A 57,671-nucleotide genomic window follows, 5' to 3' on the forward strand; every position below is an offset into this window, starting at 1 on the left:
ATTCAATTTCTAACCGACTCGTCATAGATGTTTTCCCTGATTTAATTTTAGCGACATATAGGTATTAGTTTGGTTATTGATCAAATAGATACTTTAGTCGCCAAGGATTTGATCAAGATGCCTCACTCTTGATCACTCTGCAAAACAGTTTTAGAAACAATACGAGTTTTCTTCCGTTGCGCTTCGCTAAGTTCTTCCCCTGCTTGTAACTGAGTGGCGTTGGTTTGCAAAACTGTGGCTGCGCTTTTATCTCCTAATTGTAAAGCGGTTTTAGCTGCTGTTTGTAATAATGTAGCTGCCCCCTGACGATCGCCTTTATTTAACTTGGCTTCGGCTAACTGGGTTTGACGATATTTAGCTAAGGTTAAGATAGATTTCTGGACGTTACTATCAACTTTGGCCTCATATACCCCTTGCACTTCTACGGTTAGAGGAATTTTCTCCGATAATAAAGCGGTTTGAGATAAAGCAGGATCGTCATAACGCACTTGTACTGTACCGATAGTATGATTCACTGGAGACAATTGACTCAAATAGAGGTTAACCAGGATCACCCGTGCATTATCCGTCATTAAGTCCCCCAAACGCACAATATAGGTGTTGCCTTCCTGTTGGGCGTTTAATTCTACGGTTTCCGGTTCCACTTGGGCCACCGGTTTAAATTCTGCCAGACGTACCTCTGTAGTCAATTCTAAGCAAAGATAAGCATTGGTTAACCCCACGGACTGCATACGGGTAAAGAGGCGGCTAAACTCCGTTAATGCTTGTTCTGGTTGTTCGATATAACAGAGAGTTCCCCCTACTGAGTCGGCAATACTTTCTAAAACATCTTGATTCCAATGGTTGCCAAACCCGAGAGTATTGAGGGTAATATTGTATTCTCCTGCAACCTGGGCTAATTTTAAACAACGTTCGTTATCACCGTGTTCATTTTCCCCATCGGTTAATAAAAAGATTTGAGAAACCCGATCTTCTTTCCCCAAAGCAACCTGTTTGATCCCTAACTTCATCCCCTCATCGATAGAAGTTCCCCCTTCTGCTTTGAGAGATGCGATCGCATCTTTAACCCCATCTATCTCATCCACGGGTTGGTTGGGAACAATCACTTTTGCCCGATGGTCAAAGGCTACTACAGAGAGGCGATCATCGGGTCCTAGACCTTCCACTAAATAGGAAGCCGCTTCTTTAACCGTTTTCATTGGTTTCCCTGACATCGAGCCACTATGGTCTAAAATTAAGCCCAAATTTAAAGGGAGACTGCGATCGCTACTCTCACTGACAGCAGAAAGAGAGATAGCAACTTGTCGTTGACTGTTGCTTTGATTAGCATCAATATGACTATCGTTTAAGGCACTTTTTAAGTTAACTTTCATAATCGGTTCTGCACACTAGACCAGGGTTTTATGGGATTGAATAGCCTTTTATTCAAGGATAAATCATCATCTACAAATTATTTAAAAATTTTTTCTAGTACGATCCTTTTGTGAAGCAGTAGTAAAGTAATCGTTAAATGAATCAGGAATCTCTAACCATCTGTCTCAGGCAATTCTAGGATTAGAAGTAGCACAGTTTTTTAGTGATGGGCATTCTTATGGATGGGCTACAACAACAAATTAATGAACTTAATCAACAAGTTACACAACTTAATCATATTGTTGAACAGCTTAGCCTACAGATGGGGTCATCTCACCTACATAGTGAAGCGGTGGTTAACGAAAAGTTACCGACGCAACCCCATTCTATAGCGAGCGTGTCTCCTTCGGTTTCTCCCAGTTTGCCGAGAACCAACCACTATCAGTCAGTAATGGACCATAAAGATATTTTACTAGATGATAGTGACACTCACACTCTAATCGCCCCTGAAGAAGAACCTTTATTAACCACCGATCTTCAGGTTAGACGATTAACCGCACAACTGACAGCCGCTTATAATCGCATTGCGGCCTTAGAAGAACAACTACTAGCTTGTCGGATGATGCCTTGATTTATCAAAGTAGGAAGGAAAAGGGGCGAGAAATAGAGTTAAGTGATGAGCCTTTGATGAAAGCAAAGGTTAATTATTAGGCAGAGTGGTTTGAGGAATAGCTGCCCCGTTGGGTTGAGAAGGGAGTAAAGGATTAGTCGGATAATTACCTAACCCGTTAGCAGGATTATTGGGACGGGTTGGAGGAAAATTATTGGGATAGCCTCCAGGCAAACTATTTTGGGATGGTAAAGGGGTCAAACTCGGATCATTCCAAGAACTAGGACTTGCTTCGTTTTCCCCAGGTAACGTGGCCAAGGCAACGCGATCGCCCCCTACTTCTCGTAACATATCTAAAAGTTGGATCACCTCGTTATAAGTGGCGTTTCTAGAAGCATGAAGCACCATTAAACCTTGGGGGTTTAATTGATGATAGCTCTTAATCTGATTGAATAATTGATTACGAGTGACTAATTGCTTTTCGACATAAACTTGACCAAAATCATCCAAACTCACCACCAACATTTCCCGCATTTGGGGGGTTCCTGAGCCGGCTTTGGGTAAATCTAAACTGATGGCCTGCTGACGGGACAATCCCACCGCACCCAATATGAAAAATGTCAAAATACAGAATATGACATCGATCATGGGTAAAATTTCGATGCGTACTTCTTGGGGAGAGGAAGCGTCTTGCCATAACTTCAACGGTCGAGAATAAACCGAAGATGATGGGGATTTTTTCTGTGGAGCTTTACGAGCAGTCATAGGTCAATATTTAAAAAAATGAGTATATTATGCTTATTCATCAAAAGTTTCTGTAAACTTTGAAGGAGTATTGGCGGAAAGGACGGAAGGATCGCCGTTGCTGTCTGACCAGCGTTGACGATAAATCACTTCTAACTCACTGCCAGCTTTACGAAAGACCCTTACCTGATTCGACCAAAGGGACTGAAAAAGGCGATAAAAAGTCAAACTTATGATGGCAACAATCAATCCCGTCGCAGTTGAAATAAGTGCCTCCCCGATACCCAGAGTAACACCTGTGGTTGAGGAAGTGCCAAGATCGCTAATTTGGATATCTCCTAAAGAGGTAATCAAACCCAAAACCGTCCCGAGTAGTCCGAGTAGGGGAGATAGAGCAATCACTGCTTCTAACACTTTGTCCCCTCTTTTCATCAAGGCCAGTTCGTCATCGGCCGAGGATTCTAGAGCTAAATGGAAAACTTCTGGGTCAGGATTAATTAATCTCAGGGGGCCATAGAGGAAACTCCCCATGGGGTGCTTATTATTTTCTCTAGCCACTTTCGGGGCAGCATCCCAGTTATGAGCCGCCATTTCTAGCACTCGATTGACAATTTTTCTTTCTTTGAGTAGAAACTGTATCCAAAACACAGAACGTTCAATAATGGTACTCAATGCTAATACGGACAAAATAAGTAGTGGCCACATTGCCGGTCCACCTTTTGTCATAATTTCTTGGATATTCACAGTTTTGCTTAACCTCCGTTGCTTGCTCCTCGTGGAGAAACATATTAACAGTTGTAATGATTTATTTACAATTTATGAGATTCTTGTTTAGCAATCAATTATATCCCCAAAGAAGAAAATATTGTTCAAATACAAACGGAAAAACCCTAATAGTTATGACATTGGTATCCGTACTTGGAGTTATTGGACTTTTAACCCTAACCACAATGAACATTTCTGTATTGCAAATAGGATAGATGGTGATGAGGACTCTAAAAAACACGAAAGCTGCCTTAAGCTTTCTCTCAATTCTCTGTTGTTTGAGTGGTTTAATTGCTGTTTCAAAAACAGATATGACCGCCATATTCAAAGACGTTAAAGGGTTACGAGAAGTTTCCCCCAGAATTGTTTTTCCCCAACGGACTCTTCAAGAAAGACATTTAGTCGATGCACAAGTACGATTTGGCTTTAAGTTGTTCTCTACGCTCACAAAAAGTCAAAAAAACGAAAATATCTTAATTTCTCCCACCAGTATTGCCCTGACATTATCCATGCTCTACAATGGGGCAACAGGAACCACTCAAAAAGAAATTGCTCAAGGACTGGCCTTGAGAAACATCAATGCTAATACCCTCAACCGTGCTAATCAAACCCTATACAATGACTTAAACACTCACGGACTTTATAATAGCTTAATTGTCACTAATTCTCTCTGGGCAAAAGAGGGGTTTTCTTTTCGTTATCAATTTCGTAAAAATAGTCGCAAGTATTATCAGGCTAAGATATCTAACTTAGATTTTTCTAGTTCTGAAGCTGGAGGAATTATGAACCGTTGGGTGAAGGAAGAAACCCAAGGGCAGGTTCGGAAAATTATGGATTCTACTCAGGCTGATGATGTTCTTTTTCTCATTAATACTGCTACTTTTCAGGGACTATGGGAAATGGGATTTGATAGGGATTTAACCCGGGATAAACCTTTTTATCTAAAGAATCAGTCGGTTAAAAATTACCCTTTTATGTCCCGTAAAGGAACTTATAAATACTTAGAAACCCCTCAACTACAGGCCGCAGAACTTCCTTACGCTAACGGACGCTTTAGTTTATATTTATTCCTGCCAAAACCAGAAAGCGATTTACCGACAATTCTCGAAGAAATTACGGCTAAAAAGTCAAGAAAACTATTATCTAAATTTCGGAAACGTCAAGGAGTATTGGAATTACCTCGCTCACAGTTAAAGGATGAACTAAACTTGACAAATGCTTTAAAAGAGTTGGGTTATTCAACCATGTTTGATCCCGACAAAGCGGAATTTTCTCAGCTAAGTTCTCATCCTACTTATATCAGTGGCATGAAACATCAAACTATTTTAGTCATTAATGAAGAGGGTGTTACCTCTCCTCCCGAAGATGATTTATTAATCAAAAAAGCATCCATGGATAATACAAAAGAAGAATTTTCTTTAACTATTGACCGTCCTTTCTTGTCTATTATTAGGGATAATGACACAGGAAATGTTTTATTTATGGGAATGATTTATGAACCTTAAAGTTATATTTTTAGTTCTTACTGTCATCAAACTTAGGCAAACTCTCTAGAAAATTATCTAAGTTTAAATCCGATAATTTAATTTTTTTTATTCGTAGCGATAGCTCTTATATCCTCCTTTTAAAACAGTGACTGCCCAACCAATTTGATCTAGAATAAACCCTAAACTTTGGGAGCTTTGTCCTCCTCTCCAGTAATAGATTAAAGGAGAATAACAAGGATCTTTATTGATAAAGTGTTGATTTATTTGTTGAGAAATATTATTGAAGATTAAGGATGCTCCAATTTTTTTAGCTTCAAAGGGAGATACTTGTTTATAAATTGTACCCACTTTCTTGCGTTCTTGATTATTAAGAACAGGTAAATTAATTGCCCCAGGAATATGATCCTCAGCAAACTCATTTTCTGATCTAACATCTATGATTTCATTTTGAGATCCTGACAAAGTAAAGTCACTAAAATTTGTTGTTCTCAAAATTATAGTTTATAATACTTAGTGATGAGTATCCATCTAATTTTAACAATTATGGAAATTCTCTGGTTACAGTTTATTCATTTCAATCTACAATTAAACTAAGACTACTTATCCCTAGCTATTCCCAGACTATAATCTTATCGTCTTCATAATTCTTTTCAGGCAAAACCTTGGATAAGAATTACCCTACATTTTTCCTGTCATGAGACATTATATTTAAAACCTATCCTTGTACCGAGGGTATCGTTAATTATTCAAGAGCTATTATCGCTTAATTATAATGGAAATTGTCAAACAACTCAAGCAAATTGTGATTATTCTTTTGGTTTTTGCTGTAGTTAATCTTTGTTTACTATCTTTCCAAAGCTATCAAATGACCAAATATGGCAGGGTTGTCAACTTTTCTGGAATTGTCAGAGGAGCAAGTCAAAAGCTGGTTAAAAATGAGTTAAGTAATTATCCAAAAGATCAAGAAATTGAAAAAATAAATGCTATTATTCAGGGATTAATCAAAGGAGATAAAACCCTTGATCTTCCCCTAGTCAAAAATAAAATTTTTCAAGTTAAAATTAGTATTGTTCAAGAAAAATGGACAGATTTAAAAGCAGAAATAATAGCATTTAGAGAAGGGAAATCCACAAAGCAACAACTCTTACAAATAAGTGAAGATTTTTGGATAGTAACCAATGATGCAACTTTTGCCTCAGAAAATACCGCTTCTAGTCATATTCAATCCCTGAGAAAATTATATTTAGTCCTTTTTTTGATTAATCTTACTGTCTTAACCTTTGTTTGGAAAATAAACAAAAAAATATCTCTAAACATTAAAGATCGTATTCGGGCTGAAATTTCTCTGAAAAGTTCTGAAGAAAAGTTTCAGCAATTAGCGAATAATATTAATGAAGTCTTTTGGATGACTGATATCAATTTTCGAGAGATTATTTATGTAAGTCCAGCTTATGAAAAGATTTGGGGTAAAACTTGTGAAAGTTTGTATCTAGATATCAATCAATGGAAAAATTCTATTTATCCTCAAGATGTATCTTTCTTTGATAGAGTATTGGAAAATTTTTTAATTAACCAAGAGGGAACCTTTTACTTAGAATATCGTATCTTAAGTTCTGACAATCAAATTTACTGGATACACCATCGCGGTTTTTTGATTAAAAATATTGAAAATCAAGCCTATCGAATCGCTGGAATTGCTGAGGATATTACCCAGAAAAAAAATATAGAAATCTGTCTTAGAGAAGAATTAAAGCAGACTATCCTTTTACAAACAATCACCAAGAAAATTAGAGCTAGTTTAGAGATAGAAACTATTTTAAATAATACTGCTCATATTCTTGCCATAAAAATGAAGATAGATAGTTGTTTGATTTATACTTATATTGGAGATGATCAGTTTCAACTAAATCTAATTGGTACAAATATTAATAAAAATATAAGGCATTATGACTTTTTGAATCAGTTAGATAAGGATGATTCTTATCTCAAAAGAATCATAGATGAGGATAAAGCAGTAGTAATTAATAAGATTGAGGAGGAACCTTTACTGATATCTAATCAGCATTTATTGCAAGCAGAAAATATAAAATCTCTCTTAACGATAAGAACGTCCTATAAGCAAAATATTAATGGTGTAATTGAATTACATCAATACGATAAAATTCATAACTGGCAGCCAAAAGATATAAAATTAATTGAAGCAGTTGCCTCTCAATTAGGAATTGCTATTGCTCAAGCGAACCTACTGGCGGAAAATAAAAAACAATTAGAAAAGTTAAATCAACAAAATATACAATTACAAGAAAAAAGCAAACAAGCAGAGGCAGCTAATAAAGCTAAGACAAATTTTTTAGCTAATATGAGTCACGAAATTAGAACTCCCTTAAATGCAATTTTGGGATTCTCTGATTTACTTAGTCAAAAAATTATCGATCCAGAAAATGTAAATCATCTTCAATCTATTATTTTTAGCAGCAATAATTTACTGGCATTAATAAATGATATTTTTGAGTTAATTAGACTAGAATCAGGAATAGTAAAAGTAGAATCTGAAACTGTTAACCTAACAGAAATAATTAGACAGATTTATTACAAGTTTAGTGAGAAAGCAAACCAGAAAAATATAAAATTAATTGTTAATCTTAACAAGAATATACCAGATATATTAGAATTTGATAAGCTTAAACTGTACCAAATAATTAATAATTTGCTCAGTAATGCTATCAAATTCACTAAACTAGGTTCCGTGAAAGTTGATGTTTGGGCTAATTATTTTCAAAGCGATCTCAAAACTCGTCAAGAAAACTGTTCTATCGTTATTAGAATAAAAGATACAGGAATTGGTATTTCTCAGGAAAAACAAAAAATTATTTTTGATAGATTTACTCAAGTTTCCCAAGAAACTAACCGAGAGTACGAGGGAATAGGACTAGGTTTAACCCTAACCCAAAAAATGATACAACTCCTAGAAGGAAACCTAAAACTAGAAAGTGAGCTAGAAAAAGGTACTACCATTACTGTCACACTACCCCACCTAAATATTATTCAACTTTCTAATCAAAAAGCTCTCAACTTAATAACCGAAACACAGTTAACTACTCAAGAACAAAAAAATATTGGTCAGCAAAAAAAATTAGTCTTGAGCAATTATCAGAACTCTTAGAAAGACTCTATGATTATCAGGAAAAATCTTGGCCAAAACTTCAACAAACCTTATCAACTAGAGAAATTAAAAACTTTATTTCTTTATTGCTAGACTGGGGACAAACCTATCAATCTCTTGAATTATTAAATTATGCTAAAGAAATTAGCAAAGCTTTAGAGGAATTAGACTTAGAAACCCTTTCACAACTGATTGATCAGTTTCCAGAATTAAGAAATACTTTATTAAATCAATTCTAGTAAAACCCTAAACTGAGATAAAATTGGATTAGTATGTAAGTTATAGATAAGTTTGCTCAAGAATGAGGAATTGAATGATGGATAAAGACACACAATTTGCTGTATTAGTAATTGGATTACCCTTATTAGGATTGCTTTATTGTGGCTTAATCATTGCCTTCTTAATGAATAACCCTTTTGGTCGTGGACATCCTTTAATTACAGGATTTATGGTGATGGTTGTTCCCTTTTCTGTTGCGGCTACAATTTGGATAAAAGCCTCAGCAAAAGCTTATAAAGAACATGATATGAGAAATCATTCTGAAGCCAAGAAAGCACATTCATAATTGATTAATTTTGTTAAAATCCTCTCCTTTTAAGGAGAGGTAATTATTAGTTTATATCCATCCCCACCGCTTGAGAAATATGAGATAATTTATATTTTTCTAACTGTTTAATTAAACCCTGACCAATAGTAGGAATACACCAAGGTCCCCCATAAATCCAACCAGTATATAATTGTAAGAGGCTCGCTCCGGCTGTGATCTTTTCCCACGCATCTTCAGGGGAAAAAATACCCCCTACCCCAATAATGGGTAAACTGCCTTGGGTTTGCTCATAAATAAATCGAATAACTTCCGTGGAACGTTGACGAAGCGGCTGGCCGCTAATTCCACCCGCTTCTTCTTCCATAGGATGACCAGTTTTTTCCAAAATTTTTGTCTTTAAGCCCTCCCGTTTAATAGTGGTATTTGTAGCAATAATTCCAGCTAAATCGTAGGTTTTAGCTAAGTCAATAATGAGCTTAATTCCTTCCCAATTTAAGTCAGGAGAAATCTTGACAAAGAGAGGTTTTTTCCCTTGATTAACCGATTGTAATTCGTGTAAAATAACGTTTAGTTGTTCCCCAGCTTGTAGCGATCGCAGTCCAGGGGTATTGGGAGAACTAACATTGACCACAAAATAATCTGCATAATCCACAAGATAGGAGAAACTGCCCACATAGTCCGAAGCTGCTTTATCTAATGGGGTAATTTTCGACTTACACAAATTAATTCCTATGGGAATTTGACGGGGTTGCCTCTGCCAGGTTTGGGCTAAAGTTTGGGTAATTATTTCAGAACCCTGATTATTAGCACCTAAACGATTTAAAGCCCCTTTATCCTTGGGTAAACGAAATAAACGCGGTTTTGGGTTGCCAGGCTGACCATGAAGGGTTACAGCCCCAATTTCAGCAAATCCAAACCCTAAATGACCCCAGATACCAGCCCCCAAACCGTCCTTATCACAGCCGGCCGCTAAACCCACAGGGGTTTTAAAGGTTAACCCCCATAACTTTTGCTGGAGACGATCATCTTCAAAACGAAAAGAACCCTCGAAATTAGATAATAGCCATCGTCCCCAAACTGTGTGACGATTTTCGTCCAAACTATGAAGAGTTTTTAAGAGTTGTTGATGGGCATTTTCTGGATTATTTCGAGCTACTCTTAGGACAAAAGGATACAAGGGTTGGGCAAAGTTAAACATTATCAATCTTATTATTTTGTTCAGAATAGGAAACCCACAATTAGCATAACCCTATCTGTTTAGAAAAACTATTAATTATAGATTAATTTTTGTCTTTAATAATAAAGACTACTCCAGACTATGCGGTTGAGTTCAAAAAACCATGAGTAAATATAATTTAAAATGAACAGAGTTTCATTATCAATTTGATATTTATTGACCCTTCGAGATACAATGGGGGTGGTATCAACTTTTTTGCCTTTTAAATATAATAAGTATTATGGCTCATGCAACCGATATAAAAGCCCTAGCCCGTTGGATGTGTGCTGATTTTAGTAATCAAGAACAAGCTTTTGAAAATCCTCCTTTTTATGCTCATATTAGGGTTTGTATTCGTCCTTTACCCATCACTAATTTTCCCGAACCTAGCTTATTCTTAGAACAAGCTTATGATTACGCTTTGGATCAACCTTATCGGGTGCGAGTATTAAGACTAAAAATTGTTGAAGGCAGAATGGAATTAGAAAATTATAAACTTAAAGAAAAAGAAGGCTTTTTAGGAGCAGCCCGTGATCGAGAAAAACTCAAAAAAATAACCCCTGATGACCTTGAATTAATGCAGGGGTGTGATATGTTTATAGACTGGACTGGAAATAGTTTTAAAGGGGTAGTTAAACCAGGGAAAAATTGCCTAGTATTTCGTAAAGGTAAAGAAACTTATTTAGATAACAGTTTTGAAATAGATGACCAAAAATTAATCAGTTTAGATCGAGGCTATGATCCGGTTACAGATGAGTTAGTTTGGGGATCGGTGGCCGGTGCATTTAACTTTAAACGCCGCCAAAGTTTTGCCGATGAAGTTGAATTTTAACCTTAATTTTGATTAAGTCTGCCTCCATTCATAACTTGATCAATCCTTATTTGATGGGGAGTTTTTTCCGGTTCACCTCCTCCCCCCATGGTTTGGGTACAAGCAGAACTACTAAAACAAGACTGGATGTCTTTTTCTATGTCTTCCCTAGCAGATGTTTCCGGCTCTTTATTATTGTTTAAATCTGTTGTTTCTTCGGGTGTTGGGCTAGAATCAACAGGAGTAGAAGGAGCAGGATTAGAGTTAGATGGAGGAGAACATAACCCAGATAAATCGAGGGAATTACCACCTTGATCAACACCATAGCAATCAGGAGCAGCGTTGACATTACTGATAATTAGTGTTGCTCCGAGTAAGGAAGAAACAATAATTCTTCCTGTTGTTAAAAACGGCTTCATAAAATTTGCCTATCCTTCAATAAGTATTCATTGCGATCCTAATCGTTTAGGGTAAGGATAGACATCGCTAAAATTACGGAAACGGATTATCAAAATTAGTTAAATTCTTGAGAAATTTCTGACTTAGTTTTAATAACGGTAGGTATTAGTTCTAAAATTTGCTCAACCGTATCATCAGCAGTTTGCTCTCTATCAATAATAATTCGTAAATCACTTTGAGCATATAAGGGGTTACGTTGCTCTGATAAAGATTGTAACTTCAAACTTAAATCTGTTGTTTGTAAAAGGGGACGAGTTGTATCCTTAGCTAAACGTTGGGTTAGAATAGGAAGAGAAACATCCAACCAAACAATTAAACCATGATGTAAATAACTCCAATTTTTAGGCTTTAAAACGCTGCCACCTCCCGTAGCAATAACACTTTTGGTACAAGAAGCTAATTCGGAAAGAACCTGAGTTTCAAGCTGGCGAAACGTCTCTTCTCCTTGGGTAGCAAAAATGTCATTAATAGTTTGTCCTGTCACTTTTTCAACTAACACATCACTATCAAAAAAACGGTAGTTTAAACGCTGAGCTAAATTTTGCCCCACCGTTGTTTTTCCCGTTCCCATCATACCCACCAAAAATACATTAACCCCTTGAAGTAACTGCTGCATAGTCATTGTCAGAATTGAGAATTTAGGAATTTTGGTCTAATCATTATCCATTGTAAGTCACCCCGTCACCCCGTCACCCCGTCACCCCGTCACCCCATCACCCCATCACCCCACACCCCACACTCCCCATCACCCCACACTCCCCAGATTTGCCTTTGAAACCAGAGAGAGATTGTGCTAAATTTTCTATTAAGGTATACTCCCTGTTCTGCTCTCCACCCTAATTGGAAAAGTTTAGAACAGGCGACGGCATAGTAAACTATCAATACCATCAAATTATCCATCCTTAATTCGATAGCGGATTACAGTCTCAATGTTCTCTAAACAAGTTACAGATTCACCAGTTTATAAATGGTTTAACGATCGTCTAGAAATTCAAGCAATCTCCGACGATATCACCACTAAATACGTTCCCCCCCACGTTAATATTTTCTACTGTCTTGGTGGAATTACTCTAGTGTGCTTTATAGTTCAATTTGCCACTGGGTTTGCCATGACCTTCTACTACAAACCAACAGTTACCGACGCTTTTGCTTCTGTTCAATATATTATGAATGAGGTAAACTTCGGCTGGTTGATCCGTTCTATCCATCGCTGGTCAGCTAGTATGATGGTATTGATGATGATCCTCCATGTTTTCCGTGTTTATCTAACAGGTGGCTTCAAAAAGCCCCGTGAGTTAACCTGGATGACAGGTGTTATCTTAGCGGTTATTACCGTTTCTTTCGGAGTAACAGGATACTCTTTACCTTGGGACCAAGTTGGTTACTGGGCGGTTAAAATCGTTTCCGGTGTTCCTGCTGCTATTCCCGTAGTTGGGGATCAAATGGTCGAACTGCTCAGAGGTGGTCAAAGTGTTGGACAAGCAACCTTAACCCGTTTCTACAGTCTCCATACCTTCGTTTTTCCCTGGTTAATTGCAGTATTCATGTTAGCCCACTTCTTAATGATTCGTAAGCAAGGCATTTCTGGTCCTTTGTAAAGCGCATCTAAATTGAATAATGGTGATCAGTGAACAGTTAATTATCAGAAAATGTTGCATAATTAATCACTGATTATCCATCCTTGGACGAAAGTCCTGCTGATCCTAAATATGTAAATAAGGAGAAATCAATAAATGGCAATCGAAAAAAAGCCAGATCTAAGCGATCCTAAATTGCGCGCTAAGTTAGCTCAAGGAATGGGACACAATTACTACGGTGAACCTGCTTGGCCTAATGACTTACTCTATGTGTTCCCCGTAGTTATCTTCGGAACCATTGGTTTATTAACTGGTTTAGCGGTACTTGATCCCGCTTTAGTGGGAGAACCTGCTAATCCTTTTGCTACTCCCCTGGAAATCTTACCCGAATGGTATCTATACCCCGTTTTCCAAATTTTACGGGTTCTTCCTAACAAGTTACTCGGAATTGCTTGTCAAGGTGCTATTCCTCTGGGTTTAATGTTGGTTCCTTTCATCGAAGGTGTCAACAAGTTCCAAAACCCCTTCCGTCGTCCCGTTGCTACCGCAGTTTTCCTATTTGGAACCGTGGTTACCTTATGGTTGGGTGTCGGTGCTACTTTCCCCATTGATGAGTCTTTAACTTTAGGCTTATTCTAAGCATAACCAGAAAACTTAGTTTTCTTGCCTGTGATTGTTTTTATTCCTGTTTTGGAAAATGCGATCGCAGGTAACTTATTATTTTGGGAAAAAAGAAGTAAGATAATTTTATTTTCAAGGACAGATTTTATGAAAAGAAAGCTAATGCGTCAATTTCCAAAAGACAATTTTTAACTTTCTTGTTCCTACTTTTTAATTTGCTTAGGAAACCCAGGAACTAATACAGATTGATTTAATTCACCTTGTTGATTATAAAATTTTATTTGACCCTCTTCATCGCATAACCAAACTTCCAAAGCTTGAGCTTCTAAATACAACTTTTTCTTAAATTGTAATTCATCTAAACTATTACCAACTGATTTAACTTCTATGCAAATTTCTGGTGCAATAGAAGCAGATGTTTCATCTTGAATAATATCAAATCTTTCCTCTGAACACCAGACTACATCAGCAACTTTAACCCCATCAGAAGTATTAATAGCACATTCTGGCATCACTTCTCCTCTGTCCAATAAAGATTCTAGTAAACGTTGAATTCTTCCTTGATAAAAAGAATGTTTAATCTTGACTGGACTCATTATAATTTGTCCCCATTTATTCAATTCAATCTTAAATGGTAAATCTTGTAACTGTTTATGTTCACAAACTTCTTCCCATTTCATAATTTTTCACCTAAACTAATTGTAGGGTGTATTAGCCTAGCGTAATACACCTGTAATTGTTATGCCCCTACAGTAGATACCATTGCCGATAATAATTGTTCTGGGGATACCTTAAACGGTAAACGATGAATATCAGAATTAGGATGACAAGTGACTATGGCCGCCTGACGTAATTCTTCTAAAGTTACTTGAGATAAACCTAAATCTTCTAAACTTCTGGGTAAGCCAATTTCTTCATAAAATTTTAACAATTGTTGTCGAGATGTGGCCGCTAATTTATTCCCCTGTATCATCTCTTCTAGACGTAATTGAACTAAGATCCCATAAGCCACCTTTTCCCCGTGTAAGGCGTGATGTGCTGCGGGAATATGGGTTAGGCCGTTATGGACAGCATGGGCTGCCACAGTGCGACAGTTTGCCCCTCCTAACCCACCAATAACACCAGCTAACAGTACCGTAGCGTTGACCACTTCTCGCCAGTCTTCTCCTCCTATCTTATCCAAAGCCTTAACCGACTTTTGTAAGAGAATGTCCCGTAATACCCTCGCTTGTTGTACCGCAGCAATGGTGAGGGTGGCCTCAGACTGGCCGCTACTAACAGAAGCTTCATACCATTTGGCGATCGCATCACCAATACCGGCCACTAAAGTCCTTTTCGGGGCTGCTTTAATTAGGTTATAGTCCAAAATTAGTAAATCAGGACAACGGGATAATGGCACATCGTATTGAAATGCCCCCTGGTTAGAATAGACGTTAGAAAGGGCTGTCCAAGCGGCGCAAGTTGCCCCAGAGGTGGGAATGGTAACAATGGGTAATTGTTGCTGATAAGCGAGTAATTTAGCCGTATCAAGAGCTTTTCCTCCACCAACACCAATAATCAAATCAGCTTGATGATTTTGGGTAGCTTCGGTCAAGTTTTTTAGGGAAGTTTCCGAACAGTCAGGGGCGTAGCTATCAAACGCTGCTGTTAACTTAAATTGTTTGAAAATGGGCTTTAAATGTGCTGAGATTAGCTCAAGGGTTTGCTTACCCCCCACCAGTAAAGGACGCTTACCCAAACGAGAGATACCTTTTCCTGCTTGGGATATAATCCCCTCACCTTGAATTACCTGAGTTGGGGAAACAAATAAGGAATTAAGCTTGGTGGTAACTGGAGTAATTTTAGTGGTTTTTGTTGGCATTCGATGACTATAAACAAAGAGTATTATCTAATTTTAGGGTAACAAATTATCTCAAAGAGAATGTTTCCAGATTTTTTAATTAGTTGATTAGGGTTCCTCGTTTCCTTTGTTCTCTTTCAATGGCTTCAAATAATGCCCGAAAATTCCCCTCCCCGAAACCTCTTGCTTGTCGTCTTCTTTCGATGATTTCAAAAAAGAAAGTGGGTTGCTCAAAGATGGGTTGGGTAAATATTTGTAAGAGCAAAGGATGATTTTCTTTCCATAATCCTTCTTCGTTTATTTCTTCTCGATCTAATAAGATATTTTCTTTAACAATTGTTTGCCATTCTTCAGGAGTAAATTTAAAATATAAATTAATTTTAGATAATTCTTCATAGTAAGTATTAGGAATGCTTAAAAAAGTTAGACCATTTTGGCGTAATTGTTGTGTTACTTCAGTAATTTTATTCGTTCTTAGGGCAATATGTTGAATACCTGAACCATTATTAGCATCCAAGAATTCTTGAATTTGAGAGTTATTAGATATAGGTTCATTGATAGGTAATTGTATATTTCCCACAGGATGAAACATCACTTGAGAAGATAACCCTGAACGAGGAGTTTCTATTTTAAAAAATTGTTTCTTTTTAAATCCTAAAACTTTCTCGTACCAGGTCATAGTTGATTCTATCTCGCCTTTAGCTACATTTAATACCAGATGATCTAATGCTAAAAAGTTATTTTTATTGGCTCTGTTAACTTGTCTTTCTTTAAGCCAAGTTTTGGGTAAAATTGGCGTATATCCCCTTCTCTCAAAGAGGGTATGATTCAATTTACTTTGGCAAGAAATATGACTCCATTTTAAACAACCTTGAGCATATTTTATTTCTTCTATTGTTCCTTTAATTCCTTGGTTAAAACGATTATACTTTGTGATTACCTTTTGTAAATTATTGACCTTAAAAGCAACATCAGCAACCCCAGGAGGATGAATGTCTAAATATTTAGCAACAGGACTTTGGGAAGATAGAGGAGAAGAAATAACAAAAATAATCGGGTTTTCCTCATCTCCTGTTTTGACAATTTCTGTCTTTGTATGCTCATTACTTCCACCAGCAATGGAGCAAAAACCCATGACATTAATAAACCATTCTGTCCAGTAAACTGTATCTTTTACATATAAATGAATGTGATCAATTTCTATGTTTGTTTCTTGGTTAATCTTTTCTTTGAAAATGATATTAGTTGCGAAAGAAGTCATCAGAGCAATATATGTAAAAAATAATTCCAATGACAATGATAATTGATTTTATCTGAACTGAGCAACTTAATGGTTAAGCAAGAAAGATTAAGAATAAATTAAAAAACAGGGACAAAATCAGACCTTAAACCAGAGAACGAAGATAATTAATTAATCCCTGAAGATTACGAGATTGATAGTAGATTAAAGCACCTTGGGTTCGTCCCTTTTTAGATTTCAATGCTGAAACAGTAAGATTAACTTTTTCTTCTTGTTTGGTGTATTTTAAGCTTGTCTTAGAAGTATAAGCCAACAGATGTCCCTGAGACATCTCCAAGTCTTGATAAACGGTTTGTTTGATGATTCCCCCATAAGCGGCAATAAATACCCTGCCCTTTCCTTTCAACTTAGTTTTGAATAAACCTTCTCCTGCTAACCAACTGCCAAACCCGGCCCAGTGATTTTTGATTTTCACCCCTTTGGTATAGGCTAAAAACACCCCTGGTTGTAAACAAATCGATCCTTCTGATAAGTCGATGCGTTCAATATCCCCAATGGTTGTCTGACTCAATACCACTGTTATGGGATAGTCTTTCTCATTGATCAAATAATCCACAAAAACATCTGTTCCGCCAAAACATTTTCTCAATAAGGCGAATAACCAAAACCCAAAAAACTTGGTCTTGACTGTTACCTTTCCGTCCATACTGATAATAGAATCAGTCTTAACTGTTATGGTTTCTTCTGGTTTGAGGGTAACAAATAAAGCAGCAAAAGCAGGGCGACAACGGACTTTAAACAGCACTGGCTAAGGATCAAGAAATTATCAGTCCATCAAAAAAGGGACAATAAGAGCAATTCTCGACAAGAATTCTCTCCAGTCCCTATGTTAATCGATTTTAGATGAAATGATAGCTCTAGTCATCCAAAAAGATAGGACGTATGGATTCCACCCATTGGTCAATTCTCTCTTCGGTTTTGTCACTTTGGTTGATTTCATCGATGGGAAGTCCCACAAATTTATCATCAACTAGGGCTGAGGAATACTCAAATGAATAGCCTTCATTGGGGAATTCTCCTACTAGGGTAGCTCCCAAGGTTTTGAAGTGGTTATACATTTTACCCAATGCGCTGACAAATTCGGTTCCATGATCCACTTGATCCCCGGCACCAAACAAAGCGATGGTTTTACCGCTAAAATCAGGTTTTTCCAATTCCATTTCAAATAGGGGATCACGCCAATCGTTTTGTACGTCTCCTGCTCCCCAGGTGGAACAACCCAATAATAGGTAATCATATTCTAGAAGTTGATCGTATTCGTCAAAATCGTCTTCCATGCTATAGAGATCGCATTCCTCTTCCCCTAATTTTTCCCGTATGGTGGTAGCAATTTCTTCGGTGATTCCCGAGGTACTTCCGTAAAAAATGCCAATTTTAGCCATGATCAAGACTCCTGATTTCTTGTGTAGACCTAAACAAACAGATGGAATTTGAGGTTCAAGTTTTTAACAACAAAGAACTCCAATAAGTTGACAAATCATTTCCTCTCTATTCTTGAATATAATTACTAGATTGAAGAAAATCTGTATCCGTTGTACTTGCAATTTTTTTTATTTTACGAGACAATTGTTGGAACGTTACTAACAATCTAAATATTAACTTTTAATAATTAATGTCTCAGAACTCTTTATAAAAATAAATCACTAAATATTACAAATTACTAAGAAAAGCATACTAAAGTTGTTTTTTATCAATTAAAACAGGGTTCAATAGCTGTTGAACCCTGTTTGAGTTGGACTTTATAGTTTAATTTTGTCTTTATCCTCGAGGAAAACGTCGATCTTGTAAAAAAGGAGGGATATCTAATCCTGCTGGTTTAGGGGGTGCTTCTTCTTCCTTCTTCGGGGGATTGGGAGTAGATATACTACGGGTGGGAGTTGACGTAGTTTGATTATTGGGGGCATTTTCTACCTCAGGACTAAACCCAGTAGCGATCACTGTAACGATCACCTCTCCTTGAACCCGTTCGTCGATCACCGCACCAAAAATGATATTAGCATCGGGATCAACTACATCAAAAATGGTTTCGGCTGCGGTATTAACTTCGTGTAAACTCAGATCATGACCACCAGTGATATTGAAAACCACTCCTTTTGCCCCCTGAATTGAATGTTCTAGCAAGGGAGAGGAAATAGCAGATGAAGCCGCATCATTAGCCCGAGATTTACCAGATCCTATACCGATACCCATCAAGGCAGATCCTGCATCGGCCATAACCGCACGAACATCGGCAAAATCCACATTGACTAAACCAGGAATCGTAATAATATCGGAAATCCCTTGCACCCCTTGTCTGAGGACATTATCAGCAGCAAGGAACGCTTCTCTTAGGGGAGTTTCTGGGGAAATAACTTGTAATAATTGGTTGTTGGGGATAATAATCAGGGTGTCAACGTTATTTTGTAGATCGCTAATACCTTGACCCGCTTGTACCATACGTCGTCGCCCTTCAAAGGTAAAGGGACGAGTAACAACGCCAACGGTTAAGCAGCCCCTTTCTTTGGCAATTTCAGCCACAATTGCAGCAGCCCCGGTTCCTGTACCTCCACCCATGCCAGCAGTAATAAAGACTAAATCTGTATCCTCAAGGGCTTCGGCGATTTCATCACGGGACTCAACGGCGGCCTCTTTGCCAATATTGGGATTACCCCCGGCCCCTAACCCCTTGGTTAATTTTCTGCCTATTTGTAGGCGATGAGGGGCAGAAGACTGGGTGAGAGCTTGAGCATCGGTGTTCATTGTCCAAAACTCAATCCCCATTAGGTCACTTTCGATCATGCGGTCAACAGCATTACAGCCGCCACCACCAACCCCAATGACTTTGATTCTGGCAATACTATTTGGCACGATTACATCTCTCCTACTTTCTTGCCCAGGTTCTTCCGGGGGGTCATTCACTTGGGAAAAAGTGACAGCACTGCTCTGTCGCTGATAGCTGTCCACAGCATTTATAGTCTCGGTAGATTCGGTGTTATTCAGACTGGAATGATCGCGAGTTAGTTTATCACTAGGAATCATTGTAATTGGCGGGGGTTAATTATTTTAGTTCAAAAATTTAGCATAATCTAAATTAGTTTAACCTAGACCCGCATTTCTCACAAATTCTGCGATCGCTAAACTTCAAACCATTATTTAGTCTGAGTTTAACCTTGATTTGAGGGGCGAGTAAAAAATAACAGTGTGCCATTTTAAGCGATCGCTTGAAAAATAAGCCACCTCTAACCTCTAGCTGATTACTGATCAGTTTGTGAGAAATGCGGGTAGAGTAACGTTAGTTAATACTTGGATTGGTAATTTATCTATAAGGTCATTTATTATATCAGGGCTTGGAATAGTTGAACGCCTACTATGAATAGTAGATTATTGGGTTTATTTTGACAAATTTTCTATGCGAGTTCACCAAAATACTACCGCCAACACAGATGTTCTGACCTCTCTAGAAACTTTAATTTCTGGTTAAGTTAAACCCCGCCTTTAAGGGCGGGGTTTAATGAAATAGGGGGTGTGGGGACTGTGGAAAGGGTGGGAAGACTAGAAACAATATTAATATTCTGCTCCCCCATCTCCCCCAATACTGCGTAGGTTTTGCTCGAAACGCTCTAGTTAAGAGAGGCAGAGGAGGCAGAGGAGGGGTCGGGGGCAGAAGAGGAAGTCACATTTTCTCCCTCTGCTCAAGAAAGCATCCCCTGCTCCCCCTGCTTGTCTCAGCAGACGATTTTTCGCGGGCCGAGCAGTATTGCCATCTCCCCTCTCAACCCTAGCTTTAATTGCTTTGAACTTCTTCTAAGCATCCACCAAGAACCCAGGAACGCGATCGCTATCTATGTCTTTCCCTGTAACAGATTGAGCTAATGTTTCAAATTCCTCAGAATTCCAGTTTCTTTCGTGGATGGTTTTGGTCTGCTCACCACGGAAATAAGCTTGATTAGGGGTCGAAGTGGTAGTCACCTACCACGACTCCCAGTCCGAACCGTGCGTGAGACTTTCACCTCACACGGCTCTCGGCAATTAGTCCCTTGTCTAGGGTACTGTTAATACATCGTCTTTCCATTCATAGCCATTATAAGTGCCAATCATAGAGGTAGTCATTTTTGCTTTTGGCCTCATGACAGTGACGATGTAGAGCTTGAAGATTGTTGTATGTATCCAAACCACCTTTCGATTTAGGGATAATGTGGTCAACTTCTATCAAGTCTTCAGGTGTGAAGTGTTGCTTACATTGAGGGCATATACCTTTTTGTTTCTTTAAGAGTCTTGATACTCTAGCTGGTGTCCCGGTATATGTTCCCCGTCTTTTACTCCAGTAAGTCCAGTTTCCGTCATAAGGTGATGCGTCAGGTTTAACCAATTGATGTCTCTTTATTTCCGTTTCGGCATGATAGTAGAGGACTGCTTCTTCTGTTTGAAACGTCCATTTTCCGTACTTTCCGTATGAGAAATATTTTCTAAGGGCTTCATACAATGGTGTTTTTTTCTTTTTCCTGTTAACTGTCCAAGCTCTTAGCATATTCCATAGTACGTTGTTTTCGGATGCAAATGTTTCCTTACTTGCGACCGTTCGATAGTAGTTACACCATCCTAGTATTATGGGATTTAATCTTGCGATTAATGCTGCTTGTGGGGCTTTTTTATTGTCTTTAATGACCTCTTTTAAAGCCTCGTGGTGAGCTAGTATTTTTTTCTTGCTTGGTTTGATTAGTGTCTTGCTTCCTATTATCTTGCCACGTGGGGTTTTACCTGAACGGTGCTTTCCCTTTGAATATGACCTGATGTTGAATCCAAGAAAATCGAAACCAGGGTCAACGGTTTGTCCATCGTGTTCAATACTTTTTAAGGTATGTCTGATGGAGGTCTTTTCTGGTTTTAGTTCCAGTCCAGCCTTTTTTAACCATTGTGCAATTATTTCTTTACATTGTAGGATGACTTCGTATTCGTTATGTATAATTACGAAGTCATCTGCGTATCGGATGATTTTGGGTTGATTATCCCTCACTTGTTTCCCATTTCTGTAAAAGGATTTGGGAAACTTGTTCATTGTGTCATTTATCATTCCATGTAGTGCAATGTTAGCCAACAAGGGACTTATTACACCACCTTGAGGTGTTCCTGAATCGGTTTCCTCAAATACACCATTGTCCATTACCCCGCTTTGTAACCATTGTTTAATGATTCTTTTGATGAGATATGGACAATCTACTTTGGACAGTAGGTACTCATGGTTAATCTTATCGAAGCATTTTGCTATATCGGCATCTAAGACATATTTACCACCGGAACATTGATTGATTCCAGAGTATATTCTACCGATAGCGTCATGTGCGCTTCTGCCTGGACGGAAACCATAAGATGTTCCCTCGAATTGGGCTTCCCAATATGGTTCTAAGGCTGATTTAACCAAGGCTTGCATCGCTCTGTCTTTCATGGTTGGTATTCCCAGTCCACGTTTTTCTTCTCTTCCAGGCTTAGGAATCCAAACCCGTCGAAGTGCCTTTGCTTTGTAACCTTTTAAGGTAAGTTCTTTAATTAGCTTTAGTCTTTGGTTGGGGCGTAATGCCTTTATCCCATCAACTCCAGCAGTTTTCTTGCCTTGGTTGTCTTGGGTCACTTTGCGTATGGCTAGGAGCTTTGCGTAGTGTGACTTTAACAGTAACTTCTGAAGCTTTTTAGCTTTAACTTTATTACCTGATTTAACAGCTTGAAATATTCTTTTTTGAAGCTTAAACACTTTCCTCTGGACTTTTGCCCAGTTGATTGTGTTCCATTCTGGCGTAGTCTTGGTTATACTCGCATTCGACATTTAACTACCTCTAATAGAGACTATTTCTTCTAATTAACCAGCAATACGTCAGCTTATCCGTACTCATTACAAGTAGGCATTTGCTTCTTATTGCTTCTCACATCCATGACCCTTGCGCTTAAGTTTGTCACTACTTACATCATCGACCTGATGGTAAGAGAAATCATGGACTTAATTCGTTCCGTTGATTTGGGTATATCGGTTTTAGGTTTCATCTCTCCCCCAGGTTATTTTTAGGAATCTGTGTGGATGAGGGGACAAACTCTCCACTTTTCACCTTGTTCTTTTGAACGCAGCCTATCAAACAGATTTGGCTACTTATAGTATTCATGAGGGTTCAGGACGATGATTCAACGTAATGTTTAACCATGACCGATTGACTTAAAGAACGACTCCGAAATGCTGTTTCATGACGGGTTCTCCTTTTAACCCTGCTTCCATCCTGGGTTTACTAATTCCAAAACGGAGGGTTACGTCGTCACTCTTGGGATGAGTTATCCCTTGATTCCGAGTGTGGCTCCTTTCTGCCAACAAACCAACAGTTATTCAAGTTTCCAGGTTCATTGGCTGTTCGGTTATCCCTACTTAGCTAGTTCGGTAATAACTAATTAAGTTATGTAAACTTTATTAGTTATTGCTTTGTTGGGTGTTGTTTTACCCATTCGACCTTCGTATTTACCCCTTTTAAAGAATGCGCTCTAGGCTTTGTTTTCTCTTCGGAGGGTGATTCTTCGGAGGGTGATTGGTCATTTAACCTTTGGATTACCTTTTAAAAGGCTCTTGAACGAGCTACACGCTGTATCCTTGTAATATACTTGGATGTCAGCTTTCTAGCTCAACGAATCGCACTATCCCCTAAAATATACAATCCTTCTACGGGGATGCGTTGGCGTTTGATATCTGCTAATACTGCCTCGTAAGCTGCGATATTTCCTTCAATTCCGCTTAAAATTGCCCACATGGATCTGCTTATTTTTGATAATGATAATTATTATATCAAATACTTACACCAGAACAAAGTGATAAAATTAGTATATGTAGATTGCCATTGGTAAATCAAAAGTATGTATGAAATCGAATGAATGGTTTAGAGGATTGATGAATGCGATCGCTTCTTTACAGAAAAAGACGGACAGCGCAAAGCTCCCATCTTTTAAGTGGGAGATGTAGCGCAACACGGGGAATTTATTGCCCGTGAATATTACTTAACAAATGTAGCAACATTTATTAAGTATGCTATTTTGAAAAAATTAACTAACCAATGAAGTCCCTGCAAGATTACACAATTGTTATTCGTCCCGATGACAATAATACATTTGTTGCTTATGTTCCTGCTATTAAAGGCTGTCACGCTTGGGGTGAAACTTCAGAAGCAGCACGAGCAGAATTAGATAATGTTTTTGCCATGATATTAGAAGAATATTGCGATCATTGTTCATGAAAAGAGGATCACTCCTCAGCGATCGTCTTTTTTACTATTGCGCTTTAGTAACACCCCCAAAAATAGAATGATCGCTTTTCTAAATGTTGCGCTACAGTAGGAGTCCCGAAAATCAAGCGATCGCATTATTTAGTCTTCTTCATTTGCTAACATTAAATAAATTTCTTTTTTTAGCTTTTTTAGACTTGATAACACTTTATCAATATTCTTGCTTTTATCACTTCGCGTTACTTGCATGATAACTTCTTGTAAGTCTCTCAAGGTCATTTTTAGCTCTATTAATTTTGGTTGTTCTTCCGATTTGTTTAGGGTCTCAGCAGATGAGGGCTGTTGAGCCAGTAGCTGTTCTCCACTATCTGTAATGCTATAAACTTTTTTCCCTTCAACCTCTTGACTGGTTAGATAGTTTCTCTCTTCGAGTTGTTGAAGGGTAGGATAAACTGACCCAGGACTCGGACGATAAAATCCTCCCCAACGATTTTCTATTTCTTTTATTAATTGATATCCATGTTGAGGTTTCTCAGCTAGTAACGATAAAGTAAAGGGGTGATTGTTCATTTTATAGTTTTTAGTTCCTCTCATTAACATCTGTTTCCATCCCTAAATAGTCACTGTTAATTGACGACCTTTTTTCGTTGTAAAGGGAACATGATGAACTTCATCAGGTTCAGTCCAAGTTTGGTCATCTTTAAGGTCAAATTTATCCCCATACCAACGGGGATGTCCCGAAGTCTTGGCTTGATTTGGGTCCCGAATAAATTGACGATAAAAAACTCGGTCACTTCTAACTCTTGTAATAGTAACTACGTCTTTATGCTTAACTTGTTCCCCAATAAAATCCTTTTGGCTGTAGTCACTATCAGCCACTAAGACAGATAATTTATCAGAAAATAAAGAACTTTGCCAGATTTTTTTTAGTTGTTGATTGCCTTGATTTACTCCTTTATGTTTAGAGGGGACTAGCTCTCCTGATAAGGGGACAGCCCAAGGGACTTTTTCTGTGTCTATTTGGTCAGGTAAAGCGCAGACAACGGAATAACAATGTCCAATATTAATGGGTTTATTTCCCTTAATTGGATTGGGGTAATGAATAAAGGTTTTATCCGCTAACGTTTCGGCAAACGGTCGTGGACAGGGAGTTGTGTCAATACCAAATAAGTTATAATGTTTTGAAGTGGGAGGAATTGTTCTCGATACCGCTGAAAATAAAGTCTCAATTCTCTGTTCATAATTAGGGTCAGTTTGAGTGGGTAAAAACTATTGAATTCCTCTATATAAACTGTTATAATCTCTTCTAAATAAAGGATTGAGAGACAATTCAACGACTGAGTGAGCTTGTTGGTTACTGGAGAGGGCATCGAGTAATTCTATAATAGTTTCTTTTCTAGCTTTTAGTCCTTGGAAGAGGTTAGACCTCCACACCAGGAATTCCTCGACAGACGTAGCCGTTTCATTTTTGGTCATTTTTAAAATTTATTACCTTATAAATTAGCGGAATATACACGCTAACATCAAAAGAGGTTGTTTGTTATAGTTAAGGCTAATGTCATCACATTCCGAACTTAAGACCAGTCAAGATGTCCACCTGAGAGCCAAACAAATTAAGAGTCTAATTCGCTCTCTTAAACAGAAAATAAAGAAAATTGAACGGGAAGGGGAAGTAGCACCAGCTAATTGTCATATTATTCGTTATCAGGTTAATCGAAAGGGAACAATCTACTGGTATTATAAACTACAGGCTGCTGAATCAATTTTTCCTATGGCCACTAATAATGAGAAAAAAACCAAATATAAATATTTAGGACGAGCCGGAAGTTCTGCTCATATTGATGCTGTAGAAAAACTCACTAGAAGAAATCTCATTGATGAATTAGAACGAGTCATTCAATCTCTAACGGAAAGCTACTTAGATATCTATATTGGAACCGAAACTGAATGAAGCTATTTAATATTTAAAATCCCCTAAAAAGATGGAAAGAGAGTTTTTAAAATCACCTTAATTCTCTATTTTAGCTTTGGAGATATGTTTAGCGTAAAAATTACGCTAACAATTGTTTTTATCCAAAGTCCAAAAATTCGACTGCAATGGTTTAATTACAGTCGTTACCACCCATGTCAACACGGGTGAAGTGCTGATGAACGCTTATATAAACGAAATTATAAATAAATACCAAGCATTGTTGTGTTATATTAACCTTGAGAATGATAATCATTATCAAGGTTATCCTCCTCAGCCTTCCAAACAAACCTGCTTTGGAGTTAAAAATAACAAGGTTGCAGGAAAAGTCCGAGACAAACTATAACAATTACTTCTTTTTATGCTAAGTATTGAAAATCCCAAACCTCAGTTAAAGACTTCATTTCTCGAACGGCTCCAGAGTCCAGAGCGTCCAGTGATAATCTTTGATGGCGCAATGGGAACCAACATCCAATCCCAAAACTTGACCGCCGAGGACTTTGGTGGACCCGAATACGAAGGTTGTAATGAATATTTAGTAATCACCAAGCCAGAAGCAGTGGCCAGGGTCCATCGTAATTTTCTCAAAGCGGGGGCCGATGTTGTCGAAACCGATAGCTTTGGCTCTAGTCCCTTAGTTCTAGCAGAGTACGATCTAGCCGATCGCGCCTACGAGCTAAGTAGAAAGTCCGCAGAGTTGGCTCGCCGTTGTGCCGATGAGTTTACCACTCCCGAAAAACCAAGATTTGTCGCAGGTTCCATCGGTCCAGGAACCAAACTACCCACCCTCGGCCATATCACCTATGATGAATTGCGATCGAGCTTCATGGTGCAAGCAGAAGGACTCTTTGACGGGGGAGCCGACCTCTTCATCGTGGAAACCTGTCAAGACGTTCTGCAAATTAAAGCCGCATTGAGTGCCTTTGAAGCCGTATTTGCCAAAAAAGGTTCACGACTCCCCTTAATGGTTTCCGTGACTATGGAAATCCAAGGAACCATGTTGGTAGGCACAGATATCTCTGGGGTACTGGCAATTCTCGAACCCTTCCCCATCGATATTTTGGGTCTAAATTGTGCCACCGGTCCCAATTTGATGACCTCTCATATTCAATATCTATCAGAAAATTCCCCCTTCCCCATTTCCTGTATTCCCAATGCCGGACTACCAGAAAATGTTGGGGGTCAGGCGGTTTATAAAATGACCCCCGAAGAATATACAACTGCCATGACAGGGTTCATTGCCGAACATGGAGTTCAGATTGTCGGTGGTTGCTGCGGTACCCGGCCAGCACATATTAAAGCTTTAGCCGAGGCTGTAGAACACACCCAAATAAAAGAGCGATCGGTGCGAAAAAATGCCGTGGGTGAGCTTCGAGAACCCATCTCTTATACCCCAGCAGCAGCCTCCATTTATTCCGCCCAAACCTATGAGCAGGATAATTCCTTTTTAATCGTTGGCGAGCGATTAAATGCCAGTGGTTCCAAAAAAGTCCGCACCCTGTTGAATGAAGATGATTGGGATGGCTTATTGGCGATCGCTAAATCCCAGGTCAAAGAAGGCGCGCATATGCTGGACGTAAACGTAGATTACGTCGGGCGTGATGGGGAACGGGATATGCGAGAACTGGTATCGCGACTGGTGACTAATACCACCCTGCCACTGATGCTGGACTCCACCGAATGGACCAAAATGGAAGCCGGCCTCAAAGTTGCAGGGGGCAAATGTTTGCTCAATTCCACCAACTATGAAGATGGAGAAGAGCGATTTTTTAAAGTGCTGGAATTGGCAAAAGAATATGGCGCAGGGGTTGTCATCGGCTGTATCGATGAAGAGGGAATGGCTAGAACCGCCCAGAAAAAATTCGAGATCGCTAAACGAGCTTATGAAGACGCGCTCAAGTTTGGCATTCCACCCCATGAAATTTTCTATGACACCTTAGCCCTACCCATTTCAACTGGTATTGAGGAGGATAGGGAAAATGCCAAAGCAACCATCGAATCAATTAAAATGATTCGGGAACATCTGCCCGGTGTTCATTTTATGCTCGGGGTCTCTAACATTTCTTTTGGCTTGAGTCCAGCAACTCGTATCACCTTAAATTCGGTCTTCCTCAATGAAGCGATGAAAGCTGGTATGGATGGGTCCATTGTCTCCGCAGCCAAGATTTTGCCCTTATCGAAGATTGAGGAAGAACATCAACAGGTATGTCGCGATTTGATTTATGACAATCGCCAATTTGAAGGAGATATATGCACTTATGATCCCTTGACCAAGCTGACAGAAATTTTTGCAGGGGTGAGTGCCAAGGATGCTAGATCCGGTCCTTCCTTAGCAGATTTGCCCATAGACCAACGCTTGAAACAACACATTATTGACGGCGAGCGCATTGGATTGGATGATGCGTTAAAGATCGGTTTAGATGCCGGTTATAAAGCACTCGATATTGTCAACACTTTCTTGTTGGATGGCATGAAGGTTGTGGGGGAACTGTTTGGCTCTGGTCAAATGCAATTGCCTTTCGTCTTGCAGTCAGCCGAAACCATGAAATCTGCCGTTGCTTTCCTCGAACCCTACATGGAAAAAATCGAAGGAGAAGACGAAGATCGCGGTAAAGGGAAATTCCTGATTGCTACGGTTAAAGGGGATGTCCATGATATCGGGAAGAATCTGGTGGATATCATCTTGACCAATAATGGTTACAAGGTGGTCAATCTGGGTATTAAACAAGCCATTGAGGCCATCGTCGAAGCCTATGAGCAGCATCAGCCTGATTGTATTGCCATGAGTGGTTTGTTGGTGAAATCTACAGCATTTATGAAAGATAATCTCTCCGCATTTAATGCTAAAGGGATTACAGTCCCAGTGATTTTAGGCGGTGCAGCACTCACCCCAAAATTTGTCTATGGAGATTGTCAAGAGACTTATAACGGGCAGGTAATTTACGGTAAAGATGCTTTTGCCGATTTGACCTTTATGGACCGGTTGATGCCAGCTAAAGAGCAGGAATCCTGGGTGGATACGGAAGGCTTTACAGGGGAATTTGCTCAGTTTAATCAAAAGGGACGCAAGGCCATTGAAGATTCAGAGCGAGAAGCCAATGGTGATGCTTCCAAATCCGATGGAGAAGTCAATGGTAATGGGAAGAAATCCGATGAACCCATTGTTATTGATACCAAACGCTCGGAAGATGTGGCGATTGATATTGAACGTCCTACCCCGCCTTTCTGGGGGACGAAAATTCTTCAGAGTGGCGATCTAGATTTAGAAGAACTGTTCTGGTACATGGATTTGCAAGCACTGTTCGCAGGCCAATGGCAATTCCGTAAACCGAAAGGGCAATCTCGCGAGGAATATGATTGGTTCCTAGCATCAAAGGTTAATCCGATCTTAGAAGAATGGAAAGAAAAAATTCGCACAGAACGATGGTTAGAGCCTACTCTAGTTTATGGCTATTTTCCCTGTGCCGCGATCGACAATTCCGTTCATGTTTACGAGCCTAGTGTTATTGAGCAGGGTTTAACACCCAAAACAGCAACCCCGTTTGTCACTTGGACATTCCCCCGTCAGAAATCCGGGCGTAGGCTGTGCATTTCTGATTTCATCCTCCCCCTGGAATACAATGAATTTGATGTCTTTCCTATGCAGGCAGTGACTATGGGAGAAATTTCCACCGAGAAAGCACAGGAACTCTATAAAGACAACAAATATACCGATTATCTCTATTTCCACGGGATGGCGGTGCAGTTGGCCGAAGGTTTAGCAGAATGGAGTCATGCTAGGATTCGTCGGGAATTAGGTTATGGGGATTTAGAACCAGATAACATTCGCGATATATTAGCCCAGAGGTATCAGGGTTCTCGGTATAGTTTTGGCTATCCAGCTTGTCCGACGGTGATGGATCAAGTGCCACAGTTACAATTATTGGGCTGCGATCGCATTGGGTTATCCATCGATGAGAGCGAACAGCTTTATCCCGAGCAATCCACCACTGCTTTTGTAAGCTATCATCCTGTAGCTAGATATTTTAGTGCGTAAGAGCGATTAAAAATGGGGTCGCCTTGAAATCCAGCCGACCCCTAATTTTTCTTGATAATTGCGCTTGCATCGGCATAGCTGCTTTAGCCTAAATTCAAAATAGAGATTTCTAATGAGTCAAACAAACGATATATCGAATTGGCATCAAGATTTTATTGCCAGTAATTTACTGGTCATTGGGTATAATGCTTGGGCAGGTCATCTCAGGCAAAAACGTGGTGCGATCGTCTGTAGCCTGAATTCTGCGATGGTGGGTGTTACTGGAGAATCATTCAAAACCCATTTTGTCGGACGTTCTCGCCTTGCGCCGTTCCTGAATACCTGGTTAGCGGCTCCTGACACTGCAATTTTGCCCCATAACTTTATTTGCCCACATTTTGGAAGTTGTCGATAATTATGATCCAACAACAGAGGTTGTATTGTTGCTGGAGTCTTTTGATCAAGCAACGTTCTTTTACTTGAAAAACCTACCTATTACACCCCCTCAATGCTACGATCAAGTCCGTAAGACTTGGGATGAATTCCAGCCAGGGGTTAGTGCTGGGCAAGATCAACATCAACATATCTGCCGCTCGACCGACGCTTGAAGCAAAATATTATTGATGGCGATCGCCTACTCCAAATGACTTATAGGCCCAAGGTTCATCTCCCTATTATCTTGAAATGAATCCTGCAAATTGAGCATGTCTTCGCAGGGTAATCTTAACTTGCTCCTTGATTGAAGATGGCATGGTATTTTGAGATGAGAATACCTTTAGCTCTAAAATCTGCTTCTTTGGATTTCTATCACTTGATTCGATAAAAACGTCTGCTCTAACTTTAGAGTACTTTGATTTTATGTCTTCTTCATAGGTGGCATTCTCGCCTAATTCCTTTAAAATCAAAGATAGTCTTCTACCAATCTTTGTCGGTTGATTAGTAACTGACGCATACCATGTTTTGGCAGCTTCGGATCGTTGTGACTCTCGCTCTTTCACGGGACTGTAATCGTAGTTATCCCAATTTCCAGAGAGTATTTGATAAAGGTGTGTGTTCTGAAACCATTGCATATAAGTCTTTGAAAACGTTTCTGGATCATCATCCAGATTTTGACAAAGTTTATGAATATCTGCAACTCTAAGTGGAACGATTCTCACATCGAAGTATAACCTTGTTCGATTATATTCTTGGAGAGGCAATGTATCACGATCTTGGGCATTTAATTCACGTTGCCAAGCGTCCCAGTTTAACAGATATCCCTCTCTTGGTCTGGAGAATTGAAGAACTCTTTGCATCCTTGTACCATCAGCCACTGGCCATACTAGAATTACTTGATATTCTGAAAGATCCTGTAGGGAAGGAATTCTTTCACTGAGCAATACTCCTACTGACTCAAGAGCTTCACCAACTGTTAATGCATCCTGGCAAATATCATACAGATCTTTTTCCACTACGTTATAGTCAGCAAGTGGTTTTTCGCTGTTATGGAATGTAAATGTCTCTTTAATTATTGAAGGCCAGCTTTCTCTCGAAGGTCCTGACACCTCGAAATCGCTCTCTAATAGAAGCCTTCTATTTCTTGAAGTACTATTTTCAAGCTCCTTTTGGAAGTCTCGATTAGTTGTCAACCAAATAAATAAAGTTGGAATATCTTTAAGATGACTTCTATCATAAATACTAAGTTTTTCAATAAATTGCGATGGTATATTTTCCTTGCCACTAACCTGTTCTTCAAATTGATCAATTACGCCAATAAGACAGACATTATCATTTCTTTTCTCTCTATGAATTCTTTCTAAAAGCTTGTCCCCATCTTCAATCTCGTCGCGATCAAGTAGAAAAACATGAGTCTCCGGAAGATGCCTATCAATTTCCCGTGAAGCACAGCTTTTACCAGACCCGCTTTTACCATATATCGGGAGGAAACGAATTCCTCCCGATATAGACATAGACTTTACTGCTTTTTGGATTAGTTGATTTAGAGGATTGTTTGGTTTGAGTCGACCTCGATAAGCCTCTTCAAGATCTTCATATCGGGATGGTAAAGATATATTCATAGAGAAAAATAATAGAGTTTTATGCCGAGCATAGTTAGTTTAGCTCTCTAATTTGGCATACTACAAAGAGTCATATCTTGATAGTGTCCCAAATTAGGATTTTATCACTATTTTTTTCTTCATATTAGCCTTGTTCAGCAGATGTTGTTCGGCTTTCTTAATACAATCTTCAACAGTCCTTCAAATTTGCCCTGGGGTTGATGGTGCCGCAGGCGATCGCTGAGTTTCTCTGCTAACCAAGAATCAAACAAAGCGTTAGCGATTCTCGTTCGAGCGATGGAGTTCTAGTGCTATTATTAAGAGTGATTATCATTCTCATTTTTATGATTGTAGTGTCCTCCTCAGCCTTCCGAATTTACTTGCCTTAAAGTTAAAAAGGTTGCAGGAGAACTCCGAGACCAACTATAACCATTGCGCTTCATGCAATAATAGGCTGAAAGCTGTCTAAATCAATGAGGTAAACGTCAATGCCTTCCGTCCAGCACTATGCAACTAATTATCTGGAAAACGTCAAGGTAATACTGATTTCTCCAAGTCAAACTCTGGAGTCATCTGCTGTGGAATATTGCATCTCTAGTGGATATGTCAAAATCATGCCCTCTGATGGCCGCACCTTGATTACCCACATCAGCAACGTCGTGATTGAGGTGGAGTCGTAGCGTACTTGGTTCAAGACTGCTTCAGTCTGTACGTAGACCCATCACAGTTCCTATCCATAATTAGTTGTCACTGAGATATTTTATGAGATTAAATGACTGTCACAATTTTCAGGATTTCCGAACATTAGCGAAACGCCGACTACCAGGGCCAATTTTTAATTACATCGATGGAGCGGCCGATGATGAACAGACATATCGGCGTAACACTGAAGCCTATGGAGACTGTGATCTTATTCCCAACGTGCTTGTTGGTGTGGAAAATGTGGATATGTCAGTTGAGGTGATGGGGCAAAAACTAGATATGCCTATCTACTGCGCCCCCACAGCATTGCAACGCCTTTTTCATCACGAAGGAGAGCGCGCAGTTGCGAGGGCTGCGGCCGAATATGGCACGATGTTTGGGGTGTCTTCACTGGCCACAGTAACCGTTGAAGAAATCGCCAAGATCACAAACACGCCGAAGATGTTTCAGTTCTACTTCCATAAAGACCGGGGCTTGAATGATGCCTTGCTTGAACGCGCACGGGCAGCTAACTTTAATGTCTTGGCATTAACCGTCGATACCATTACTGGTGGTAATCGCGAACGGGATTTGCGTACCGGATTTACTTCCCCACCAAAATTAACCCTTGACTCTTTAATGAGTTTTGCGACGCACCCAACATGGGCTTGGAACTTTTTGACAAAAGAAAAGTTCGATATGCCCCATTTGTCTGGCTATGTCTCCCAGGGAACGAATGTAGCAGTCTCTGTTGGCGATTATTTTTCAACCATGCTAGATCAATCCATGAATTGGAAGGATGCAGAAAAACTCTGCTCCCAGTGGAATGGGCAGTTTGCACTGAAAGGGATAATGAGTGTGGAAGATGCCAAGCGTGCTGTTGATATTGGTTGTACTGGTATTATGGTTTCTAACCACGGTGGCCGTCAGCTTGATGGTTGCCGTAGTCCCTTCGATCAACTTGCAGAAATTTGTGATGCTGTTGGGGATAAAATTGATGTCATTTGCGAAGGTGGTATTCAGCGCGGTACCCATGTGCTTAAGGCTCTATCTGTGGGGGCTAAAGCCTGTTCAGGTGGGCGATTATATCTTTTTGCCTTGGCCGCTGCTGGGCAAGCAGGAGTTGAGCGTGCTTTAGGTAATATGCGCACTGAAATTGAACGTGATATGAAATTGATGGGCGTAACCAAGCTCGATCAATTGAGTAGAGGTAATCTACGTTTTCATACCTCACGATGAAGCTGCGTAAAGAACTTCACAGGATAATGATTATCAAAATTGAAAGGTTGAACTAATATGAATCCCTTATTTAGTGCCAGAACTTCAGTAGAACAAGTAGAAGAAGGTTTGTTCCTTGCTCCCAAATTCGACGGCAATGGTTTGATTCCAGTGGTTACCACCGATGTCAACACCGGTGAAGTGCTGATGCACGCTTATATGAATGAAGAGGCTTTAGTTAAAACCATTGAAACCGGAGAAGCTCACTATTACAGTCGCAGTCGTCAGCAATTATGGCATAAAGGTAAATCCAGTGGACTTGTACAAAAAGTGGCGCAGTTAACCATTGATGATGACCAAGATTGTCTCTGGATGCAGGTTAGAGTAGCTGGTTCGGGGGCTAGTTGTCACGTGGGTTATCGTTCTTGTTTTTATCGCAGTATTCCTACGGGTAAAAGTGCTATTGATTCCCAGCAACCACTACAGTTAACTTTTACTGAAACCGAGAAAACATTTGATCCCAAAGCCGTTTATGGCGATGCCCCTAACCCGACGCAATTGTAAATAAGTGCGATCGCCTTAAGGAATAGCTTTTGAAAGTTCGGGCGATCGCTGTTTAATTAATGAAACTAAATCAAATATGAAACATAATTATTTTTTACTTTTACTTGTCTTCTTAAATGTTCTATGTATGCCTAAAAATGCCTATGGGGATGAAGTTTGGTCAACGGAAGAATATAGAGTAATTTATCTTGAAGATAGAAAAAACACAGCAGTTTGGAGTTATGGGGATGGACTGGGACATATTTTTATAGACGGTTTGGGGGGTAAATTTAAGAATCGAGGCTCTTATAATGGTTATTGGGTACAATCTACTTCTTCTCGTCGTTGCGATACTTATAGAGAAGGAATCGATGGTGAACCTAATTATCATTGGGGTCGATTTGAGATTACATTTATTGACCCATATTTTCCGTCTCGTTGGCAAGCAAAGTTTGGTCTTTGTGACCAAAACCCCACTATTACTCTCAATGGAACTCCTGTAGGAAATTTTCCGACTCCTGTTTCACCCCCTAAAAATTAAGAAAATTGTAATTGGGGAAGAAACTCCGTCCATCCCGATGATGTAAATAAGTTAAACCCGAGTTGATTTTTTAATTTTAAAAGCTGTCCCCATAATAAATAAAGTAATTAAACCTGTGACTGAACTTGATTCATTAACGGGAGTAAAAGTAATAGGAGTTCCAAAAATTTGGTTTTCTCCTACAAAACCGAGATCCAAAGATTCTATCTTATTTTCTTGAATTGACAAGGTAGAAATTACTGTTATAAAGGCATTGCTAGCCGCCGGACAACCATCGGGAGAATTGGTTCCTGAATAACGAACTGGCTCTAATAATCTAAATAGTTCAAGGTCACAACTTTCGGAGTTAATATTACTAAATAATAGTGATCTTTCTGACGGGGCTAAATTACAAAGACCCCCTAAGCCACTGATGGAGTCAAAACTACGAACACTGAGATTTATGCTTTCAGTTCCAGCACTAAACGCATAATGTCTGAGACGAGGAGGTTGAGGACTTGTTAAAAAGTTTTGTTCTAAAAAAATCGATTCTGTATCACTGCCAAAACTGCCACCAATGATATCGACTGAACAATTAGACATGGTGATTAAAGGAACAGTATTATCGTTGTTAAATTGAGGATAATTACTAAATTCTCCAGTAAACAATTTAACTACTTGTTCAAGTTATTGTAAGATAGTAACAGACTCCATCGTTGCTGCATAACTTTGGGGAGTCAAAGTTATAATAGAAAGCAAAACAGTTAAACGGATACTTGCTAATTTAAACATAATTCTCGCTCGCAAAAAGTAATTCACTAAGTGATTAGATATTGTTTGATTAAAACCCAAATTACTGTAATATTAAATATATTGCTATGAATTGTCAATCTATTAGGAACCTGTCTCTGACACTTTCGGAATTTCGCACAGAGTGATCAGAAAACCTGAAATCCGTGTCTCATATTTTTCAGAACGAGTTGACATACTCCCGTCGGCATAGCCGAGGGATTCTAACACCTCACGATGCTAGTTTTCTGCTTCGTCCCCCACCAACTAGAGCATCGTGACCGATACTCCCCGTCGCTCTGAGTCCACTTATTTGACCCTTTCCGCTTGTTCTTTAACCTACGTTGTAGCAATTTAAGCTGAAGCTGTAAGGTTTTTAAGAATAATGGTCGCTTAATTTCTTCCCCGTCGGAAGTAGCCACAAATTTGTCATAGCCTAAGTCCAACCCACGAGGATTGGACATCAACATCTAGCTGTAGTGACAGCATCACAAAATAACCAGATGCTTTTCTGACCACCCTGGCTTGTTTGACATCGAATCAATCGGGGATAGGTCTTGAGAGTCGCCATTGAAGCCATCCTAGTTGTGGAAGCTTAATCGCGTCATTTCTGATTGGCTGTTTTTTGTGTGTAAAACTTTTTTAAGGAAGCTAGAAGCGGAGCGAACTGTTCGGAGGTTCCCTCCTTACCAGCACGCGCACCAGGCATAGGTTTATATATTAGTCGAAGTTGCCCGTCGAAGACGCGCGAAGCGCCCCATTGGTAAAACCGAGGGTCTTCAATCCGATATTTTTAGGATAAAATGATGATGATTATCAATATTCAGGAGACGAACTAACCCAAAAATATGACTTGTCTAAACTAACCCAAAAATCTTCTCATAAGGCATTTTAGCCCCTATTCCGCCTTTACCCCTTCACAGATAGTTCCATAACATCGATGACTTTAAAAATCTACAATACTCAAACCCGTCGCCTCGAACCCTTTGTAACTCTTCTACCAGGTAGAGTCACTATGTATTGCTGTGGCGTGACTGTCTACGATTATTGCCATTTAGGTCATGCCCGTTCCTATATTATCTGGGATATGGTACGTCGCTATTTGAAATGGCGGGGATATGAAGTAACCTACGTGCAGAACTTTACGGATATCGATGATAAGATTCTACGTCGCGCCCAAGAACAAGGGGTATCGATGGCGGATATTTCTGAACGTTTTATAGAAGCTTATTTTGAAGATATCCGTCCCTTAAATGTTATGGATGCCGATGAATATCCCCGTGTCACCGATAATATTTCTGGAATTCAACAATTAATTGAGGTATTGCTGGAAAAAAACTATGCTTATGCTGCGGATGGAGACGTTTACTTTCATGTAGAAGCTTTTGAACAATACGGCAAACTCTCTGGACGTAGCCAGTCAATGATGCAAGCGGGGGCTAGTGGTAGAGTAGCAGTTAGTGATCCTACAAATAGCCATAAAAAACATCCTTCAGATTTTGCCCTCTGGAAAAGTGCGAAACCAGAAGAACCGGCTTGGGATTCTCCTTGGGGTGAGGGTCGTCCTGGTTGGCATATTGAATGTTCTGCTATGGTGAGGGGGTTATTAGGAGAAACTATCGATATTCATGGTGGTGGAGGGGATTTGGTGTTTCCCCATCATGAAAACGAAATTGCTCAGTCAGAAGCTGCTAACGGTAAACCCCTGGCTAAATACTGGGTGCATAATGGCATGGTAACGGTGAATGGGGAAAAAATGTCTAAGTCTTTGGGCAACTTTACAACAATTCGCGAGTTATTAAATCGTCCCCTAGAGCCAATGGTAATTAGATTGTTTGTTTTACAGGCACATTACCGCAAGCCTCTAGATTTTACTGAAGAGGCCATTAGTTCAGCAACCAATGGTTGGCAGACTTTACAACAAGGCCTACTCTTTGGGGAAAAATATGGCAATAGATTGGGTTGGGAGAAAAACCAAGAACTCGACTCTGCTGTTATAGAACAATTCAAAGCAACAGTGGATGATGATTTTAATTCTCCTGGGGGATTAGCTGTTTTGTTTGAACTAGCTAAAAATCTTCGTCGAGAAGGAAATCTCTTAACCCATGAAGGTAAAATCACTACTGATGGGGAAGATTTACAACGACAATGGCAAACTTTAGTTCATTTAGCAGGGATTTTAGGATTAGAAGCTAAATCTGAAGTTGGATCAGAAGATACAAATAACTTCGATCAGGCAGAAATTACTAAATTGATTCAACAACGTAATGCAGCCAGAAAAGTAAAAGATTACGCCGAAAGCGATCGCATTAGGGAACAATTACAAGAAATGGGAATTACTCTCATCGATCAACCTAATGGAGAAACCAGTATTGTTTATAGCTCATAGCAGATTTAACTTTCCTTCCTTGTCTGGGGGCAGTTCCTCCCCCAACGATTAAAGCTTTCGATTTTTTTAAGAATAATAGTTCAAACAACCATAATTTTTCGGACTAAAATGAGAATGATTATCATTATTATTTGTGTGTGGAGGAAAAAAAGATGTTAGATTTTAGGCAAAGCATTAATTTATCAGTCTTTGGAGCTTTGAAAGGAGTGTGGCCATTTACAGGCTTTCTAATAGGCGCATCCTTATTGAGTCCCAGCAATGCTCTGGCTCATGTAATTGGCACCGAAATTGACTTCTTTGATACTCCACAGCAGGTTGGTGATCCAGCAGGTATGGGTATTCCTAATGCTTCTGAGGTACAGGGCGCAGGAATGATCCTTGGTGATTATCGTGATATCCAAGCGATCAATGATGGATCAATGGACCCATTGTCAACGACTGTCTCAGTCAATGGAGGAATTCTCAGCTTCTCCAATAATTCTGTTTCTGCAGGTTCAGCTTTTATCACATGGGATGGAAATGACAGCCCGTTGACAGTAGATCACACGGGTCTGGGGGGATTCGACTTAACACAGGGGGGTGAAGCGATTGATTTTGAAGTTGAGATACTCTCGAGCGATTTATCAGGTATGGAGTTGACTCTCAGCGTATTTGACATGAATAATAACACCTCCACTTTGTCTCGCCTCTTTGATTCAGCAATTATGACACAAAGGGTTGAAGACTTTAGCTTTAGTGATTTTACTGGAACTGCTGATTTCACTAATATAGGTGCAATTCAGTTAGGTATTTTTGGCCCCGCAGAAATAGATGTTCAAATTGGATCAATCGAGACATTTGGCCCACATGCTCAAGGTCCTCTGCCTGTGCCTGAATCTTCTAGTTCTCTGGCATTATTGTCAGGTGCGATGTTGCTGGTAGCTAGTCGCAAGATACGTCGCCAGTGAAGTACCGCACCCGACTACGTTGAGGGCGGGGCAGAACCCAGGTCAATCCCATTTAATTTTTGTTAACTCCTATTGACAAATTGAGACTAATCTCTCGCTAACATTCGTATAACGTCAGCCTCCTTGGGACATTAAGGTGAGTGTGTCCTCATGGCTTTGGAATTACTTTTATCCGTCGGTCAAGCACAAGCTGCCACCATTTATGCTTCAGGACAGCGTTTCATACCAAATCCGATTGTCAAAACCTCTTTATAGTTTTGCTCTCTTTCCTCCCTGTTACTGAGCGAAGTCGAAGTACACTCCCCACCCTCCCCACACTCCCCACCCTCCTCAACTAGAAAGATAAAAGGGGTATCTAAATGGGATTTAGTATCATTCCTGCTATCCCTGGTGTTGATGATGATATTCGGGAAAACTTCATCTATTTAATTTAACTCAAACTTATGACCTTAGCTCACTCCAAACCCAATCAAGTTAACAGAATCGATCATAAATTACCATCATTAACGACGACAAAACACCCTGCCGTCTCTGAAGAGGAGATGCGCCAAGCGGTAAGGACTTTACTATTGGGATTAGGAGAAGATCCAGACCGAGAAGGATTGAAAGATACACCAAAACGAGTAGTTAAAGCCCTTAAATTTCTCACTTCTGGCTATAATCAATCTTTAGAAGAATTGCTTAACGGGGCAGTATTTCATGAAGATACTAATGAAATGGTCTTAGTTCGTGATATTGACCTATTTAGTTCCTGTGAACATCATATATTACCTATTCTAGGCCGAGTTCATGTAGCTTATATTCCTGATGGTAAAGTAATTGGACTTTCAAAAATTGCTCGTATTTGTGAAATGTACGGACGACGTTTGCAGGCACAGGAACGACTTACCGCACAGATTGCAGATGCACTACAAGAATTGCTAAAACCGAAAGGGGTGGCTGTGCTTGTAGAGGCAAGTCATCTGTGTGTGGTAATGCGAGGAGTGCAAAAACCTGGTGCTTGGACTTCCACCAGTGCGCTTAGAGGGGAATTTGCCAATGATGCTAAAACCCGTCAGGAGTTTATGAGCTTGGTTCAACACAATCCTAGGTTGCGTTAAGGGATTTGTGTGGCACTTTTAGAGATGAGTTTTAAGCTCATCTCTACCGTTCTTTGCTAGGGTGTTCAAGTTCTGAGAATTTGCCCCCAAATCCTTCTCTTGACTTTATTAATTGTTAATTGTCACTTGATAACTTCTTGGATAGCCGCTAAACGTAAATTTCGATTTTCGGCTGCTTCTTCTAGGGTTTGTTTTTTAACCCTTTGAAAAGACATTGAGTAAACTAAATTGATGGGGAACATTTGGCTTGACTAAGCATTCATTAAGCTGTTGTTTAATTAATGACTCATCTAAATCACGCCCGATGAATACAAGTTCGTTTTTTGGATTGGTTGTCCAATCATGACCTTGGATATCGTAGCGAGGTCCGCTCAGTTGAAAAATATGTCGAGCAGGACTTTCTTGAAACCATAGTATTCCCTTAGCACGAAATACATTACTGGGCAATTGTTGGGATAAAAAATGTTCAAATTTTTCAAGTTCAAAAGGGCAATCGCTTTTAAAGGAAACAAAACTAAAACCATCGCCTTCTAAATGATTGTTAAAAGCAGATTTGTTGCGTCTAAACTCTGGTATTTCAGCTTTATAGGTATCTGTTTGAGTTAAGCCAATATCTAAAATTAAAGGTAAAGGAACTCTACTATATTCACTTTCTAAAATTCTAAATCCTGGTTTAATCTCTTTAATAAATGCTTTTAATTTGTCAATTTTATCTTCAGTTGCTAAGTCAATTTTATTTAAAATAACCATATCAGCATATCTAATTTGTCTTAAAGCGGCATCACTATCAAAATGTTTAGCATCAAAACCAGCTGCATCAACTACTGTGATGATAGCATCAAGACGAGTTAAAAAATTTAATTCTGTACTAAGAAAAGTCATAATAATGGGAAATGGGTCTGCTAATCCTGTTGTTTCAATGACTAAATAATCTATTTTTTCTTCTCTTTCTAAGACTTGATAGACAGTATTAATGAAACTATCATTAATGGTGCAACAAATACAACCATTGCCTAATTCTATCATATCTGATTCTACTGAGATGAGAAGTTGCTCATCAATATTAATATCACCAAACTCATTAACTAAGACCGCTATTTTCAGGTTATCTTTATTCTGTAAAATTTGATTGAGTAAAGTGGTTTTTCCACTACCTAAGAAACCAGTAATTATGGTGACTGGCATTCCACTTTTTGGTAAAGATGGCAGAGCATCGGATAGATTGAAATTTAGAGGAGTCATAGTCTTAAGTTAATTTGTTGCGGGATATTTCGATAATGATTATTAATTTACACTATTATGAGAATGATAATCATTCTCATTTTAAGATATCGGAGATGGATTTATGATCATCGGTGGCATGAAACAATAGCAATATTTTTTGTTCGTAGAGAAATTTACTACTCAGCTTCTGATTTCTGGCTAATGGATAGATAAGTGAGTCGTTCTGAATTTTCAGCGACGGAAACTCCAATTAACGTCACATCACTATCTAAAGGAATAGAAGCAAAATAGCAACAGAGTTCTTCTGTTGTTCCTCCAGGACATAGGGGAAAATCGTTCACAATTATCGGTAAACGCTCTCCCCATTCCTGTAATCGCTGTTCCATATCTACCATATCTAATCCATACATATCAGATGGATTACGTTGAGCGCGAAGGTGTAAGGTAATTTGAAAATCATGCCAATGATTCTCCATCCAGATTGGAGGATTATGGTGCTTGCGACGTAAGGTGGCACGGATTTGATAATCGAAAATTAGGGACTGCGTAATCACGACGGACGATGAAGATAAAATCAAGCGAGAAGAAATAAATATACTTCCCCAAGCCTGATTTTAGCTTATCTATCTGAAATGGTGCTTTCAACTATTAAAATGCGGCTGCTCCAGCTTCGGCTACGGCATGGTCTTGCTCTCCTGACCCACCACTAACTCCAATTCCCCCCACTACTTGTCCCTCACTAGAAAGGGGTATTCCTCCAGCAAAAATCATGATTTTGCCATTATTAGAGGCATGAATCCCAAAAAATTGTCCTCCTGATTGACTCTGTTCGGCTAAATCTTTAGTGGCCAGATCAAACGCCCTAGAAGTGTAAGCTTTTTTGATTGAGATATCGATACTTCCGATCCAAGCTCCATCCATTCGTACATGGGCTACCAAATTTCCTCCCCCATCCACTACTGCTATATTCATGGGTTGACCAATTTCGATCGCTTTTTTTTCGGCCGCACTAATTACTCTTCTGGCATCTTCTAATGTAACCATTAATCCCTCCATTGGACTTGAGACTTTAAGTACACTAGCAAATTACAGGCTATTAAACAATCCCATTTGATTGTCTTTAACTTTCAGTCAATCTCGGTATCAACTGAGCTAAATTACAAGGACGATTACGAGAATCAAGTTGCTCTTTGATAATACTCCATCCTGTTTGACAAGCACCACTAGAACCAGGTAAACAAAAGATATAAGTACCATTAGCTACGCCAGCCAAACATCGAGACTGAATGGTAGAGGTTTTGATTTCTTGATAGGAAATCATGCGAAATATCTCACCAAACCCCTCAATTTCTTTGTCTAAGAGTGGTTTAATGGCTTCTGGTGTACCATCTCGTCCTGTAACTCCTGTACCACCAGTGCTTAAAATTACTTGGACAGATTCATCTGCAACCCATCTAGATACTACCGCACGAATTTGGTAAATGTTATCGGGAACGATAGTTTTTTCTGCTAATAAATGACCTGTTGTGGTTAAATTATCCACTAAGATTTTGCCAGATTTATCGTCAGCTTCGGTTCTTGTATCAGAAACTGTTAGGACGGCAACTTTTAAGGAAATTAAAGATTCTTTTTGGTTCATTTTTGTTACTTGTAAGTTAATTTTTAATAAAAATATTTTTCTACTTCTAAAACACTTTTGCCAAAACAACTATTGACAATTGTTGTAATGCGATCACAGGTTAAATTAGGCAGAGCATTGCTTATCGTTAATTCTGAATATCCTGAATCACCATAAACAAAGAATCTAATTTTGTTGTTTTCCCATAGCCAAACTTCAGGAATTTTTAAGTATTGATATTTGGTTAAATCATCAATACTTCCTGATGTTAGATTTATTTCTACTGCTAAATCTGGCCTGTCTTTGTCTATTTCAAAACAGTAAGCAACATCAGGTTCTTTTCCTTCTTTTCCCTCTTCTTTAAGAGTCGTTTGATTGTAAGGAAAAAGTGCAATATTGTTTTGACGGCAGTAAGCCCAAATAATTGCTCTAATATAATCACCAATTAATTCATGGTTACGTCCTGGAGACAAGACAGTAATAACTCCATTGCGAAAAGACACTCGTTTACTTGGCAAATCTAAACTAATATATTCAGCCCAAGTTGTATTAGTAATTGTGGTAATGCGATCGCTTTTTTGTGTTCCAATACTTAACATTATTACTTAACTGTTAGTCATTGTTAATCTATTCCCTACTTTAATCAATTAAAATTTTTATCATCCATAAACTTTTTGATAATACTCCTGATAGTCTTTTGATAGTAAAGGTTGCCACCATTTTTGATCATTAAGATACCATTCAATGGTTTTTCTTAACCCATTTTCTACGGTTTCTTTGGGAGTCCAACCTAATTCTGTTTTAATTTTTGTAGCATCAATAGCATAACGGCGATCGTGGCTAGGGCGATCCTTAACAAAGGTAATTAATTCTTTGGCCGGCTTAACTGGTAAGTCCGAAGCCAACTCATCCATTAACTCACACAACATGGTTACTAAATCAATATTTTTAACTTCATTATTGCCTCCAATATTATAAGTTTCTCCTGCTTTTCCTTTGTTAATTACTGTTTCTAGTGCTGAACAATGATCTCCGACATATAACCAATCTCTAATATTTTGTCCATCTCCATATACAGGTAATGGTTTCCCCAATAAGATATTAATACACATCAAGGGTATTAGTTTTTCAGGAAAATGATAAGGACCATAATTGTTAGAACAGTTGGTAATAATTGTTGGTAGATTATAAGTATGAAAATAGGCTCTTGCTAGGTGATCACTCCCTGCTTTTGAGGCAGAATAAGGACTATTAGGAGCATAAGGAGTTACTTCTGAAAAAGCCGGATCATCAGCCTCTAAACTCCCATAAACCTCATCGGTAGACACATGGAGAAAACGAGAGTTTTCTGGGTTTCCTTGCTCATTCCAATAGTGACGAAAACTCTCTAATAAGGTAAAAGTTCCAATGACATTGGTTTGAACAAAAGCATCCGGTCCTAGAATAGAACGATCCACATGAGATTCTGCCGCAAAATGAGCAACAGTGGTGACCTGTTCTTCTTTTAAAATTTTCTCAATCAAAGGGCGATCGCAAATATCCCCTTGAATAAATTTAAACTGTTTTCTATTTTCTAAATCAGCTAAATTTTGACGATTTCCTGCATAAGTTAAAGCGTCTAAAACAATAACTTGATCATCAGAATAATTCTGACACCAATGATGCACAAAATTTGAGCCAATAAACCCAGCACCACCAGTGATTAAGATACTCTTCTTCTCTTTAGATAATGACATAAGCTAATAATTTAATTACCAAATTGTATTCATTTGCAACTGAAACCCCGACAAAATAGGCTTATCGCTTACAGTTATGGGATTCTTTAAACATTTTACTTCTATTTGGGAAGGATAAATATAAATTTGGTGACTTTTGCCATCGATTAACCAACCTAATTTGACAGGATGCTGCATTCTACATCCTACACAGTTCACTCGTGGGATATGGAATGCCCACTTTGAGGGGGAGTGTCACTAACCCTAGACAGAGCCTTCCTAAGCGATACACCTAACTCCGAACTCTGAAAACAGCATAAGGAATCATTTTCTAAATCCAATTTCTGTCGAAATTTTACCCCTCATTAGAAGATAGGGGGTAAAATAAAATCAGAGTTTTTTAATTAAAAAAATCCTTATGCAAAATTTTGATTGGAAAAAACTACAAAATGGCTCAGACATCCGTGGGGTTGCTTTAGAGGGAATCCCCGGTGAGTCCGTTAATTTAACCCCTGAAATTGCTAAGATTTTGGGTCAAGCTTTTATTAGTTGGTTAGAGAAAAAATTAGGTAAAAGTGCCTCGAAATTAATTATTTCTTTAGGTCGTGATAGTCGCTTATCGGGTCCTGATTTACTAGCAGCAGCCAGCGAAGGAATTAGTTTATTAGGAAGCACAGTTTATAATTTTGAAATTGCTTCGACTCCTGCTATGTTCATGAGTACCATCAACCCCGATTTAAGCTGCGATGGGGCTATTATGTTAACCGCCAGTCATCTCCCATTTAATCGTAATGGCTTAAAGTTTTTCACAAAAAATGGAGGACTAAACAAGGGAGATATTACCGAGATTTTAAATTTAGCTGAAAATAATAATTTTCCAGTTGGAACAGAAAAAGGAAATATAAAAGATTATGATTTTATTAGCGTCTATTCTGAAGGTTTAGTCAAAAAAGTTAGGGAAGGAGTTAATCACACAGAAAATTTTGAGCAACCATTAAAAGGTCTAAAAATTATTGTAGATGCCGGAAATGGTGCAGGGGGATTTTATGCAGAAAAAGTCCTAAAACCTTTAGGTGCTGATACCGAAGGCAGTCAATTTTTAGATCCTGATGGTACTTTTCCTAATCATATTCCTAATCCTGAAAATGAAGAAGCCATGGAATCTATCTGTCGAGCAGTTATTGATAATAAAGCAGACTTTGGGATTATTTTTGATACGGATGTAGATCGGGGGGCTGCTGTTGATAATTTTGGCAAAGAATTGAACCGCAACCGCTTAATCGCTTTGATTTCTGCCATGATTTTAAAGGAACATCCAGGGTCAACCATTGTAACAGACTCTATTACCTCTGATGGCTTAAGTGAATTTATTACACAAGAATTAAATGGTGTTCATCATCGCTTTAGAAGAGGTTATAAAAATGTCATTAATGAAGCAATTAGATTAAATAATGAAGGGCAAGAATCATGGTTAGCTATCGAAACTTCTGGTCACGGTGCGATGAAAGAAAACTATTTTCTAGACGATGGGGCTTATTTGGTTACAAAACTGTTAATCAAATTAGCAAACTGTCAACAAGAAGGGAAAAATTTAGCAGAGTTCATTGCCAAATTACGAGAACCTGAAGAAAGTCAAGAATTTAGGGTAAAAATTAATACAGAAAGTTTTCAAGATTATGGTAATCAGGTAATCGAAAAACTAAAAGAATTTGTAATAACTCAAGATGATTGGCAACTGGTTCCTAATAATTATGAAGGAGTCAGAATTTCTTGTTGCTCTGGGGATGAAAATGGCTGGTTATTACTGCGTTTATCTTTGCATGATCCTGTTATTCCTCTGAATGTAGAATCTAATGTTTCCGGCGGAGTTAAAAAGATTGCCAATCGAGTTTTGGAATTTTTGAAAGATTTTGATGCTTTAGATTTAACAGCATTTCATGTATTATAATCATTGGTTTAGATGAGGTGTGTTCAACAACAAAATCCTAGATTAACTATTATGGCATTACCGATTGTAGCGATTATTGGACGACCGAATGTGGGCAAATCAACCTTTGTCAACCGTTTGGCTAAGGATAGACAGGCTATTGTACACGATGAACCAGGGATTACCCGCGATCGCACTTATCGCCCTGCATTTTGGGCTGATCGTGATTTTCAAGTGGTAGATACCGGGGGACTGGTTTTCGACGATGAGACAGAATTTTTGCCCCTGATTCGAGAACAGGCCATGGCAGCTTTAACAGAGGCCAGTGTAGCTATTTTTGTTGTAGATGGGCAACTGGGTTTAACAGCCGGGGATAGTGAGATAGCGGACTGGTTAAGACAGCAAGAGGTTCCCGTTTTATTAGCGGTTAATAAATGTGAATCACCAGATCAAGGATTGATTCAAGCTGCGGAATTTTGGGAATTAGGACTAGGGGAACCTTACCCCGTTTCTGGTATTCATGGCAACGGGACAGGGGAATTATTAGATGAATTAATTACCTATTTACCGTCTCCTGATGAGTTACCTGATCGAGAAGAGATCAATGTTTCTATTATTGGTCGTCCTAATGTGGGAAAATCCAGTTTATTGAACGCATTTTTAGGGAAAAAAAGAGCCATTGTCAGTCCTATTTCTGGGACAACCAGAGATGCTATTGATACGGTTGTAGAACGAGGAGAAAAAACCTATCGCTTAATCGATACGGCTGGTATTCGTCGCAAAAAGAATGTTAATTATGGGGCGGAATTTTTCAGTATTAATCGAGCCTTTAAAGCTATTCGTCGGGCGGATGTAGTTTTATTGGTCATTGATGCTATTGAGGGCGTTACCGACCAAGATATCAAGTTAGCAGATCGCATTATTGATGAAGGAAGGGCTGCTATTATTGTGGTTAATAAATGGGATGCCATAGACAAAGATTCTTACACCATTTATGAGTATAAGAAAAAGGTCATGTCTCGACTTTATTTTATGGAATGGGCGGATCTAATTTTTGTTAGTGCTATGTCAGGAAAAAGAGTAGAAAAAATATTTAAATTGGTGGATGTAGCAGTAGAAGAACATCGTCGTCGGGTGAGTACATCTGTGGTCAATGAAGTATTAGAAGAAGCAGCAAAATGGCATTCACCTCCAACCACTAGACAAGGGAAACAGGGAAGAATTTATTACGGAACCCAAGTATCCAGTCAACCCCCAACCATTGCCTTATTTGTTAACGATCCTAAGCGATTTAACGATAATTATCGACGTTATATTGAGCGACAGTTTCGCGAACAAATTGGTTTTCTAGGGACTCCTATTCGTCTGTTCTGGAGAGGTAAGAAAATGCGAGATGTTGAACCCAGTTTAAACAGAGCAACCAAAGTTTAAATGAAGAAAAATCCGTAGGGTGGGCAATACTCAAAACTATCTTTATGTTAAGGTTTTAACTTTAATTAAAATTGCCCACCGTATGTTTATTTGTAACATTATTAAGTTTATACCAATTTCCTAAAGTAGGGGTTAACGGCCGTTAACTCCTACAAGACAAACTTATGTAGTCTAAGTTGATGAAAATGGTATTAGGAGAAATAAGCAAATGAAAGAATTATTTGAGTTAAAAGATTTGTTATTAGCAGGGAATATTGATGATGCTTTGTTATTGGTTGAAGAGTTGACAGAAATGAGCAAAGATGATAAGCTCAATAAAATTTTTAGTTTCAGTATTATCCTATTATTAAATCTCATTAAACAACAGGCAGAAAAACGTAGTACAAGATCCTGGGAAGTATCTATTGCTAACTCTGTTAGACAAATTCAACGTACAGATAAACGGCGTAAAACTGGAGGAAATTATCTAAACCCAGTAGAGTTAAGAGAAACTTTAGAAGATGCTTATAATTCAGCATTGAGACAAGCATCTTTAGAAGCATTTAGAGGTAAATATGAAGCATAAGAACTAGGAGAAATGATGAATAAAACCGCTATTATTGAGGAAGGAATAGAATTAATTTTAAAAAAATAAACGTTAAGGCGATTAATTTGCTAAAATAGAAATTAGTTAACTAAGTAAAAAAATCGAAAATGAACACCATTGATTTACTGACACAAAAAATCCGTTTATTACCCCCTGATAAACAAGAAGAGGTTTTAGATTTTATTGAGTTTTTAATGATAAAATATCAACCAGAAACCTCTCGAAAATCTGCTGAAGAATTAGCTATTGAACGTATGAAGGATCTTGATGATCCAGATAACCCTGATAAATGGGAAACTGTTGTTGATATCGGTGATGAAATTGATGTTGAATCTAGTTTGGAGAATTTAAGAAAACGTGGGTACAAAGTAAAGGTATCAAGTGAAAGTCAATCATCTTGTTAGAGAAGAAGATTTACCTCAATTATCTGAAGGGTTAAGGAAAGACTTTGAGGATTTTTGTAATTCTATTTTTGTCGAAGATCCCTACAATTGTTTAGGGTTAGATAATCATACCCTCAAAGGAGATTTAAGAGGATATCGCGCATTAGAAATTGATGAAAATGGGGTTAGTTATCGTTTAGTTTATCGTATTTATGAAAAACCTGCACCTAAACGAGTGTTTATTTTAAGTTTTGCGGAACATGATCTTGCTTATGAAAAAGCTAAGGATAGAAAGTAAGAAATAGAATTAATTTTAGGATAAATATTATCTATCTAGATAACTAGCTTATCCAGGGGTGATTTTTAATATTTGAACCTGTAAAATAGCTGGTTTGCTTTTGAGTTCAAGGAGAATGAAATCAAGTTGCTTTTTGGAAGAAACTAAACAATTAATAACTGCAACACCAATTCTATCATCAGACTGATTATTCACAGGGGTAACGGTACGAACATGAAAACGAAAATGAGGAGGAATATCGTTTAAAATATGGCGTAATATCCCTTCCCTATCTTGCATTCTGATCTTTAATGTGACGGTACAAAGTTGACAACTATAACTCCAATTAATAACCCTTTTGTTATCTGGATTAACATTTTTGATTTGTGAACAATCTTCACTATGAATATATAAAATTCTTTTATCATTACGGACTTTAATAATTCCGATGATTTCAGATGAGTCATCAGGAAAAGGTTGACAGTGGGTACAAATTTTGTATTCATCAGCACTTTGTCCGTCAATTGGATTATCTATGTGATTATCTAATTCCAAATTTTCTTCACTAACTAAACTTTCATAATATTTAAAATAAATGCGAAGTGTGTCTTTTATTTTACGAATATCAATTATTCCTTTACCTAAATCTTCATATAACCCATCAGGAGTTTTGTACATTAATGTAGTTGCAACATATTGAAAAATTGTACCATAGAGACTATATTTGTTAGAAAATTCATTCATAATCAAAGCTTTACCTTGACTGATATTATGACGACGAAACCATTTTTTTATTTCATGCTTTGCTTTTTTTGTGTAAACAAATTTTAGCCATTCTTCTTTAGGTTGTCCAAATTCTTTATCAATTATAATATTAATTTTATCCCCGTATTCTAAAACATAATCAAGTGAAACAGATTTATTATTAACTAAAGCTTGAACACAATGATTCCCTAACCTGGGGCCAATTTTGTAGGCAAAATCTAATACTGTTGACCCTTCTGGTATTTCTTTTTCTTCATTGCTCTCAGTTAAAACGGTGATTGTTTCAGTTTTCTGTGGATCATATTCTTTTATCCATTTTACTAGAGATGTTTCATCAAATATTTCTAAATCTCGATAGTCTGGATACTCTTGAAACAGTAAGTCTTCATTCTTTTTTATAAATTCTTGAAGTTTATTTACTTTAATCGTTATAAGCAATTCTGCACCAATTTCTAAAGCAAAAATTAAGTTAACGACATCAGGAAAGGTAACTTTTGGGGGATAGGGTCTTAATTTATTAGCAAGCTGAAAAATCTTTTCGTAATCTATATTGTCATGAATTCTACCTAAGTTGCTAATTTTTTCAAGATAGTCTAGAATCCTACTAGATAATAATTCCCCATCTTCAATGAGTTGATCAACAAGTTCAATACAATGATTATGACAAAGTATAGACTGTTCAACTCGTAGAATCTCTTGCTCGATGAAGCGATTAATAATTTTGATATTGTGTTTAAAAGCAGATAAATTGTTACGTTGTTGAGAACTAAACGGACGTTCAAGAATTAAAGCGAGGAGTGTAAGGTAGTCCAGAACAATATGTTTGTGCATAACGAGAAGGATTCATAATTGATTTTAGAGAATTCAATTCATCATTGATGCTTTAATTTATAGAATTCCTTTATGGGATTTCAGTCCCAATATATATGGAGGTCGAAGATGTCAATCCCAATGTACATGGAAAAAAGTACAATAAAGGGTAAGTAACTAATTTTTCTGTATAAGGACAGCTTAAATGTACTATAAGTTTAAGCTGTCCTAAGACATAGACGATAAAACAGCAAAAATTTCTTATGAAAGCCTTAATTATCTTTTAAGTAGTTCCTTTTGCGTTTTTTGAGCAATTCATCACCATATTCATCTCCATCAATATCAGTATTATTGTCTTGACCAGGTGATCTGCGACGGGAAGGGGGGGTCTGTACTAACATCAATTCATCATCGGCGATCGCCTCAAGTAATGCAGAAAGGGAACCCTTTCCACCATGTTTAAACCCGAATTCTTGGGCTATTTTTTCTAAATCCGCTTTTTTCTCTGGTGATAGCTTAATAGAATACTCTTTTTTGTTTAAAGAAGGTTTTACTCCTCGATTTTCTTTAAGACCTTGAGTATTAGGAGAATAATTTGGCATGACATTATTAAAACGAACAATCGAATTAATTGGAACTTTATCAATTTCCATAATTCTATACGATCCAGCCAATTTAGCAAATGTCAAGTGTCAAGATCATTAACAATCTTAACTGACAAGTCAAAGTACAAAATAGAACTTATCAGAATATGCCCTGTATTTTGTGGTTTAAAAATCAGAAAAAGCCATGTTTACTCTACTTTACTAGCTATAGCTTGCATTTCCTTATGATTATGATACTATAAAAAAAAGACACTCCGGAACTTAGGAGTGTCCCAAAGTATCTTTTACTTTTATCACCTTATGACAAATTTCCCCAGTGTATCAACCCTCTTCAGGATTATTTTAGGGTGGCTATTCCTATTGATTTTCCCTAGCTGTAAAGAACTAGGTAACCACGAAGAAATGCTAGGAACTAAACAAGCAAAATCAGGAGAAATTGATGAACAACGCACCTTTAACCCCTATTCTCCATTCTTGTGGCTATTTTTCTCATTGTATATGGTACTTTTGTACTTTTTGTAGTGTGATATGGTGTCGATTCTAAAACAACATTTTGGCGCATCTCTTTGCGCCTTCAGATATTTTCAGAAATTGTCTGATTTAGGCATAATGGCAAACACTAATTTAGAACCATATAAGATCCATTTTAATCCTCATTCAAATCAGCAATTAAATCTTCTACAGTTCCTTTTTTAGCTGTTCCTGTAGCTATTGCTTGTTTTAATTCCTCAACATTAACTCAAATTTGTTTTTCTCTAGTTTCAGCCCTATATTTATGGAACATTTCTAGCAATAAATCTTGTTCATCTCCTGATAAACTCTCAAAAGATTTGATAATTTCCTGCAAAGTCATTATTTTACCTCCAAAAACATTTAAAATATCATAATTTTATATAGAATTATAACAAAAAAATTCACTTCCACCATTTAACTATTCTCAAAGTTGATCCGATTATAAATATCGGCGGTCTCGCTCCGCGAGTGCTGCCGCACCGCTAATTCATCTCAGGTCAAATTAAGCCTTTCCCACCTTCCCAAACCGTCGTTCTCGCTGCTGATAATTTAATAAAGCATCGTGGAGAGTATGACGATCAAAATCAGGCCAAAGGGTTTGTGTCACATAAATTTCTGCATAGGCCAACTGCCATAACAGAAAATTACTAATCCGCATTTCTCCACTGGTACGAATTAAAAGATCGGGGTCAGGAATACCTTTGGTATACAAGAAATTTTCAAATAAACTTTCATTAATATCATCTAAATTCAATAATCCCTGTTTTACCTGTTGAGCGATCGCCCGACAACTTTGGACAATTTCTTGACGGCCACCATAATTAGTCGCCACGGTAAATTGAACCCCAGTATTATTTTCCGTATCTTCCATAGAACGAGATATTTCTGCCTGTAGGGAAGGACTCAACACATCTAAATCCCCCACGAAGCGAATTCTCACGTTTTCAGTCATCATTTCTTCTAATTCACGGCGCAGAACCCTTTCAAACAAAGTCATCAAAAAATCCACTTCTTCGAGGGGTCGTCCCCAATTTTCTGTTGAAAAAGCATAAGCTGTCAAAGCCGAAATCCCCCAATCGCTACAACAACGGAGTACATCTTTGAGAGTATCCACCCCTCTTTGATGTCCCATAATACGAGGCAGGCCACGACGTTTTGCCCAACGGCCATTACCGTCCATAATGACGGCGATATGTTGGGGAAAACGGTTTGGATCGAGATCGCTTGGTAAGTCCTTTAACACAATAGGCTGCGTCATTTCTTCTCTTCTGATGAGTTCGATGACAATGTACGAACGGTGGTTTGTAAGAAGCGTCTTCCCTCTGGGCCGATAATACGACTGAGAAGACCCCATCCTGGAGCTACAGACTCTCCCTTAACAAGTAAAGCAAATTTTTTGTCTAGTAGCTCTTTTAGTTTACTGCTAGTTAGGGGACGATCCAAAACTCCTTTTTCAGCGAGGGAAATGGAACCGGTTTCTTCGGAGACAATAATACATAGACATTGATCCAAGCTTTCCGTTATACCCATGGCCGCACGATGTCGCGTCCCGAGTTGACGGGAGAAGGTTTTATCAGAGAGGGGTAAAATGACCCCAGCAGAAATAATGCGAGTCCCCCGAATGAAAACCGCCCCATCGTGGAGTAGGGTTTTGGGCTGAAAAATAGTTTGTAGAAGGGCTTTAGAAATTTCCCCATCAATGGGTACACCTTGATCCACAAAGACTCTCATATCGATGGAGCCAGAAGTTTCAATAACGATCAAGGCTCCTGTACGGTTTTGGGAAAGTTCTCTGACAGCTTCTACCAGTTCATCTATAACATTATTGGTTTTGATACTGCTGGGTTTTCGTTTGAAAAACTGTAAGATTTTACCCTGTCCCAACAATTCTAGAAAACGTCGAAATTCTCCTTGGAAAATAACAGCCATGGCCACGGCTGCCCCTAAGACCAATTTTTCCAGCACGAACTGTAGCAGTGAAAATTGGAGCTTTTCGCTGATCACTGCTGCCAACATGAGAATGATAAGCCCCCGAACCATATACAGGGTACGACGTTCACCAATGGCTAAAAGCATTAAATAGGTTAGCAATAGCACTAAACCGATATCAATGCTGTTATGAATTAGCCCTTGAATTACGTCTGGCCTTGTCCAGTGTTGCTCAGTAGACTGACTTGACAGGAAGTAAGATGACAAGATAGATGCTCGATGAGAACAAAAAGGAGTTTAAGGATAAGGGAATTTAGGAGAGAAGCTTTTCGGGTAAACAATCTTGTCGAATCAGATCGTCGTAAGTTTCCCGTTTTAGGATTAAGTTAGCTTCTCCATTGTTGACCAAAACCGCTGCCGGACGGGGCAAGCGATTATAGTTGGATGCCATACTATAATTGTAAGCTCCTGTTCCCATGATTACTAGAATATCCCCTGGATGGGTTTGAGGCAACTGAGCATCTTTAATTACAATGTCTCCTGACTCGCAGTGTTTTCCTGCAACGGTTACGGTTTCATTGATCTCCGCTGACATTTTGTTACCTAGAACCACGCTATAAGAGGATTGGTAGGTAATAGGACGGGGATTATCTGACATTCCCCCATCAACTGCAACATAGGTACGTATGTCTGGAATTTCTTTACTGCTTCCTACTGTGTAGGCTGTCACACAAGCGGAACCAATTAGCGATCGCCCGGGTTCGGCTATCAGTTTGGGTAAGGGAATACCAGAGCGTTGACAAGCTTTCATCACCGCTTCACTGGCAGCTTTGATCCATTCTTCAATACTGGGGGGATCGTCGTCTTCTGTATAGCGAATTCCTAGGCCACCACCGATGTTTAATTCTGATAGGGTGAGTCCGTATTCTTGTCCAATTTTTAGCCATTCCACTAATACCCCGGCTAAGTCTTGGTGGGGTTGTCTCTCAAAAATTTGGGAACCAATATGGGCGTGGAGTCCTCGACAATCCAGGGATTTTTGTTCGGCGATATAACTAAAGACTGTTTCGAGTTGATTGGGATCAAAGCCAAATTTACTGTCTAGGTGTCCTGTGCGAATGTATTCGTGGGTATGACATTCAATACCTGGGGTTAGTCTAATGAGAATGGGAGTCTTCTGGTTGGGAATCGTTTCACCCAGTTGCACTAGGGTTTGTAGTTCTAACCAGTTATCAACGATGATGGTACAACCCATTTCCAGGGCCTGTTCTAGTTCGGCAACGGATTTATTGTTACCGTGAAAGTAAATTTTCTGAGCAATTTCTTGACAAGAATATCCTAGTTGTGTTAAAGCTTTTTGGGTTGTATAAAGTTCCCCTCCTGATACCACATCAAATCCTAAATTTTCTGTGGCGATGACACCAACAACGGCCAGAGAACTCCAAGCTTTTGAGGCGTAGATGACTTGAGACTCTCCTTGATAGTAGGTTTTGAATCCATCTCTATACTGATGGCAAGCGGTTCTCAGGGTTGTTTCATCGAGGATATAAAGGGGGGAAGCAAATTGTTCAACCAGGGTCTGAAGATCACAACCGCCGATTTCTAGGTGATCATGATTATTAATGTTAGCGGTTAGGGGCAATAAAGACTGGTTAGGGGATAATTGGGTAGTCTCTGTGACCTTTTTTGGTAGGTAGTCTTGTCCCGTGTGAGGGGTTTTTGTTGGTGTCGCTATCATAATTTCCTGGTCTAGTGGGTAACTTTGTTAAGCAGTTGGGAGACTCGGGGTAGTTAGGGCAAACCCAAAAATAAAACTAAAATTATTTCGAGAGTAAAATTTTAGCTTTAATAATCAAGGTCTTTGCTCGTTCTCTTCTTATATTAATACTATTTTATTGTTAGCACCACAATTTTTCCATAATGGTAACATCTTCCTGCTCATGGATAATTGGGGATCTTTATAATTTTTTAGTTTTTCTATAAAGGGAGCGTGTTGGGAATAAGATCAGCAGAGTCAGTTTTGCTATCCAAGGGGTAGAATTATCAACTTATTTTTTCTTGTTGAATCTTAATCTTTTTTTTATATTAAACAAGAAAGAATTATATTTTTGTTAATTTTTCACCCTTACCTATCTAGTTTACATAAGATTGAGTCAAAATTAAGCATCACAGGCGAGCTAAGATAGTTAAAGTTATGAGTACATCTACCAAATTTCACTATACCCAAACTTCAATGTTTTCTGATCTTAATGCAGACATTGTTGAAAGTGTTTTAGGGGAGGTTTGGTTAGAGACTCAGTTACAATTACAATCTTTTGCTAGTTTACCTGAAGCGGAACTACTGGAAAAATTCCGCCTAGCGTTTGGCGATCGCTTTGAGGAACAAGCAGCATTAAATCTTATTGAAGATTGGCGTAATCATAACTGGGAAGGGTTATCTCCCATAGAATTTGTGGATAATACTCAGTTTCGGGGGGCATTTTCCAGGGAGACAAATACCATTTATTTCTCAGAAAAGTTGGTCAGGGATACCGTTTTACAATTTGAAACCGTAGAAGATATTAATAGTGATAACCAGTATATACAAGCATTCGTAGCAGTCTGGTTAGAAGAAATTGGTCACAGTGTAGAAGCACAATTAAATGAGGAAGAAATAGCAGGGGATGAGGGTAGAATTTTGGCTGCTGTAGTTATAGGAGAAAGCTATACAAGGGATCAATTAAAACAATGGCAACAAGAAGAAGATCAAAATGAAATAATCATTAATAATCAAACAATTAATGCTGAATTTTCTGTAGTAGAGGATGATCTTTATGGACTGTTAACAGGACCAGTAGCGAGATGGGGGAATGTTAATACAATTGGTGGTGTGAACTCTGTGGAGACAACTCCTGTATCCATTAGTGGTAGTTCAGAACTTCCCCTTGTGATCACTTACAGTTTTATGACAACTGTTCCTAATTACTATGACATCGATGGTGACAGTGTAAATGTTGATGGAAATTTAGCCACTTTATTACAACCCTTTTCTGAGGATACAACAAAGTTCATTGTAGATGCGCTTAAACTCTATTCAGATATAGCTAATATCCAGTTTCAAGAAGTCGATGAAACAGCGAATGGTGGTGAAGGAGGCACTTTAAATTTTGGTTATGCGTTTCTTACCGATCAAATGGGAATGTCAGATGCAGCAGGATTAGCGTACACTCCCTCATCTCTCTTAGAATTTCCCTATTCACCTAATTTTGATAAAAAAATAGGAGATATTTGGATTGATAGAAACGAAACGAACTTTAAACCGGGCACTGATGTTTTTTTCACTATAATTCATGAAATTGGTCATGCTTTGGGATTAGAACATCCTCACGAAACCAGTGATGGTGATCAAATTGTAGGTTTTAAGGATAATTATGAATACACTATAATGTCTTATAATGAATCAAAGTTAAATCCTGGGGTATTTCCTAGAACCCCCCAAATTTTAGACGTTGCAGCTATTCAGTATTTATATGGTGTTAATAATAATACTCGTAGTGGAGATGATATTTATAGTTGGGAAGACAATGAAAACTTTATGCAAACAATTTGGGACACAGGAGGAAATGATACCATTTCTGCTGCGAAGCAAAGCAACGAAGTTACCATTGATTTAGCTGCTGGATATGCTAATATTGGATTAAATAATAAAACTTACAAACCAGCAAGGAGTAATTTACAAATTCCTGTTAATGTCATTATTGAAAATATAAAAGGTGGCCAGGGTGATGATACTTTAATAGGAAATAATATAGATAATCGCTTAGAAGGAAACGGAGGTAACGATACCTTAGAAGGCAATGGTGGGAATGATTTTATTGATGGTGGAGAGGGAGAAGATACAGCCATTTTTTCAGATGCTCCTCAAAACTATGATTATGAAGTTATTGATAATAATCAAATTAAAATCATTCATGCTAGAGGGA

The 57,671-nt window shown here is 38.5% G+C and carries 50 protein-coding genes and 4 pseudogenes (1 of these 54 running past the window's edge); 24 read left to right on the top strand and 30 right to left on the bottom strand.

The window, feature by feature from the left end; genetic code table 11:
* Positions 1-122 precede the first annotated feature (122 nt).
* Positions 123-1,373 carry a vWA domain-containing protein gene (locus CWATDRAFT_RS11405; RefSeq protein ID WP_007305208.1) on the bottom strand — a complete coding sequence of 417 codons (1,251 nt, stop codon included), beginning with the start codon at positions 1,371-1,373 and terminating at the stop codon, positions 123-125.
* A gap of 218 nt (positions 1,374-1,591) precedes the next feature.
* On the opposite strand from CWATDRAFT_RS11405, the gene CWATDRAFT_RS11410 reads away from it, so the two are divergent.
* Complete coding sequence (locus CWATDRAFT_RS11410; RefSeq protein WP_007305148.1) at positions 1,592-1,984, top strand: hypothetical protein; 393 nt, start codon at positions 1,592-1,594, stop codon at positions 1,982-1,984.
* Between the two features lie 69 nt (positions 1,985-2,053).
* Here CWATDRAFT_RS11410 and CWATDRAFT_RS11415 read toward each other — a convergent pair whose 3' ends face one another.
* Both CWATDRAFT_RS11415 and CWATDRAFT_RS11420 read right to left on the bottom strand, forming a co-directional pair.
* Positions 2,054-2,728, bottom strand: a complete 675-nt coding sequence (locus CWATDRAFT_RS11415) for an ExbD/TolR family protein (RefSeq protein ID WP_007305207.1) — start codon at positions 2,726-2,728, stop codon at positions 2,054-2,056.
* A gap of 33 nt (positions 2,729-2,761) precedes the next feature.
* Positions 2,762-3,412 carry a MotA/TolQ/ExbB proton channel family protein gene (locus CWATDRAFT_RS11420; RefSeq protein ID WP_232287079.1) on the bottom strand — a complete coding sequence of 217 codons (651 nt, stop codon included), beginning with the start codon at positions 3,410-3,412 and terminating at the stop codon, positions 2,762-2,764.
* 371 nt (positions 3,413-3,783) lie between these two features.
* Between CWATDRAFT_RS11420 and CWATDRAFT_RS11425 the strand changes: the two genes are divergently transcribed.
* Positions 3,784-4,977 carry a serpin family protein gene (locus tag CWATDRAFT_RS11425; RefSeq protein WP_232287077.1) on the top strand — a complete coding sequence of 398 codons (1,194 nt, stop codon included), beginning with the start codon at positions 3,784-3,786 and terminating at the stop codon, positions 4,975-4,977.
* Between the two features lie 87 nt (positions 4,978-5,064).
* On the opposite strand, the gene CWATDRAFT_RS11430 is transcribed toward CWATDRAFT_RS11425, so the two are convergent.
* A complete protein-coding gene (locus CWATDRAFT_RS11430; RefSeq protein ID WP_007305205.1) occupies positions 5,065-5,451 on the bottom strand; it encodes a rhodanese-like domain-containing protein in 387 nt (128 codons plus the stop codon).
* A gap of 373 nt (positions 5,452-5,824) precedes the next feature.
* Between CWATDRAFT_RS11430 and CWATDRAFT_RS11435 the strand changes: the two genes are divergently transcribed.
* The 3 genes from CWATDRAFT_RS11435 (at position 5,825) to CWATDRAFT_RS11440 (ending at position 8,687) form a co-directional block, all read left to right on the top strand.
* Positions 5,825-8,122, top strand: coding sequence for a PAS domain-containing sensor histidine kinase (locus CWATDRAFT_RS11435; protein WP_157134069.1), 2,298 nt, complete (start codon positions 5,825-5,827; stop codon positions 8,120-8,122).
* Positions 8,123-8,208: 86 nt separating this feature from the next.
* Positions 8,209-8,361, top strand: a complete 153-nt coding sequence (locus CWATDRAFT_RS37200; protein WP_157134070.1) for a hypothetical protein — start codon at positions 8,209-8,211, stop codon at positions 8,359-8,361.
* A 74-nt stretch (positions 8,362-8,435) separates the two neighbouring features.
* A complete protein-coding gene (locus tag CWATDRAFT_RS11440) occupies positions 8,436-8,687 on the top strand; it encodes a hypothetical protein (RefSeq protein ID WP_007305151.1) in 252 nt (83 codons plus the stop codon).
* A 46-nt stretch (positions 8,688-8,733) separates the two neighbouring features.
* Here CWATDRAFT_RS11440 and CWATDRAFT_RS11445 read toward each other — a convergent pair whose 3' ends face one another.
* On the bottom strand, positions 8,734-9,867 hold the full coding sequence (locus CWATDRAFT_RS11445; protein WP_007305204.1) for a quinone-dependent dihydroorotate dehydrogenase: 1,134 nt from the start codon (positions 9,865-9,867) through the stop codon (positions 8,734-8,736).
* Between the two features lie 259 nt (positions 9,868-10,126).
* Here CWATDRAFT_RS11445 and CWATDRAFT_RS11450 point away from each other — a divergent pair, with 259 nt between their 5' ends.
* Positions 10,127-10,717, top strand: coding sequence for a chromophore lyase CpcT/CpeT (locus CWATDRAFT_RS11450; RefSeq protein ID WP_007305152.1), 591 nt, complete (start codon positions 10,127-10,129; stop codon positions 10,715-10,717).
* Positions 10,718-10,719: 2 nt separating this feature from the next.
* On the opposite strand, the gene CWATDRAFT_RS11455 is transcribed toward CWATDRAFT_RS11450, so the two are convergent.
* Both CWATDRAFT_RS11455 and CWATDRAFT_RS11460 read right to left on the bottom strand, forming a co-directional pair.
* A complete protein-coding gene (locus CWATDRAFT_RS11455; RefSeq protein ID WP_007305203.1) occupies positions 10,720-11,115 on the bottom strand; it encodes a hypothetical protein in 396 nt (131 codons plus the stop codon).
* A 95-nt stretch (positions 11,116-11,210) separates the two neighbouring features.
* Positions 11,211-11,777: a shikimate kinase gene (locus tag CWATDRAFT_RS11460; RefSeq protein ID WP_007305202.1), complete on the bottom strand. Its 567-nt coding sequence runs from the start codon at positions 11,775-11,777 to the stop codon at positions 11,211-11,213.
* Between the two features lie 307 nt (positions 11,778-12,084).
* On the opposite strand from CWATDRAFT_RS11460, the gene petB reads away from it, so the two are divergent.
* Both petB and petD read left to right on the top strand, forming a co-directional pair.
* Positions 12,085-12,753, top strand: a complete 669-nt coding sequence (gene petB / locus CWATDRAFT_RS11470) for a cytochrome b6 (protein ID WP_007305153.1) — start codon at positions 12,085-12,087, stop codon at positions 12,751-12,753.
* A gap of 135 nt (positions 12,754-12,888) precedes the next feature.
* Positions 12,889-13,371 (top strand): cytochrome b6-f complex subunit IV, encoded by a 483-nt coding sequence (petD, locus tag CWATDRAFT_RS11475; RefSeq protein WP_007305154.1) that lies wholly within the window; start codon positions 12,889-12,891, stop codon positions 13,369-13,371.
* A 185-nt stretch (positions 13,372-13,556) separates the two neighbouring features.
* Here the strand turns inward: petD and CWATDRAFT_RS11480 are convergent, their stop codons facing one another.
* The 9 genes and pseudogenes from CWATDRAFT_RS11480 to CWATDRAFT_RS38505 form a co-directional block, all read right to left on the bottom strand.
* The gene (locus tag CWATDRAFT_RS11480) at positions 13,557-14,033 is read right to left on the bottom strand and encodes a Uma2 family endonuclease (RefSeq protein WP_007305201.1); all 477 of its coding nucleotides are present in this window, start codon (positions 14,031-14,033) and stop codon (positions 13,557-13,559) included.
* 59 nt (positions 14,034-14,092) lie between these two features.
* Positions 14,093-15,214: an iron-containing alcohol dehydrogenase family protein gene (locus tag CWATDRAFT_RS11485; RefSeq protein WP_007305200.1), complete on the bottom strand. Its 1,122-nt coding sequence runs from the start codon at positions 15,212-15,214 to the stop codon at positions 14,093-14,095.
* Between the two features lie 79 nt (positions 15,215-15,293).
* Positions 15,294-16,454 carry a 4-hydroxyphenylpyruvate dioxygenase gene (hppD, locus tag CWATDRAFT_RS11490; protein WP_007305199.1) on the bottom strand — a complete coding sequence of 387 codons (1,161 nt, stop codon included), beginning with the start codon at positions 16,452-16,454 and terminating at the stop codon, positions 15,294-15,296.
* A 124-nt stretch (positions 16,455-16,578) separates the two neighbouring features.
* Positions 16,579-17,238, bottom strand: coding sequence for a TIGR00266 family protein (locus tag CWATDRAFT_RS11495; RefSeq protein ID WP_007305198.1), 660 nt, complete (start codon positions 17,236-17,238; stop codon positions 16,579-16,581).
* Between the two features lie 112 nt (positions 17,239-17,350).
* Positions 17,351-17,875, bottom strand: coding sequence for a flavodoxin (locus CWATDRAFT_RS11500; RefSeq protein ID WP_007305197.1), 525 nt, complete (start codon positions 17,873-17,875; stop codon positions 17,351-17,353).
* Between the two features lie 376 nt (positions 17,876-18,251).
* Positions 18,252-19,511, bottom strand: coding sequence for a cell division protein FtsZ (gene ftsZ, locus CWATDRAFT_RS11505; RefSeq protein ID WP_007305196.1), 1,260 nt, complete (start codon positions 19,509-19,511; stop codon positions 18,252-18,254).
* Between the two features lie 765 nt (positions 19,512-20,276).
* On the bottom strand, positions 20,277-20,441 hold the full coding sequence (locus CWATDRAFT_RS38500; RefSeq protein ID WP_007305195.1) for a hypothetical protein: 165 nt from the start codon (positions 20,439-20,441) through the stop codon (positions 20,277-20,279).
* A gap of 72 nt (positions 20,442-20,513) precedes the next feature.
* Positions 20,514-22,290 (bottom strand): annotated as a pseudogene (ltrA, locus tag CWATDRAFT_RS11510) (group II intron reverse transcriptase/maturase).
* A gap of 850 nt (positions 22,291-23,140) precedes the next feature.
* Positions 23,141-23,251: pseudogene (locus CWATDRAFT_RS38505) on the bottom strand (metallophosphatase); the annotation flags it as partial.
* 300 nt (positions 23,252-23,551) lie between these two features.
* On the opposite strand from CWATDRAFT_RS38505, the gene CWATDRAFT_RS11515 reads away from it, so the two are divergent.
* The gene (locus CWATDRAFT_RS11515; protein ID WP_007305155.1) at positions 23,552-23,731 is read left to right on the top strand and encodes a type II toxin-antitoxin system HicB family antitoxin; all 180 of its coding nucleotides are present in this window, start codon (positions 23,552-23,554) and stop codon (positions 23,729-23,731) included.
* A gap of 129 nt (positions 23,732-23,860) precedes the next feature.
* Here the strand turns inward: CWATDRAFT_RS11515 and CWATDRAFT_RS39720 are convergent.
* A pseudogene (locus tag CWATDRAFT_RS39720) lies at positions 23,861-25,195 on the bottom strand (transposase).
* A 79-nt stretch (positions 25,196-25,274) separates the two neighbouring features.
* On the opposite strand from CWATDRAFT_RS39720, the gene CWATDRAFT_RS11530 reads away from it, so the two are divergent.
* The 3 genes from CWATDRAFT_RS11530 to CWATDRAFT_RS39725 all read left to right on the top strand — a co-directional run bounded on the left by CWATDRAFT_RS11530 (position 25,275) and on the right by CWATDRAFT_RS39725 (position 30,118).
* The gene (locus CWATDRAFT_RS11530) at positions 25,275-25,670 is read left to right on the top strand and encodes a hypothetical protein (RefSeq protein WP_007303423.1); all 396 of its coding nucleotides are present in this window, start codon (positions 25,275-25,277) and stop codon (positions 25,668-25,670) included.
* 379 nt (positions 25,671-26,049) lie between these two features.
* Positions 26,050-29,724, top strand: coding sequence for a methionine synthase (gene metH / locus CWATDRAFT_RS11540; protein ID WP_007305156.1), 3,675 nt, complete (start codon positions 26,050-26,052; stop codon positions 29,722-29,724).
* A gap of 112 nt (positions 29,725-29,836) precedes the next feature.
* On the top strand, positions 29,837-30,118 hold the full coding sequence (locus tag CWATDRAFT_RS39725) for a hypothetical protein (RefSeq protein WP_232287078.1): 282 nt from the start codon (positions 29,837-29,839) through the stop codon (positions 30,116-30,118).
* A 259-nt stretch (positions 30,119-30,377) separates the two neighbouring features.
* Here the strand turns inward: CWATDRAFT_RS39725 and CWATDRAFT_RS11550 are convergent, their stop codons facing one another.
* Positions 30,378-31,652 carry an ATP-binding protein gene (locus CWATDRAFT_RS11550; RefSeq protein ID WP_198138976.1) on the bottom strand — a complete coding sequence of 425 codons (1,275 nt, stop codon included), beginning with the start codon at positions 31,650-31,652 and terminating at the stop codon, positions 30,378-30,380.
* An 849-nt stretch (positions 31,653-32,501) separates the two neighbouring features.
* Here CWATDRAFT_RS11550 and CWATDRAFT_RS11555 point away from each other — a divergent pair.
* From CWATDRAFT_RS11555 to CWATDRAFT_RS11565, 3 genes are all read left to right on the top strand, one after another.
* Positions 32,502-33,659 carry an alpha-hydroxy acid oxidase gene (locus tag CWATDRAFT_RS11555; protein ID WP_007305158.1) on the top strand — a complete coding sequence of 386 codons (1,158 nt, stop codon included), beginning with the start codon at positions 32,502-32,504 and terminating at the stop codon, positions 33,657-33,659.
* A 57-nt stretch (positions 33,660-33,716) separates the two neighbouring features.
* Positions 33,717-34,202 carry a phosphoribosyl-AMP cyclohydrolase gene (hisI, locus tag CWATDRAFT_RS11560; protein WP_007305159.1) on the top strand — a complete coding sequence of 162 codons (486 nt, stop codon included), beginning with the start codon at positions 33,717-33,719 and terminating at the stop codon, positions 34,200-34,202.
* 127 nt (positions 34,203-34,329) lie between these two features.
* Entirely contained in the window at positions 34,330-34,722 is a 393-nt protein-coding gene (locus tag CWATDRAFT_RS11565) for a hypothetical protein (protein WP_021832070.1), read from the top strand.
* 51 nt (positions 34,723-34,773) lie between these two features.
* Here CWATDRAFT_RS11565 and CWATDRAFT_RS11570 read toward each other — a convergent pair whose 3' ends face one another.
* Positions 34,774-35,370 (bottom strand): CpcT/CpeT family chromophore lyase, encoded by a 597-nt coding sequence (locus tag CWATDRAFT_RS11570; protein ID WP_007305189.1) that lies wholly within the window; start codon positions 35,368-35,370, stop codon positions 34,774-34,776.
* 1,060 nt (positions 35,371-36,430) lie between these two features.
* On the opposite strand from CWATDRAFT_RS11570, the gene cysS reads away from it, so the two are divergent.
* From cysS to folE, 3 genes are all read left to right on the top strand, one after another.
* Positions 36,431-37,879, top strand: a complete 1,449-nt coding sequence (gene cysS / locus CWATDRAFT_RS11580) for a cysteine--tRNA ligase (protein ID WP_007305161.1) — start codon at positions 36,431-36,433, stop codon at positions 37,877-37,879.
* 152 nt (positions 37,880-38,031) lie between these two features.
* Positions 38,032-38,826, top strand: coding sequence for a PEP-CTERM sorting domain-containing protein (locus CWATDRAFT_RS11585; protein WP_007305162.1), 795 nt, complete (start codon positions 38,032-38,034; stop codon positions 38,824-38,826).
* A gap of 443 nt (positions 38,827-39,269) precedes the next feature.
* Entirely contained in the window at positions 39,270-39,926 is a 657-nt protein-coding gene (folE, locus tag CWATDRAFT_RS11590) for a GTP cyclohydrolase I FolE (RefSeq protein ID WP_007305163.1), read from the top strand.
* 195 nt (positions 39,927-40,121) lie between these two features.
* Here folE and CWATDRAFT_RS11595 read toward each other — a convergent pair whose 3' ends face one another.
* From CWATDRAFT_RS11595 to rfbB, 6 genes are all read right to left on the bottom strand, one after another.
* On the bottom strand, positions 40,122-41,168 hold the full coding sequence (locus CWATDRAFT_RS11595) for a CobW family GTP-binding protein (protein ID WP_007305188.1): 1,047 nt from the start codon (positions 41,166-41,168) through the stop codon (positions 40,122-40,124).
* Positions 41,169-41,326: 158 nt separating this feature from the next.
* On the bottom strand, positions 41,327-41,626 hold the full coding sequence (locus CWATDRAFT_RS11600) for a hypothetical protein (RefSeq protein ID WP_007305187.1): 300 nt from the start codon (positions 41,624-41,626) through the stop codon (positions 41,327-41,329).
* 172 nt (positions 41,627-41,798) lie between these two features.
* Positions 41,799-42,194: a GlcG/HbpS family heme-binding protein gene (locus CWATDRAFT_RS11605; protein WP_007305186.1), complete on the bottom strand. Its 396-nt coding sequence runs from the start codon at positions 42,192-42,194 to the stop codon at positions 41,799-41,801.
* A gap of 76 nt (positions 42,195-42,270) precedes the next feature.
* On the bottom strand, positions 42,271-42,789 hold the full coding sequence (gene moaB / locus CWATDRAFT_RS11610; RefSeq protein ID WP_007310471.1) for a molybdenum cofactor biosynthesis protein B: 519 nt from the start codon (positions 42,787-42,789) through the stop codon (positions 42,271-42,273).
* 23 nt (positions 42,790-42,812) lie between these two features.
* Positions 42,813-43,367 (bottom strand): Uma2 family endonuclease, encoded by a 555-nt coding sequence (locus CWATDRAFT_RS11615; RefSeq protein ID WP_007305184.1) that lies wholly within the window; start codon positions 43,365-43,367, stop codon positions 42,813-42,815.
* 60 nt (positions 43,368-43,427) lie between these two features.
* Positions 43,428-44,504 carry a dTDP-glucose 4,6-dehydratase gene (rfbB, locus tag CWATDRAFT_RS11620; RefSeq protein WP_007305183.1) on the bottom strand — a complete coding sequence of 359 codons (1,077 nt, stop codon included), beginning with the start codon at positions 44,502-44,504 and terminating at the stop codon, positions 43,428-43,430.
* Positions 44,505-44,901: 397 nt separating this feature from the next.
* Here rfbB and CWATDRAFT_RS11625 point away from each other — a divergent pair, with 397 nt between their 5' ends.
* The 5 genes and pseudogenes from CWATDRAFT_RS11625 (at position 44,902) to CWATDRAFT_RS11645 (ending at position 49,108) form a co-directional block, all read left to right on the top strand.
* Positions 44,902-46,431 (top strand): phosphomannomutase/phosphoglucomutase, encoded by a 1,530-nt coding sequence (locus tag CWATDRAFT_RS11625; RefSeq protein WP_007305164.1) that lies wholly within the window; start codon positions 44,902-44,904, stop codon positions 46,429-46,431.
* A 51-nt stretch (positions 46,432-46,482) separates the two neighbouring features.
* Complete coding sequence (gene der, locus CWATDRAFT_RS11630; protein ID WP_042711456.1) at positions 46,483-47,841, top strand: ribosome biogenesis GTPase Der; 1,359 nt, start codon at positions 46,483-46,485, stop codon at positions 47,839-47,841.
* Between the two features lie 208 nt (positions 47,842-48,049).
* A pseudogene (locus CWATDRAFT_RS11635) lies at positions 48,050-48,475 on the top strand (DUF29 family protein).
* Positions 48,476-48,534: 59 nt separating this feature from the next.
* A complete protein-coding gene (locus tag CWATDRAFT_RS11640; RefSeq protein WP_007305167.1) occupies positions 48,535-48,831 on the top strand; it encodes a DUF2281 domain-containing protein in 297 nt (98 codons plus the stop codon).
* Positions 48,809-49,108, top strand: a complete 300-nt coding sequence (locus tag CWATDRAFT_RS11645; RefSeq protein WP_007305168.1) for a hypothetical protein — start codon at positions 48,809-48,811, stop codon at positions 49,106-49,108. The genes CWATDRAFT_RS11640 and CWATDRAFT_RS11645 overlap by 23 nt, the downstream gene beginning before the upstream one ends.
* Before the next feature lie 48 nt (positions 49,109-49,156).
* On the opposite strand, the gene CWATDRAFT_RS11650 is transcribed toward CWATDRAFT_RS11645, so the two are convergent.
* The 5 genes from CWATDRAFT_RS11650 to lysA form a co-directional block, all read right to left on the bottom strand.
* Entirely contained in the window at positions 49,157-50,683 is a 1,527-nt protein-coding gene (locus CWATDRAFT_RS11650; protein ID WP_007305182.1) for a TGS domain-containing protein, read from the bottom strand.
* Between the two features lie 251 nt (positions 50,684-50,934).
* Positions 50,935-51,315, bottom strand: a complete 381-nt coding sequence (locus CWATDRAFT_RS11655; RefSeq protein ID WP_007305181.1) for a hypothetical protein — start codon at positions 51,313-51,315, stop codon at positions 50,935-50,937.
* A gap of 967 nt (positions 51,316-52,282) precedes the next feature.
* The gene (locus tag CWATDRAFT_RS11660; protein WP_042711453.1) at positions 52,283-53,038 is read right to left on the bottom strand and encodes an isoprenyl transferase; all 756 of its coding nucleotides are present in this window, start codon (positions 53,036-53,038) and stop codon (positions 52,283-52,285) included.
* Positions 53,035-53,916: a diadenylate cyclase CdaA gene (gene cdaA / locus CWATDRAFT_RS11665; RefSeq protein WP_071905577.1), complete on the bottom strand. Its 882-nt coding sequence runs from the start codon at positions 53,914-53,916 to the stop codon at positions 53,035-53,037. The genes CWATDRAFT_RS11660 and cdaA overlap by 4 nt, the downstream gene beginning before the upstream one ends.
* A gap of 106 nt (positions 53,917-54,022) precedes the next feature.
* Entirely contained in the window at positions 54,023-55,447 is a 1,425-nt protein-coding gene (lysA, locus tag CWATDRAFT_RS11670) for a diaminopimelate decarboxylase (RefSeq protein WP_007305178.1), read from the bottom strand.
* 495 nt (positions 55,448-55,942) lie between these two features.
* Here lysA and CWATDRAFT_RS11675 point away from each other — a divergent pair, with 495 nt between their 5' ends.
* A protein-coding gene (locus tag CWATDRAFT_RS11675; RefSeq protein ID WP_157134071.1) for a M10 family metallopeptidase crosses the window boundary here: on the top strand, positions 55,943-57,671 show its 5' portion. Its footprint extends 245 nt past the window's final position; only the first 1,729 of its 1,974 coding nucleotides appear in the window; it begins with the start codon at positions 55,943-55,945; the stop codon falls past the right edge of the window.

It is taken from the genome of Crocosphaera watsonii WH 8501, from assembly GCF_000167195.1.
GTDB lineage: Bacteria > Cyanobacteriota > Cyanobacteriia > Cyanobacteriales > Microcystaceae > Crocosphaera > Crocosphaera watsonii.

Excerpts from the sequence above, each read along its gene's own strand:
- CWATDRAFT_RS11420 (WP_232287079.1), bottom strand. The coding sequence starts at position 3,412 with ATGTGGCCACTACTTATTTTGTCCGTATTAGCATTGAGTACCATTATT.
- CWATDRAFT_RS11550 (WP_198138976.1), bottom strand. The coding sequence starts at position 31,652 with ATGTCTATATCGGGAGGAATTCGTTTCCTCCCGATATATGGTAAAAGC.
- CWATDRAFT_RS11460 (WP_007305202.1), bottom strand. The coding sequence starts at position 11,777 with ATGACTATGCAGCAGTTACTTCAAGGGGTTAATGTATTTTTGGTGGGT.
- CWATDRAFT_RS39725 (WP_232287078.1), top strand. The coding sequence starts at position 29,837 with ATGAGTCAAACAAACGATATATCGAATTGGCATCAAGATTTTATTGCC.
- CWATDRAFT_RS11480 (WP_007305201.1), bottom strand. The coding sequence starts at position 14,033 with ATGAAATGGGAAGAAGTTTGTGAACATAAACAGTTACAAGATTTACCA.
- CWATDRAFT_RS11440 (WP_007305151.1), top strand. The coding sequence starts at position 8,436 with ATGATGGATAAAGACACACAATTTGCTGTATTAGTAATTGGATTACCC.
- CWATDRAFT_RS11660 (WP_042711453.1), bottom strand. The coding sequence starts at position 53,038 with ATGACGCAGCCTATTGTGTTAAAGGACTTACCAAGCGATCTCGATCCA.
- moaB (WP_007310471.1), bottom strand. The coding sequence starts at position 42,789 with ATGAACCAAAAAGAATCTTTAATTTCCTTAAAAGTTGCCGTCCTAACA.
- CWATDRAFT_RS11655 (WP_007305181.1), bottom strand. The coding sequence starts at position 51,315 with ATGGAAATTGATAAAGTTCCAATTAATTCGATTGTTCGTTTTAATAAT.
- CWATDRAFT_RS11625 (WP_007305164.1), top strand. The coding sequence starts at position 44,902 with ATGCAAAATTTTGATTGGAAAAAACTACAAAATGGCTCAGACATCCGT.
- petD (WP_007305154.1), top strand. The coding sequence starts at position 12,889 with ATGGCAATCGAAAAAAAGCCAGATCTAAGCGATCCTAAATTGCGCGCT.
- CWATDRAFT_RS11605 (WP_007305186.1), bottom strand. The coding sequence starts at position 42,194 with ATGGTTACATTAGAAGATGCCAGAAGAGTAATTAGTGCGGCCGAAAAA.
- CWATDRAFT_RS11410 (WP_007305148.1), top strand. The coding sequence starts at position 1,592 with ATGGATGGGCTACAACAACAAATTAATGAACTTAATCAACAAGTTACA.
- CWATDRAFT_RS11600 (WP_007305187.1), bottom strand. The coding sequence starts at position 41,626 with ATGGAGAATCATTGGCATGATTTTCAAATTACCTTACACCTTCGCGCT.
- CWATDRAFT_RS11415 (WP_007305207.1), bottom strand. The coding sequence starts at position 2,728 with ATGACTGCTCGTAAAGCTCCACAGAAAAAATCCCCATCATCTTCGGTT.
- lysA (WP_007305178.1), bottom strand. The coding sequence starts at position 55,447 with ATGATAGCGACACCAACAAAAACCCCTCACACGGGACAAGACTACCTA.
- CWATDRAFT_RS11445 (WP_007305204.1), bottom strand. The coding sequence starts at position 9,867 with ATGTTTAACTTTGCCCAACCCTTGTATCCTTTTGTCCTAAGAGTAGCT.
- CWATDRAFT_RS11530 (WP_007303423.1), top strand. The coding sequence starts at position 25,275 with ATGTCATCACATTCCGAACTTAAGACCAGTCAAGATGTCCACCTGAGA.
- CWATDRAFT_RS11585 (WP_007305162.1), top strand. The coding sequence starts at position 38,032 with ATGTTAGATTTTAGGCAAAGCATTAATTTATCAGTCTTTGGAGCTTTG.
- CWATDRAFT_RS11455 (WP_007305203.1), bottom strand. The coding sequence starts at position 11,115 with ATGAAGCCGTTTTTAACAACAGGAAGAATTATTGTTTCTTCCTTACTC.
- ftsZ (WP_007305196.1), bottom strand. The coding sequence starts at position 19,511 with ATGATTCCTAGTGATAAACTAACTCGCGATCATTCCAGTCTGAATAAC.
- CWATDRAFT_RS11595 (WP_007305188.1), bottom strand. The coding sequence starts at position 41,168 with ATGACTCCTCTAAATTTCAATCTATCCGATGCTCTGCCATCTTTACCA.
- der (WP_042711456.1), top strand. The coding sequence starts at position 46,483 with ATGGCATTACCGATTGTAGCGATTATTGGACGACCGAATGTGGGCAAA.
- cysS (WP_007305161.1), top strand. The coding sequence starts at position 36,431 with ATGACTTTAAAAATCTACAATACTCAAACCCGTCGCCTCGAACCCTTT.
- CWATDRAFT_RS11650 (WP_007305182.1), bottom strand. The coding sequence starts at position 50,683 with ATGCACAAACATATTGTTCTGGACTACCTTACACTCCTCGCTTTAATT.
- metH (WP_007305156.1), top strand. The coding sequence starts at position 26,050 with ATGCTAAGTATTGAAAATCCCAAACCTCAGTTAAAGACTTCATTTCTC.
- CWATDRAFT_RS11500 (WP_007305197.1), bottom strand. The coding sequence starts at position 17,875 with ATGGCTAAAATTGGCATTTTTTACGGAAGTACCTCGGGAATCACCGAA.
- CWATDRAFT_RS11515 (WP_007305155.1), top strand. The coding sequence starts at position 23,552 with ATGAAGTCCCTGCAAGATTACACAATTGTTATTCGTCCCGATGACAAT.
- CWATDRAFT_RS11405 (WP_007305208.1), bottom strand. The coding sequence starts at position 1,373 with ATGAAAGTTAACTTAAAAAGTGCCTTAAACGATAGTCATATTGATGCT.
- CWATDRAFT_RS11435 (WP_157134069.1), top strand. The coding sequence starts at position 5,825 with ATGACCAAATATGGCAGGGTTGTCAACTTTTCTGGAATTGTCAGAGGA.
- CWATDRAFT_RS11555 (WP_007305158.1), top strand. The coding sequence starts at position 32,502 with ATGAGATTAAATGACTGTCACAATTTTCAGGATTTCCGAACATTAGCG.
- rfbB (WP_007305183.1), bottom strand. The coding sequence starts at position 44,504 with ATGTCATTATCTAAAGAGAAGAAGAGTATCTTAATCACTGGTGGTGCT.
- hppD (WP_007305199.1), bottom strand. The coding sequence starts at position 16,454 with ATGACTTCTTTCGCAACTAATATCATTTTCAAAGAAAAGATTAACCAA.
- petB (WP_007305153.1), top strand. The coding sequence starts at position 12,085 with ATGTTCTCTAAACAAGTTACAGATTCACCAGTTTATAAATGGTTTAAC.
- CWATDRAFT_RS11450 (WP_007305152.1), top strand. The coding sequence starts at position 10,127 with ATGGCTCATGCAACCGATATAAAAGCCCTAGCCCGTTGGATGTGTGCT.
- CWATDRAFT_RS11565 (WP_021832070.1), top strand. The coding sequence starts at position 34,330 with ATGCCTAAAAATGCCTATGGGGATGAAGTTTGGTCAACGGAAGAATAT.
- CWATDRAFT_RS11485 (WP_007305200.1), bottom strand. The coding sequence starts at position 15,214 with ATGCCAACAAAAACCACTAAAATTACTCCAGTTACCACCAAGCTTAAT.
- CWATDRAFT_RS11615 (WP_007305184.1), bottom strand. The coding sequence starts at position 43,367 with ATGTTAAGTATTGGAACACAAAAAAGCGATCGCATTACCACAATTACT.
- folE (WP_007305163.1), top strand. The coding sequence starts at position 39,270 with ATGACCTTAGCTCACTCCAAACCCAATCAAGTTAACAGAATCGATCAT.
- CWATDRAFT_RS11640 (WP_007305167.1), top strand. The coding sequence starts at position 48,535 with ATGAACACCATTGATTTACTGACACAAAAAATCCGTTTATTACCCCCT.
- hisI (WP_007305159.1), top strand. The coding sequence starts at position 33,717 with ATGAATCCCTTATTTAGTGCCAGAACTTCAGTAGAACAAGTAGAAGAA.
- CWATDRAFT_RS11425 (WP_232287077.1), top strand. The coding sequence starts at position 3,784 with ATGACCGCCATATTCAAAGACGTTAAAGGGTTACGAGAAGTTTCCCCC.